We start from the raw sequence: 57,039 nt of genomic DNA on the forward strand, positions 1-57,039 counted from the left end.
AAAAGCTTGATTTGCTAAGTTAATAGCGATGCTCAAAGGTTACTGTTCTAAATTTCTTTAGGTAGTCACTCTTCAAGACTTAATATTTTTTGCATCCGGAGATGCTGATATCGTCTTGTGAGTGCCCACACAGATTGTCTGATAAATTGTTAAAGAGCAGTGAGTTACGCGCTTTCGCTTGCTAACTCGAGGTGGCGTATATTACGCTTTCCTCTTTCAGAGTCAACCTCTTTTTTCAGAAGTTTTTCTCTTTCGTTTTGGCTGCTTGTGAAGTGAATCACTTGCGCCGTGTCGATGGAGGCGCATTATAGGGAGCTGGCTTAAGATGGCAAGCAAATATCTTCACTTTTATTCTGCATGCTCTCTTTTCAACCAACCCGCCTAGCTTTTACGCTTTTTGATGGCTTCCGGCAGGTCTGCCAGGCTATTTAACACCCAATCCGCGTAATGTTCACCGTCTTCGGTAACCGGTTTGCCACTTCTGACCAATACTTTCGTCCCTACCCCAGCAGTGAGCCCTGCCTGCATATCTTCAGGCTTATCTCCTACCATATAAGAAGCTGCCATATCGATGTTGAGCTCCTGCTGCGCGGATAACAACATACCGGGGTGCGGCTTACGGCATTCACACTCCTGCCGGTACGCCTCTACGCTGCCTTCAGGGTGGTGCGGGCAGAAATAGATGCCGTCCAGATCCACATCGCGGTCTGCCAGAGACCAATCCATCCACTCCGTCAGTTGCATAAACTGATCTTCCGTGAACATCCCCCGGGCAATACCTGACTGGTTCGTCACCACGACCAGCGCAAAGCCCATCTGTTTCAGGGTATGACAGGCTTCAATGACACCCTCTATAAATTGAAAGTTATCGATCTCATGCACGTACCCATGATCAACATTCAGTGTACCGTCTCGGTCGAGGAAAATAGCTGGAACTTGTTGTGCCACGTTTTTGCTCCTGATGGCTGGAAAACCCGGCCAGTATCGCATGTTTTTATCCGGTGAGAGAGCGTTGGGGTGCAGCAATCTGCGTTGACTTAGACGTCTAGACACCTTACCATCCGCCCCATGCCCTGACGTCAATGCTGGGGCCACTTTTATCAAGCCACAGGCAACAGCGATAAAATAAGAAGAACATGATTAAACTTTCCAACATTACTAAAGTGTTTCAGCAGGGTTCGCGCACCATTCATGCGCTCTCTGACGTGACGCTTCACGTCCCTGCCGGGCAGATCTACGGTGTCATCGGGGCTTCCGGTGCCGGTAAGAGCACCCTTATCCGTTGTGTCAATTTGCTGGAGCGCCCAACCAGTGGGCAAGTTCTGGTGGACGGCACGGATCTCACTACCCTTTCTGAAAGCCAGCTGGTGCGTGCCCGCCGACAGATTGGCATGATTTTCCAGCACTTTAACCTGCTCTCCTCGCGTACTGTCTCCGGCAACGTCGCGCTCCCGCTGGAGCTGGACAATCAACCTGCCGCCGAGATCAAACGGCGTGTGGCTGAATTACTCGAGTTGGTCGGGCTTTCTGATAAGCATGATTCCTATCCAGCCAACCTTTCCGGCGGCCAGAAACAACGCGTGGCGATTGCCCGCGCGCTGGCCAGTAACCCCAAGGTATTGCTGTGCGATGAAGCCACCAGCGCGCTGGACCCGGCCACTACCCGCGCCATTCTGGAATTGCTGAAAGACATTAACCGCCGTCTTGGTCTGACTATTTTGCTGATTACGCATGAAATGGATGTGGTGAAACGCATCTGTGATCAGGTGGCGGTGATCAGTGGCGGCAAGCTGATTGAGCAAGATAAGGTCAGCGAAATGTTTTCCCACCCGAAAACGCCGCTGGCTCAGGCCTTTATTCAGTCCACCCTGCACCTGGATATCCCAGATGATTATGCCGAGCGGATGATTCCTGAACCGGCTTCCGGCCGCGTACCTTTATTACGGCTGGAGTTCACCGGCCAGTCAGTGGATGCGCCCCTGCTTTCTGAAGCAGTACGCCGCTTCAACATCAATAACAATATTATCAGTGCCCAGATGGATTATGCCGGCGGTGTCAAATTCGGCATCATGCTGACTGAACTGCATGGCGACGAGCCCTCCACCCTGGCGGCGATTCAGTTCCTGAAGGAACATCATGTGAAAGTTGAGGTTCTTGGTTATGTCTGAGGCAATGATGTGGTTATTAGGCCGCGGCGTCTGGGAAACCCTGATGATGACCTTCGTTTCCGGCTTCTTTGGGTTTGTAATTGGCTTGCCGGTGGGTGTATTGCTCTATATTACCCGTCCCGGTCAAATCAGCGATAACCCGGCGTTCTACCGGTTCCTCTCGGCGCTGGTTAATATCTTCCGGTCGATTCCTTTTATTATCCTGCTGGTCTGGATGATTCCTTTCACGCGCATTATTGTCGGTACCTCCATTGGCTTACAGGCTGCCATTGTGCCGCTGACCGTTGGGGCCGCGCCCTTTATTGCCCGGATGGTGGAAAACGCCCTGCTGGAGATCCCAACCGGCCTGATTGAAGCGGCGCGTGCGATGGGCGCTACCCCAATGCAGATCATTAAAAAGATTTTGTTGCCGGAGGCCCTGCCGGGTCTGGTGAATGCCGCAACCATCACGCTGATCACACTGGTAGGCTACTCTGCAATGGGTGGCGCAGTCGGTGCCGGTGGCCTGGGGCAGATTGGTTATCAATACGGTTATATCGGCTATGATGCCACGGTGATGAATACGGTATTAGTGCTGCTGGTGCTGCTGGTCTATCTGATTCAGCTCTGCGGTGATCGCATTGTCAAAGCTGTCACACATAAATAACGGTCGTCATAATAGCGCCCTGCGGGGCGTATAATTAATATCCGTCTATAGAGGAAAAGGATATGGCTTTTAAATTTAAATCTCTCGCGGTAGTGGGTGCACTTCTGGGTACGCTGGTCCTGGCCGGTTGTGGTCAGGAAGAGAAAGATCCGAACCATATTAAAGTTGGGGTGATTGTCGGCGCTGAACAGCAGGTTGCTGAAGCGGCACAAAAAGTGGCTAAAGAGAAATATGGCCTGGATGTCGAACTGGTCACCTTCAATGATTATGTGCTGCCGAACGAAGCGCTGAGCAAAGGCGACATCGACGTTAACGCCTTCCAGCACAAGCCTTACCTGGATCAGCAAATCAAAGATCGTGGTTACAAACTGGTGCCGGTCGGCAATACCTTCGTGTACCCGATTGCCGGTTACTCTAAAAAAATCAAAGCCCTGTCTGAGCTGCAAAACGGTTCCCAGATTGCTCTGCCAAACGATCCCACCAACCTGGGGCGCTCTCTGCTGCTGCTGCAGAAACAGGGTCTGATCAAACTTAAAGACGGTGTAGGCCTGCTGCCGACCGTACTGGACGTGGTAGAGAACCCGAAACAGCTGAAACTGGTTGAACTGGAAGCCCCGCAGCTGCCGCGCTCGTTGGATGACCAGCAAATTGCGCTGGCGATCATCAATACCACCTACGCCAGCCAGATTGGCCTGACCCCAGCGAAAGACGGGATCTTTGTGGAAGACAAAGACTCACCTTACGTCAATATGATCGTTTCCCGCGAAGACAATAAAGATGCGGAAAACGTGAAGAAATTTGTTCAGGCCTACCAGTCTGCGGAAGTCGATGAAGCGGCCAATAAAATCTTCAATGGCGGTGCGGTAAAAGGCTGGTAACTACCCTGTTGCCGATTTTTACAGGATATCTCCAGGACGGGCTGCGGCCCGTCTTGTTATTTGTGCGATAGATTGTTTCAATAACGCCACTTTTATATAGCAGAGGAACTCCCATGCGCGCTTTACCTCTCTGTTTGCTGGCGCTGCTGCTTGCAGGATGCACCACCACACCGACCCACCCGCCGGCTTCCGCCAATAAACCGATCTTCTCTTCGCCTAAACCGGCCCGCCCTAAACCGGCTGTTCCACGAGCGGCACCGGTAAAACTGTATAACAGTGCCGAAGAGCTGGTCGCACAGCCCTTCCGCGATCTGGGCGCCGTGTCCGGGGAATCCTGCCAGGCTACTGCGCAAGCCGCTGCCCCCAACATTGCCACCGCCCGTAAAAAAATGCAGATTCATGCATCAACGATGAAAGCCAATGCGGTGCTGGTGCATAAGTGTGAAATTGTCAGCGGCGCGGCAGGCTGTTATCAGCAGGCAGTTTGTCAGGGCACAGCACTGGACGTCACCTTTAAATGACCGGTTTCAGCTTTCAGCAGATCGGGGTCATCCGCTCACCGTATAAAGAGAAATTCGCCGTACCGCGCCAGCCTGGGCTGGTGGAGGATGGCGGTGGCGAGTTGCACCTGTTGCCCCCCTATAATCAGCCGGAAGCCGTACGCGGGCTGGACGCATTCAGCCACCTCTGGGTGATGTTCATCTTTCACCAGACGATGGAAGGTGGCTGGCGGCCGACGGTACGCCCGCCGCGCCTGGGGGGGAATGCCCGGATGGGCGTCTTTGCCACCCGTTCCACCTTCCGCCCGAACCCGTTGGGTATGTCGCTGATTGAACTGAAAGGTATCCGGCAGCAGGGCAATGCGCTGATTCTGCAACTTGGCAGCCTGGATTTGGTTGACGGTACACCGGTCGTTGACATCAAACCCTATCTGCCGTTTGCTGAAAGCTACCCTGAGGCACGTGCCGGGTTTGCCCAGTCGGCACCGGCCGCGGATATGCCGGTGCGCTTCTCCGCGCTTGCCGAGCAGCAGCTACAGGCAGAAAGCCGTGCCTATCCCCAGTTACGCCGCTTCATTACCCAGGTACTGGCCCAGGATCCACGCCCCGCTTACCGCAAAGGGGATGACGAGGATCGTGACTATGCGGTGCATCTGCTGGCATTTAATGTCCGCTGGCGGGTGCAGCAAAATGAGACGGAAGTCCTCAGCCTCGACAGGGTGTAATTTTCTTATCGCTCTCTTTTGCGCATACCCGCGGCACTGGTAAACTAAGTGACTTTTCATATTTTGGCCGCCCTTCCGGCAGCCTGATGCAATTTGCTGTTCTAATTGGAACCACTACATCATGCGTACTAGTCAATACCTGCTCTCCACCCTGAAGGAGACCCCAGCCGACGCAGAGGTCATCAGCCACCAGCTGATGCTGCGCGCCGGGATGATTCGCAAACTGGCCTCCGGGTTATACACCTGGCTGCCGACGGGCCTGCGCGTTCTGAAAAAAGTCGAAAACATCGTGCGCGAAGAGATGAACAACGCCAACGCGATCGAAGTGTCGATGCCGGTGGTTCAGCCTGCCGATCTGTGGCAAGAGAGCGGCCGCTGGGAACAGTACGGCCCGGAACTGCTGCGCCTGGTTGACCGCGGCGATCGCCCGTTCGTGCTCGGCCCGACGCATGAAGAAGTGATTACCGATCTGATCCGCAATGAAATCAGCTCCTATAAGCAGCTGCCGCTGAATTTCTTCCAGATCCAGACCAAATTCCGTGATGAAGTCCGCCCGCGCTTTGGCGTGATGCGCTCACGTGAATTCCTGATGAAAGATGCGTACTCCTTCCATACCACGCAGGAATCCTTGCAGGAAACCTACGACGCGATGTACGCCGCCTACAGCAAAATCTTCACCCGCATGGGCCTCGATTTCCGTGCCGTGCAGGCGGACACCGGCTCCATCGGCGGCAGCGCCTCGCACGAGTTCCAAGTGCTGGCCTCCAGCGGTGAAGATGACATCGTCTTCGCCACCGGCTCTGACTTTGCCGCTAACATTGAGCTGGCAGAGGCCGTCGCACCTAAAGCAGAGCGTGACGCGCCAACTGAAGCGATGCGTGAAATTGACACGCCGGATGCGAAAACCATCGCGGAACTGGTAGAGCAATTTAACCAGCCGATTGAAAAAACGGTTAAAACCCTGCTGGTGCATGCCCGCGAAGAGAGCGGCCATAAACTGGTGGCGCTGCTGGTACGCGGCGATCACGAACTGAACGAAATCAAAGCAGAGAAAGTGGCACTGGTCGCTGTTCCGCTGACCTTCGCCACCGAAGCTGAAATCCGTGAACTGGTCGGCGCAGGCCCGGGCTCACTGGGCCCGGTCAATCTGCCGGTGCCGGTAGTGGCTGACCGCGCAGTGGCCGTCATGAGTGACTTCAGCGCCGGTGCCAACCGTGACGGCAAGCACCTGTTCGGCATTAACTGGGAGCGTGACGTCGCGCTGCCGCAGGTTGCGGACATCCGTAACGTCAAAGAGGGCGACATCAGCCCGGATGGTCAGGGCACCCTGCTGATCAAGCGTGGTATCGAAGTGGGTCACATCTTCCAGCTCGGCACCAAGTACTCCGAAGCGATGAACGCCACCGTTCAGGGCGAAGATGGCCGTAACCAGACCATGACCATGGGCTGCTACGGCATCGGGGTCACCCGTGTGGTGGCTGCCGCCATTGAGCAGAACCACGATGAGCGCGGCATCATCTGGCCGGACGCTATCGCCCCGTTCCAGGTTGCTATCCTGCCGATGAACATGCACAAATCTTTCCGGGTGAAAGAGGTGGCGGAAGCGCTGTATAACACCCTGCGTTCACAGGGCGTGGATGTCATCCTTGATGACCGTAAAGAGCGTCCGGGTGTGATGTTCGCTGACATGGAGCTGATTGGTGTGCCGCACACCATTGTGATTGGCGATCGTAACCTGGATGCCGAAGAGGTGGAGTATAAAAACCGCCGTTCCGGTGAGAAGCAGATGCTCAAGACGGCTGAAATGGCTGACTTCCTGCTGAGCCAGATCCCGCGCTAAGCCAGGCTTATGCGTAATAAAAAAACGCCCTTAATTGGGCGTTTTTTTATGCGTTTTTCAGCCGGCGTCAGTCATCACACTTCTTACCGGGGCTGAACTGCGGCATGCTGTCCGGCACCAGCGTACGGGTTGGTTCCCCGCTGCGCGTGTCGGGCTGAAGAGCGTAATGCCCCGCCAGGGTCAGGAACACCGGTTCTGCCTCCTGATCATCCCCCCGCACTTTACGGAATGCGCGTTCCAGATCGGTCTGGTGCACGACCGGATAGGTCTTACCGGTTGTACAGTCATGGAACATCGCGTTGCCCGCCTGCTGCCGGAACATCCCGCTCATGGTCATTGGGGTAGAAGGCAGCGGTGCCGTGACTGACTGCAACGTGTAATTGAACGCTGACGAGATCGGCGTTCCGTTACGGTCGAGCATCTCCAGGCTCTTCTCATGGGCGCGGAAGTAGCGCTTTTCACCTTCCCGTGAGGTCAATACCAGTTTGTCGGCCGTGCGCGCCCAGCGGCCATACGCAGCGAATACCCGGTTTTCTGCTGCCGCGTCTGTGGGTTTTTCAGCACCGGTATAATGCTCTTGTAAGACATAGGTGCCGTCTTCCGCCAGAAACAGGGAAGTTTCAATCCCGCTGCAATCCGCACACGGCAACAGGCCACGATAGCTTTGCTCCATGGGCTGCAATGCCTGCTCCTGCGTATGGAACGCGCGGTGACAGCCAAACAATGAAAGCGCCCCCAATGAAAACAGCAGCGCCAGGGTTATTTTTTTCACAGTGCTCTCCTGCTGTGTGGCTTCCCGGTTGGGGCTTTTTGCCCATGTCATGCCTGGCGGACTTTACCACGCAGGGCTTTCGTGGAGGCTTTGCGGCTTTTGCCTTCCAGCCGCCGCACTTTAGAGGCTTTGGTCGGCCGGGTGGGCCGGCGCGTTTTTTCGACAACCACCGCCTGTTGAATCAGTGCCACCAGCCGGCTCAGCGCAGCCTCGCGGTTCATCTCCTGGCTGCGGTACTCCTGCGCCTTGATAATCACCACGCCTTCCGACGTAATAAGATGATGGGTCATCGCCAGCAACCGCTCTTGGTAGAACGGCGGCAGGCTGGAGGCCCGGATATCAAAACGCAGGTGGATCGCGGTGGAGGTTTTATTCACATTCTGCCCGCCCGCGCCCTGCGCCCGGATCGCCGTCAGCTCTATTTCGTGGTCGGGCAGCGTCACGCTGTTTGAAATGATTAACGCCACTTAGCTCGCCTGTTGCCATTCGGTGAAGTGTATTTCCAGGTTGGCCTGCGCATCAGATAACCAAACCGTGCCTTCCTGAAGCGTAGCCTGTAAATCCATGTTCCGGTTAGCTAATCCTGCGAGCTTAGCCATCTGGGCATCATCCAGGAAACGGACGCTGAGGTTGCGCATCGCTTCTGCTTTCGGGGCCATTTGTGCCCACCAGACGGTAGCGGCGCGTTCGCCATAGGCATACAGCACCACCCTTGGTGACTGGTTGCAGGCTTTTTTCAGCCTTTTTTCGTCCGGCAGGCCAAGCTCAATCCACAGCTCCAGGCCGTTATGGTCATTACGCTGCCACAGTTCCGGCTCCCCTTCCGCACTCAGGCCCCGGGTAAAGTGCAGCCGTTCGTCTGCATGGCAGATCCAGGCCAACAGGCGCAGCATCATACGCTGGTCAGTCTCGGAAGGATGCTGGGCAACGGTCAGGTTGGCGTCATAGAAAAAATTACGGTCCATGTCGGCAATGTTTATCGCCGCTTTATAAATTGTGGCTTTAAGCGCCATATTCACCTCTCACATTAAGGGCAACAGTGTACTTGAAAGCGTGGGGCATCGGCCAGCCATGCCCGGCCGCCGCTAAATGCCTGATGTCAGATGAAAGCCGGCCCGGGGCGCTGAACTCTCTGCGGTGCCTGTGCTATAGTCGTTAGATAATGAACGTTTATCTTCATAGGACAATCAGCACGCTGGGCGTGTATCCTATCGGAATAAGCGCTCAGGGGAGGATATTGTGCGACAATATTGCGAGTTAGTACGCCGGTTTTATGCCGAGATCGGCAGTGGTGATCTTGGCTATGTGCCCGATGCGCTGGGCTGTGTGTTGCAAACATTGGACGAAGTGGCGGCTAACCCGGCACTTCCGTCCTCCGTTAGGGACCAGGCGGCGTTTGCCGCCGCTAACTTATTGGTGAGCGATTATGTCGATGAATGATGAGTATCAACCCATCAATTGTGATGACTACGATAATCTTGAGCTCGCCTGTCAGAAGCATTTTGTTTTGACGCTGAAGATGCGAAGCGGAGAGATTGTGGAAGGCAAGGCAAGCGATCTGATTTCACGTAAGCGCGTGGAGTACCTGGTGATCGAAGAGGCCGGCAACGCACGGGAAGTGCGGCTGGATTACATTGCCAGCTTCAGCCATCCGGAACTGGGTACGGTGGAAGTCAGCATCGACTGACCGTACCTGATGTGACAAGGGCAGCCTGCGGCTGCCCTTTTTTATGCCCACCCTCCGGCGTCAGGGAGTTTGGGAAGAATAGTAGGCCGCCAAATCGCTGATGTCCTGATCTGACAGATCCGCCGCATAGCCACTCATGATAGCTGCCTGACCGGCGCTGCGGTCGCCACTTTTATAGGCATGCAACGCGGCTTCAAGGTAGTCCTGCTGCTGCCCGGCCAAATTAGGGTAAATCGGGGCGGATGCTTTGCCGTCCTGCCCGTGGCAGGCCATACAGGCCGCCGCCTTCTCTTTCCCTGCTGCGCTGTTGCCCGCTGCCAGCGCCGGGCCGCTCAGCCCGAACGCCACCATTATCACCATTGCCCACTTCATTATTGCTCCTTACTTATACCATTGCGCGGCTTCTGCCAGACCACCCGCCAGCCGGGTTGACCGGCACCCGCGGCCCCTTCGCGCGTCACAAAAACGCCGGGTGCGGCGATCAGTTGATCACCATAAAAGAGTAACGGCGTGCGGTTGCGCTCCCAGGGCGGAATGCCCAGCTCCTGCCAGAGTTTTTTAATCTGCCGGGAGTGCGGGCGGCCGACAATATAAAATGCCCCTTCCGCGCAAAAGCGCACGGTCACCGTTTCATCCGGCCGCGCACGGCGAATCCATTGCGCTTTCTCCGCGCTAAACTGTTCCGTCACCTGCAGGCTGCCCACCCCATCCGGCAACGTCAGCGCTGCCGGCGGCGCCCAGGCCAGCACCTCATTGTCGATCTCCTGCATCAGCGGCAACAGGAAGAGCCGCTGGCGGAAACGGCGCACCGAACCGCCCCCCAGCTGTAACTGCGGCTCTGCATCGGCGCGGCTCTCCGCCACTTCCCGCCACAACCGCTGAAGCTGCTCACGGGCCGGCATCGGCATCCCATGGCGTGCCATCCAGCGGCGCAACAGGGCGGCGCGTTTTGCCTCTGACATCGGCCGCAGTGCCTCAATGGCCAGTGAACCCTGTCCATCCAGCAGCGAGGTCAGCGTCTCTTCCAGCAGTTCGTCCAGCAGGGCTTCCTGCTCGGCACAGAGCGCGGCACTGCGGCTGGTGGCTGCGGCGAAGTGCGGCCAGCGCTGATGCAGCACCGGCAACACCTGCCGCCGCAGGAAATTGCGGTCAAAGCGGTCATCCTGATTGCTGTCGTCGTTAATCCAGCCCAGGCTCTGCTCATCCGCATACCCTTCCAGCTCCTGACGTGACACATCCAGCAGCGGGCGCAGCAGCAGGTGGCCGTGGAACGCCGTGGCACTTTTCATGGCAGACAGCCCGGCCGGGCCACTGCCGCGTTTCAGCGCCAGCAGAAAGGTTTCACATTGGTCGTCGAGATGCTGGGCCGTCAGCAGCGTTTCACCCGCCTGCAACGTGGAGGCCAGCGCCTGGTAGCGTGCATCACGCGCAGCAGCTTCCACCCCACCCTGCCGGGGATCGGGCGTGACGCGAAGGATCGTCAGCGGAATCTGCCACTGCGCGCACAGCGCTTCACAGTGGGCGGCCCAGTCGTCGGCAAAGCGGCTCAACCCGTGATGGATATGCACCGCCCGCAGCGACAGATCGCGCCCGCCCAGGCGCAGCGTCACCAGCAGGTGCAATAAGACGGTAGAGTCCAGCCCGCCGCTGAACGCGACACAGCAAGCGCGGCTGTCGCCGAGTTGGGTATTCAGGTGTGATAACAGCGTTTCATCATTCATAGCAGTGGGTTTTCCTGCGCCTCACTCGTTCATGAGGCGCACGTTACCCACTCAGGCGCCGGCAGGCAAGCGCTCAATGGTGGCAGCATCTTCATTGGCAGCCGGGCGCACCTCATACAACTCCAGCGGCAAACCGTCCGGGTCGCTGAAAAAGGTAAAGCGCTGGCCGGTCAGGGGATCGATGCGCACCGGCTCACAGGTCACGCCGGACTTCGCCAACGAGGCCACTGCCTCGGCGATGTTTTCCACGCTGAATGCCAGGTGGCGCAAGCCGCATGACTCCGGGCGGCTGGGGCGTGCCGGTGGCTGTGGGAAGGAGAACAGCTCAATGGTATAGATCCCGTTCAGGGCGAGATCGCCTTTCCAGGAGTCGCGTTCCTCACGGTAAAACTCCCCCAGCAAATGGAACCCCAGCACATCGCAATAGAACTGCTTACTCACCTGGTAATTACTGCTGATGATGGCGATATGGTGTACCTGGCGTAATTTAAGCATTCTTCACTCCTTATGATTTTCGTTCTTATTTTGCATAACACCGCACGTTAACGACCCTGCCGGAGAGCGTCAATGCGGTTACTCCGAGAAAGCCCGAAATTCCCGCGGCCGGGCAGAAACAAACAATGCTTATGTTAATTATTTGTGTAATTGCATGCTATTCACCGTAAAAAGGTTGAGCATACCGCCACTTCCACCACCCCGGGCATAAAGTGTTCGTGCCTTGCTGCACAAGCCTTTTACTATAGAAACAGGACAAAAGGCGCAGATCTTCTCTGCCTACTGCAATGCGGGAGCATGTCGATGAAAGTTAACTTTTATGTAACCTGTATTGGTGACGCGATCAAAGCCAACATGGCCAAAAAAAGTGTGTTGCTGCTGGAAAAGCTGGGGTGCGAGGTGCTTTTCCCGGAGCGCCAGGCGTGCTGCGGCCAGCCGGCTATTAACGGCGGCTATATCAAAGACGCCAAACCGGCGATGAAATCCCTGATCGCGGCCTTCGAGGAGAATGATTACCCGATTATCTCCCCCGCCGGTTCCTGTACCTATGCCATCAAAAGCTATGCCGGTTATCTGGCCGATGAGCCGGACTGGGCGCGCCGGGCGCAGGCGATGGGCGACCGGATGCAGGATCTCACCTCGTTTATTGTGAATACCCTGGGGCTGAGTGATGTGGGTGCCCGGCTTCCCGGCCGGGCGGTTTACCATCCGTCCTGCAGCCTGTTCCGCAAACTGGGGGTAAAAGAGGAGCCGCTGACGCTGCTGCGCCATGTTGCGGGGCTGGAACTGCTGCCGATCCGCAATCAGGAGACCTGTTGCGGTTTTGGCGGCACCTTTTCAGTAAAAATGGCGGAGATCTCCGGCGAAATGGTGAAAGAGAAAGTGGTGCATATGATGGATGCCCGGCCGGATTACCTGATTGGCGCAGACGCCAGCTGCCTGATTAACATCGGCGGCCGCCTGCATCGCGAGCGGCAGCCGGTAAAAGTGATGCATATTGCCGAAGTCCTGATGAGCCGCTGAGGAGCCGCTATGTCCATGAAAACCAGCGCGATGGCCTTTAAACCGCGCATTAAGATTCAGATGCAGGACAGCGTGATGCGCAATGCGGTGGCGATGGCGCAGGAGCGCATCGGCACCAACCGGCAGATCATGGTCGACGAGTTGGGCAACTGGGAGGCGTGGCGGGATCGCGCAGAACAGATCCGCAACCATGTGCTGGAGAACCTTGACGCCTATCTCTACCAGCTGTCAGAAAAAGTCATTGAGAACGGTGGCCACGTCTATTTTGCCCGCACCAAAGAGGAGGCCACCACCTACATCAGTGAAGTCGCCGCCCGTAAGCAGGCAAAAAAGGTGGTGAAGTCCAAGTCGATGGTCACGGAAGAGATTGGGATGAATGCCGTGTTGCAGCAACAGGGCATCGAGGTGATTGAAACCGACCTTGGCGAATATATTTTACAGCTCGACGACGATCCACCGTCGCATATTGTGGTGCCGGCGATCCACAAAGATCGCTTCCAGATCCGTGACGTGTTGCGCGACAAGCTGGGTTATGACGGCCCGGAAACGCCCGAGGCGATGACGCTGTTTATCCGGGGGAAAATCCGTGAACACTTCCTGACGGCCGATATCGGCATCACCGGCTGCAACTTTGCGGTGGCGGAAACCGGCTCAGTTTGCCTGGTCACCAACGAGGGCAACGCGCGCCTCAGCACCACGCTGCCGAAAACCCATATCGCCGTCATGGGCATGGAGCGCATCGCGCCGACCTTTGAAGAGGTCGATGTGCTGATCACCCTGCTCTGCCGCAGCGCCGTGGGATCACGCCTGACCAGCTACAATACCTGGCTGACCGGCCCGCGTGAAGCGGGGCATCTCGACGGCCCGGAGGAGTTCCACCTGGTGATTGTGGACAACGGCCGCTCTCAGGTGCTCGGCTCCGAGTTCCGCGACATCCTGCGCTGCATCCGCTGCGGGGCCTGTATGAATACCTGCCCCGCTTACCGCCACATCGGCGGCCACAGTTATGGTTCGATCTATCCCGGCCCCATCGGTTCGGTGCTGTCGCCACTGCTGGGCGGCTACGAGGATTTCAAAGATCTGCCCTACGCCTGCTCGCTCTGTTCAGCCTGTAATCAGGTCTGCCCGGTAAAAATCCCGCTGGCCCAGCTGCACCTGAAACACCGGCAGCACATGGCTGAACAGGGTATGACGCCGAAAGCCGAACAGCGCATTACCCGGCTGTTCAACTATGCCAACGCCCGCCCCGGCTTATGGAAAGTGGGCATGAATGTTGGTGCCAAAGCAGCCGGCTGGCTGATTAAAGACGGCAAAACTCCGTTCAGCCCGGCGGCCATTGGTGAATGGACCGAGGCGCGTGACCTGCCGGACGCTGACGGCGAAAGTTTCCGCAGCTGGTTTAAACGCCATCAGGCCACAGGAGAAGAGTAATGCTGAACCCACAAAACCGTCACGATTTCCTCGAAGAGATCGCCCGCCAGTTGGGGCGGCCGCTGCGCCGGCAGCCACCAGCCCCGCCGCCACCGGTCAGTGATTTTGCCGCATCGCGCCTGACGGAGCTGACGCAGGAAGAGCTGTGCGTCGCGTTTTCCGTTTACGCCCGCGACGTGCTGAAAGTGAATTGTTGCCGGGTCAGTGAAGATCAGCTGATCGCCACGGTGCTGGCACTGTGTGAGGAGTATGGCCGGACGCCGGTGATCGTCAGCGGCGACCGCCGTTTACAGGATCTGGGCGTCACGCAGGCGCTGCAACAGCAACTGGGGGCAGCGGTCTGGCAGCCGGATGCCGGGGCAGAAAACCTGACGCTGGCCGAGAAGGCGCAGGTCGGGGTGGTCTATGCCGAAGCGGGGCTGACCGAGTCCGGCAGCGTGGTGCTGTTCTCCGCACCGGATCGCGGCCGCGCCGTCAGCCTGTTGCCCACCGCCTCGATTTTTGTGCTACGCAAAAGCGCCATTCTGCCGCGGGTGGCCCAGCTGGCGCAGCAACTGCACCAGCGGGCACAACGCGGTGAACGGATGCCAAGCTGCATCAACCTGATCGCCGGGCCAAGCTCTACTGCGGATATTGAGCTGATCAAAGTGGTGGGCGTGCACGGGCCGGTACACGCCGCCTATGTGATTATTGAGGATTGCTGAGTCACCCGATGTGCAATTTGCCCGCTTCACCCTCGTTTACTTTCAGCACATTGACCAGATAGCGGCCATCCTCGGTGAGTTTCGCGCCGTGGATGTCCGTTTCAAAGCCCGGATAATGCTGGCCAATGGAGCAAAGCATCAGCAGGAAATCCAGCACGGCGCGGCTCTGCCCGGTAATCATCTCACCGGGCATCACCACCGGCACGCCCGGCGGGTAAGGCAGGATCATGCTCGCTGAGACCTTGCCCACCATCTCGCTCAGTTCACACACTTCCACATTGCCCTTCACCTGCTGCTGGAACATCTCATACGGCGTCATTTTCATTTCCGGCAGCACATCAAAGGCTTTCAGCATCAGCTGGGGCAGATCGTGCTTAACGATCAGGTTATGGATACCTTTTGCCAGATCCTGAATGCGCATATTGTGGTAGAAATCCGGGTCTTCCGCATAGAGATCCGGCAGCATATTGCGTACCCGCAGGTTAAGGTCAAAGGCACGTTTGAACTCGGTCAGCCCACGTAACAAGCTGAGCGCTTTGGTTTTGTCGATGCCGATACTGAACAGGAACAGCAGGTTATAGGGGCCGGTTTTCTCCACTACCACGCCGCGCTCGTCCAGGAACTTGGCCACCAGCGCTGCCGGAATACCGGATTCTTCCAGGTTGCCCTGCTCATCCATGCCCGGCGTCAGGATAGTGACTTTGATCGGGTCAAGGTACATATGCTCCGGGTCGGTGGCCCCGAAGCCGTGCCAGTTATCATCCGGGTTCAGCGGCCAGCATTGTGCCTCGCTGATGTTCTCCGGCTGCCAGACATCAAAGAACCAGCTGTCAGACTCCTGGCGTAACCGCTGGATCTCACTGCGGAAATGGAGCGCGCGTTCGACGGAGCGGTTAATCAGCCGTCGCCCCGGGTTACCGCGCAACATCGCCGCCGCCGTCTCCATTGATGCCACAATGCTGTAGTTCGGCGAGGTGGTGGTGTGCATCATGTAGGCTTCGTTGAACGTCTCTTCACGGTAGTCGCCTTTGATATGAATCATTGAGGCCTGCGAAAACGCCGCCAGTAGCTTGTGCGTTGACTGGGTTTCGTAGATGACCTTGCCGGGGATGCGCTCGCCGCTCATGCCGCTTTTCCCGGCGTAGATCGGGTGGAAGTTGGTGTAAGGCACCCAGGCCGAATCAAAGTGAATCGACGGGACATCCAGTTCCTGCTTGATGTAGTCGGTGTTGTAGAGCAGGCCGTCATACGTCGAGTTGGTGATCACCGCATGCACCGGCCAGCCGGCATTGGGGGTTTGCGCCACTTTCAGCGCGATGCTTTCACGGCTGAACTCCCGCCGCGGGATGCCGCCCAGAATGCCATAGGCGTTACGCACCGGGCGCAGGTAAATCGGGATGATGTTGGTCATCATCATCAGGTGCGCCAGCGATTTATGGCAGTTACGGTCAATCAACACGGTGCTGCCGGCGGGCGCGGCGTACATCCCGACAATCTTATTCGCCGTTGAGGTGCCGTTGGTCACCATATAGCTCTGCTCGGCATTGAAGGTGCGGGCGATGTACTCCTCCGCCTCCAGGTGCGGCCCGGTGTGGTCAAGCAGCGACCCAAGCTCCGTCACGGAGATGGAGACATCCGCTTTCAGCGTATTGGCCCCGAAAAAGTCATAGAACAATGTGCCCACGGGGCTTTTCTGGAAGGCGGTGCCGCCCATATGGCCGGGGGTGCAGAAGGTGTATTTCCCCTCTTTGACATAGTTAAACAGCGCTTTGGTCAGCGGCGGTGTGATCGCGTCGCGGTACTCATCAGTATATTGCTGGATGCGCTGGGCAATATCTTCGGCGGCGTTCAGCGCGTATTCGAAGAAGTAGAGCACCATGCGCATTTCATTGAGGGTGACATCCAGCGAAGAGTGGGTGTTGATAAAGGCGTAGAGCGGCAGGTATTCGTTGAGTTCATTGATCTCCGTACAGAGTTCCATGCTGTATTGGTCCCAATCGAAAATCACGCCGCAGATCCGTGCGTTATGCTCAATCAGTTTCAGCAGGTCAGCCGCATTCTGTGGGTAGACCAGCTTGAACCCACGCCGGGTCAGTGCCTCATCCAGCTCACGCATCGGCTCATCTTTATAGTAGGCCGTGGCCGGTGAGAGAATGGCGATGATATTCATGCAATGATCCTTATTTATTTCGGAGGGTCCTTCATTGAAACATAGCAAAACGGCAGGCGTTACGCCTGCCGTCCGAAAACCTTACCGCATAAAAATGGGCGGGTTACCCCGCCCATCACGTCCCTGGTGTTAATCACACCGTTTATTTACAGCTTTTAATCAATTTCCATTGTGACCATTCACCGGTATACGCCGGATTCCCTGGTTCATTATTTTGTGTCCAATAGTTTGCACGGTACTCATTGCCTTTCCAGAGAACACTTTCGCCACCGTAGTAGATTTTATTCTGCTCCCAGGAGTTGGCGCAGCCGGTGGTGGTGTCAGGGATCGGCACCGCTTTCGGCGACACGTTCAGCTCGTAGCGGGCAACGCTGCTGGCTTTGCCGTCTGATACCGTCAGGGTGAATTTATAGGTCGCTGCCAGGGTGACCACCGGCGCAACGAAGCTCAGGCTACTCTGGCCGGTCAGGGTGCGGCCATTCGGCAGCAACCAGTGATAGCTCAGGGTATCGCCGTCAGCATCATGGGAATCCCCTGCGTTCAGCGTCACATTGGCCTGGCTTTCCACTGTCCCGATCGGACCGGAGATCACTGCCACCGGCGCACTGTTTTCCGGCACGGCCGGTTTGGTATCAGGAATAACTGGTTTCGTGTCCGGGACAACCGGCGTGGTATCCGGTACTGTCGGTTCGGCAGTGCCGCCCTCGCCCGGTGCGCCTTCAATTTTCACATTGAAGTTATGCTCGACGCAGCGGACATAGTCCCCCTCTTTGAACGCAGTAAACGGTGTCTGGTACCCCACCAGTTTACAGGCGTAGGTTTTGCCGTCCGGCGTGTCGGCGCTCCACCCCCAGTCCTGTTCCCAGTAGATCGGCAAGGCACCTGCGCCGCCCTCATCAAACTGTTTCATGTTGGCGCAGCCCAGCACCTCATCTGCCGGTACCGGCACTTTTAGGTATTCCGCTTCACTTTTGTAGTAAGAGATCCGGTTCAGCCCCTGGGCGATATCCTGTGGCCCGCCGCACTCTACGCCGCCGTTGATGATCTGAATTGAGGTACCAAAGCCGGGGACCAGGCCATTGGCTTTATCATGTGCGTTAGGCACCCAGGTGCCGTCGATCACATGCAACATGCTCGGTTTCGGCGGTTGCGGGTAAACAAAGAAGAACACAGCACTGGCCAGGTTCAGCCAGGTATCCGCCACCAGGTTCGGGTGGTCAAGCAGGGTGCGGACAGTGCCGTACATCGCATCAGAGAAAGGCCCATAGTTGTAGTTATAAGAAAGCTGTTTGGCACCACGTCCAAAGTAACTAAGGAAGTTCCCCTCAGCATCCTTACCGCACGGCCAGGTCTGCCCCTGCCACACGTCCACGTTACACTCGCCGTTATAGCCGCCCGGCTGGCCTTCAGCCCAGCCCATTTCACGCAGCCAGACTAACCCCTGTCGCCACTCAGCTTCCGGTCGCCAGCTTTCATGGCCGCCGGTTTCCTGGGCAAAGTGGGCAAACATGGTCGCCAGCACTTTACGGCAAATCGCCTCAGCATCACGCCCGTCCGTATAGGCACCACATACCGCCGGGAATTTCCCGATGGCTTTTAAAAAATTACTGTAACTGTATTCCGGTGCCCGCAGCGGGAAAATATATTCCCAATCCTTATTGGTTAATATTTTCTCAACTCTTTTTACGTTTTCTGGATTAGACGGTTTACCCGGTTCAATGGCTTCCACTAAGGTATTATCCAGTGTGCGGATGGATTCTTTTACATGCAGCATCAGCGGATCGGTAGTCAGCTCTTTTTCTTTTTTAACTAAATCACTGTACTTCACCACATAGGGCTCAGCTGTCGTCGTTTCTGCCGCGTGAAGCGGCAAAAAGGCGCCTATCCCCAGTGAAAGCACGAGGGAATTCAGTGCTATTTTATGTGTAGATGTCATTGTCATAGTTAACCCCTTGGAGGATAAATAGCGGTCACTACGCCCATGTCAGCCATCGCGTTAACCGCCGTAAATATTCCGCAGGACGCGAAACACTTTCAGCATAAATAGGGTTAATCAGGTGACAAACTCAATTCATCTCAATGGCGAACATGATGAATAAAAAAACAGAAAATAAAGAAAAGTGAACAGGGAAATAATAAAAAAGAAGTTTAGCTGCCGGAATGAATGATAAAAAATCATGCTCAAATTCTGACACCGGTAATAAAAAAGCCCGCCCTCTTACGAGGGCGGGCTGTTGTCCGCGCGTTAACCTGTCAGCAGTAGCCGTAGGTCATCAGCCGCTGGTAGCGACGATTGCGCAGTTCTTCTTCATTCAGCACGTCGAGGTCGCTGAGGTCAGCCAGCAGTTGCGCCTTCAGCGAGGCCGACACCGCCGGGATGTCACGGTGCGCGCCACCCAGCGGCTCCGGGATCACGGAGTCGATAAGCTTCAGCTCTTTCAGGCGTGGCGCGATGATGCCCATCGCCTCCGCAGCCAGCGGGGCTTTATCTGCGCTTTTCCACAGGATAGAGGCGCAGCCTTCCGGCGAGATCACCGAGTAAGTGCTGTACTCCAGCATGTTGACCTTGTCACCCACGCCGATCGCCAGCGCGCCGCCGGAGCCGCCCTCACCAATGACGGTACAGATGACCGGCACGTTCAGGCGCGACATCTCACGCAGGTTACGGGCAATGGCCTCTGACTGGCCGCGCTCTTCTGCGCCCACACCTGGGTAGGCACCTGGGGTGTCGATGAAGGTGATGATCGGCAGCTTGAAGCGTTCGGCCATCTCCATCAGACGCAGCGCTTTACGGTAGCCTTCCGGTGCCGGCATACCAAAGTTACGGCGGATCTTCTCTTTGGTTTCACGGCCTTTCTGATGACCAATAATCATCACCGGGCGGCCATCCAGGCGGGCGATGCCGCCCACAATGGCTTTGTCGTCAGCGTAAGCGCGGTCGCCGGCTAACTCGTCAAATTCAGTGAAAATATGTTCGATATAATCCAGCGTGTAGGGGCGGCGCGGATGGCGCGCCAGCTGGGCAATCTGCCAGGCCCCCAGATCGGAGAAGATTTTGCGGGTCAATTCCACGCTTTTCTCACGCAGGCGCTGAACCTCTTCGTCCAGATTAATATCTAATTTTTCGTCTTGACGACTGACTGCAGTCAGCGAGTCAATTTTCGCTTCAAGCTCTGCAATCGGCTGTTCAAAATCAAGAAAATTCAGACTCATAGTATTCCTATATTAGTCAAATTCCAGTTCCACCTGCTCATTACCGACCAAGGTGCGCAAATCCAGCAATAAACGATCGGTCGGCGTGACGCGCCAGGTTGCCCCAAAGCGCAACCGTGCGCGTGCATCTTCGCGCTGATAATACAGATGCACTGGAATCGTCCCCGATCGATGGGGTTCCAACGACTGACGGAGACGGTTCAAAAGCTGGTCATCAATTTGCCTGTCAGTCAGCGAGATAGCAAGCCCGCGAGCATATTTTTCCCGGGCTTCACTGATGTCCATGAGTTCACGGGCCGTCATTTTAAGGCCACCGCTGAAGTCATCAAAGCTGACCTGTCCGGTGGCAATCAGGATACGGTCTTTTTCCAGCAAATGCTGGTATTTTTCCAGCGCATCGGTGAACAGCATGACCTCCAGACGCCCTGAGCGGTCATCCAGCGTACAAACCCCGATGCGGTTACCCCGTTTGGTCACCATAACGCGTGATGCCACCACTAATCCTACCGCAGTGGTCATTTTGCCCCGTTCCGTCGGGTGCATATCTTTCAAACGTTGCCCGCCGGCATAACGTTCGATCTCCTTCAGGTATTGCGTGATGGGGTGGCCGGTGAGGTATAACCCCAGCGTCTCACGTTCCCCATCCAGCACTTTCTGTTCCGGCCACGGTGCCACACTGGCGTAGGACTGCTCAACCTGCTCCGGGGCATCGGCCAGCACACCAAACATGTCTACCTGGCCTATCGCCTCGGCTTTCGCATGCTGGTCGGCCGCTTTCAGCGCGTCACCCAGGGAGTGCATCAGCGCGGCACGGTGCGGCCCAAGGCGGTCAAACGCCCCTGACATGATCAGCTTCTCCAGAATCCGCCGGTTCAGCTTTTTGATGTCAGAGCGGGCGCAGAGGTCAAACAGCTCTTTGAAGTAGCCGTCTTTGTTGCGCGCCTCAATGATGGCTTCGATCGGCCCTTCCCCGACGCCTTTGATCGCACCGATGCCGTAAACGATCTCACCCTCATCATTGACGTGAAAATGATAGAGACCGCTGTTGATGTCCGGCGGCAGAATTTTCAGCCCCATGCGCCAGCACTCGTCCACCAGCCCGACCACTTTTTCGGTGTTGTCCATGTCTGCGGTCATTACCGCGGCCATGAACTCTGCCGGATAGTGCGCCTTAAGCCACAACGTCTGGTACGACACCAGCGCATAGGCGGCGGAGTGGGATTTATTAAAGCCGTAACCGGCGAATTTCTCCACCAGGTCGAAGATTTTTACCGACAATTCGCCGTCGATGCCGCGGGATTTCGCGCCGTCTTCAAAGCCGCCGCGCTGCTTAGCCATTTCGACCGGGTTCTTTTTCCCCATCGCACGGCGCAGCATGTCCGCGCCGCCCAGCGTATAGCCGGCCAGCACCTGAGCTATCTGCATGACCTGTTCCTGATACAGGATAATGCCGTAGGTCGGCTCAAGTACCGGTTTCAATGACTCATGCTGCCACTGGATGTCCGGGTAGGAGATCGCTTCGCGGCCATGTTTACGGTCAATGAAGTTGTCCACCATGCCGGATTGCAGCGGGCCGGGGCGGAACAGGGCCACCAGCGCGATCATGTCTTCGAAACAGTCAGGTTTCAGGCGTTTAATCAGATCTTTCATGCCGCGTGATTCAAGCTGGAATACCGCCGTGGTCTCCGAGCGTTGCAGCATGTCGAAACTTTTCTTGTCATCCAGCGGGATAGAGGCGATATCGATCGGCTCCAGCCCCTGTCTGGCGCGCCGGGCGTTGATCATCTCCAGCGCCCAGTTAATGATGGTCAGCGTCCGCAGGCCAAGGAAGTCAAACTTCACCAGCCCGGCATATTCCACGTCGTTCTTGTCGAACTGGGTAACCGGCTGGTTCCCCTCTGCATCACAATAGAGCGGCGCAAAATCGGTGATTTTAGTCGGCGCAATCACCACGCCGCCGGCATGTTTACCGGCGTTACGCGTCACCCCTTCCAGCTTGCGCGCCATATCGATCAGCGCACGCACTTCCTCATCAGCTTCGTAGATCTCCGGCAGTTGCGGCTCTGCTGCAAAGGCTTTTTCCAGTGTCATGCCCGGATCGGGCGGCACCAGTTTGGAGATGCGATCCACAAACCCATACGGATGGCCCAGCACCCGGCCTACGTCGCGGATAACCGCCTTGGCCGCCATGGTACCAAAGGTAATGATCTGGGAGACCGCGTCACGGCCATACAGCTCCGCCACGTGCTCAATCACCAGATCGCGCTTCTCCATGCAGAAGTCGACGTCGAAGTCAGGCATCGAGACACGTTCCGGGTTAAGGAAGCGTTCGAACAGCAGGTCAAATTCCAGCGGATCGAGGTCGGTGATTTTCAGCGCGTAGGCCACCAGTGAACCGGCACCTGACCCACGGCCCGGCCCCACCGGCACCCCGTTATCTTTCGACCACTGGATGAACTCCATCACGATCAGGAAGTAACCCGGGAAGCCCATCTGGTTAATCACGTTCAGCTCGATCTCAAGCCGCTCGTCATACTCCGGCCGTTTCTGCGCCCGCACGTCAGGATCGGGGAACAGGAACTCAAGCCGTTCCTCCAGCCCCTCGCGCGATTTCATCACCAGGAAATCTTCGGTGGTCATCTCCCCGGTCGGGAACTGCGGCAGGAAGTATTCACCCAGGCGGATGGTAACGTTACAGCGCTTGGCTATCTCGACACTGTTTTCCAGCGCCTCGGGGATGTCGGCAAACAGCTCGCACATCTCCTCTTCGCTGCGCATATATTGCTGGGCGCTGTAGTTGCGCGGCCGCTTGGGATCGTCGAGGGTGAAGCCGTCATGAATGGCCACGCGGATTTCGTGGGCGTCAAAATCATCGGCCACCAGGAAGCGCACATCGTTGGTCGCCACCACCGGCACGCCGCGCTCCGTCGCCAGGGCCACAGCGGCATGGAGATAGGCTTCTTCATCCCCCCGCCCGGTGCGGATTAGCTCCAGATAGTAGCGGTTGGGAAAGTGTTCGGCATAAAACGCCAGCGCCTGGTCAACCTGAACCTGATTGCCGCGCAACAGGAATTTACCGACATCGCCCTGGCGGCCGCCGGAGAGCAGCAACAACCCCTCTTTCTGCTCTGCCAGCCACTCACGATCGATGATCGGGCCGGCGGCACCGTAGCCGCGCTGATACGCCCGCGAGATCAACAGCGTGAGGTTTTGGTAACCCTCATTATTCATCGCCAGCACGGTAAGCTGGGCCAGTTCATCGCCCAGTTCCGCACTTTGCACATGGAAATCGGCCCCGATGATCGGTTTGATCCCGGCACCGTGCGCGCTGCCATAAAATTTCACCAGCCCGCAGAGGTTGGTGAAATCCGTTATTGCCAGGGCCGGCATAGCGAGGGCAGCCGCTCGCTTAACCAACGGGCCCACTTTGGCTAGCCCATCAATCATGGAGTAGTCACTGTGTACGCGCAGGTGAACAAAACGAGGTTCGGCCATATCGAAATACCAGAATAGAGTGAATGGAAGCCCACGCAGCGGAATGTGCGCGGGTAATCAGTTAACGTGGCGGCAGCGCCAGCGCACGCCTGACCGGGCCAAAACTGCGCCGGTGGTGGATTGTTGCACCGAACTGCGCCAGCCTCTCCAGATGGAAGGCGGTAGGATACCCTTTGTGCTGGGCAAACCCATAGTCCGGGAACTGCTGATCCAACTCGGCCATCTCGCGATCGCGGGTGACTTTCGCCAGGATCGAGGCGGCGCTGATCTCAGCAACCCGGCTGTCGCCTTTGACCACCGCCAGGGCGGCCATCGGCAGTGCCGGGCAGCGGTTGCCGTCAATCAGTACCATGTCCGGCGTGACGGCCAGCCCGGCGACCGCCCTTTGCATCGCCAGCATCGTGGCATGCAGAATATTCAGCTCGTCAATCTCTTCCGGTTCGGCACGCCCCAGGCTCCAGGCCAGCGCTTTCTCCGTGATCTCGTCAAACAGCGCCAGGCGCCGTTTTTCACTGAGTTTTTTGGAGTCTGCCAGTCCGGTGATCGGGCGGGACGGGTCAAGGATCACGGCGGCAGTCACCACCGCGCCCACCAGCGGGCCACGGCCCACTTCATCCACACCGGCAATACAGTGCGCGGCGGGATAGACAAAAATTTCACTCATGGATGAGCCAGTTCCAATACAGCCTGCGCCGCCTGTTCATCGGCGTTGCAGCGGATATGCTGATGTAATTCAAGGAAAGTCTGTTTCAGTGCCGTGCTCTGCTCACCACCGGCCAGCAGCGGCAACAGGGCAGCGGCCAGTTTCTCCGGCATACAGTCATGCTGCAACAGCTCCGTCACGATTTCACGCCCGGCCAGCAAATTGGGCAATGACACATACGGCGTTTTGATCAACCGTTCAGCCAGCCAGAACGTAAAGGGTTTCATCCGGTAACCCACCACCATCGGGCATTTTGCCAGCATACACTCCAGTGCTGCCGTGCCTGAGGCCAGCAGCGCGGCATCACTGGCGATCATCGCATCGCGCGACTGACCGTCCAGCAGGTGCATCGGCAGTGTCGGTGCCACTTCCGTTTTAATACGTTCAAACTGTTCACGCCGCCGGGCATTGACCAGCGGCACCACAATTTCCAGGTCAGGATAGGTCTCGCGCAACCGCAGCGCCGTGCGCAGGAAGTCGGCGCTGAGCATCTCGACCTCAGCATTACGGCTGCCCGGCAGCAGCGCCAGACAGCGAGCCCCCTCAGCAATACCCAGCCGCTGGCGGGCCTGCTGTTTATCAGGGTGCAACGGCATCGCATCCGCCAGGGTATGGCCGATAAAGCGGCACGGCACATTGAATTTGTCGTAAAACGCTTTTTCGAAAGGCAGGAAAGCCAGCACCAGATCGGTAGCTTTGCCGATTTTGAAAACGCGTTTTTGTCGCCAGGCCCAGACTGAGGGGCTGACGTAATGGATAGTGCGGAGGCCACGTTGCTTCAGCCGCCCTTCCAGCGTGATATTAAAATCCGGGGCATCAATGCCGACAAATACATCGGGTTGTAATTCGCTGAAGCGCCGGGTCAGGTCACGGCGGATTTTCAACAGGCGCGGCAGTCGTTCAACCACTTCCACCACGCCCATCACCGCCAGCTCTTCCATCTCATACCAGGCTTCACACCCTTCAGCCTGCATCAGCGGCCCTGCGACACCCACAAAGCGGGTGTCCGGGTAATGCGTTTTCAGCGCGCGAATCAGACCGGCACCAAGAATGTCGCCGGACGTTTCACCGGCAACCAGGCCGATCGTCAATGGACGCTTTTGCATACGTCAGCGAATAATGCCGCGCTTGGAACGGGCAAAGAACTCACTGAAGGGTTTTACCGCCGGATGCTGCTCAGCAATGGCGGCAATTTCCGGCAGCGCCTCTTCCAGCGTTTTACCGCTGCGGTAGAGCACCTTGTAAGCATTACGGATAGCATGCAGCGACTCTTTCTCAAAACCGCGGCGCTTCAGCCCTTCGATATTGATGCCGAACGGCGTGGCATGGTTGCCCTGCGCGATGACAAACGGCGGCACATCCTGCGCCACACCGGAACACCCGCCTACCATCACATGCGCACCAATCACACAGAACTGGTGAATCGCCGTCATGCCGCCGATGATAGCGAAATCATCGATATGCACGTGGCCACCCAACGTCGCGTTATTGGCCAGAATGCAGCGGTTACCGATCACGCAGTCATGCGCCACATGGGCATTTACCATCAACAGATTGTCACTGCCAATCTTCGTCAGGTTGCCGCCCTGGGTGGTGCCGCGGTGAATGGTGACGCTTTCACGGATGCTGTTACGATCGCCAATTTCCGTACGCGTCGGTTCCCCGGCGTACTTCAGATCCTGGTTAACCTCACCAATGGTGGCGAACTGGTAGATCGTGTTGTCACGGCCAATTTTCGTCACACCGTTGACCACAACATGCGATTTCAGCACCGTCCCTTCGCCAATCTCTACCTGTGAGCCGATATAGCAGAAAGGACCAATATGTGCGCCGGCGCCGATAACGGCACCTTCTTCAACAATAGCGCTGGGATGGATATAGGCGGTTTTGTCAGTCACGAATTAACTCTCCCGACGACGGGCGCACATCATTGTAGCTTCACAGGCCACTTCACCGTCAACTTTGGCGACACCTTTGAAACGCGCTACGCCACGACGTTCTTTAATGAATTCAACTTCCAGAATCATCTGGTCACCCGGTAATACTGGACGTTTAAAGCGGGCGTCGTCAATGGCAGCGAAGTAGTACAGTTCACCCGGCTCGAGTTTACCAACGCTTTTAAAGGCCAGAATACCGGTTGCCTGAGCCATGGCCTCAAGAATCAGTACACCTGGGAAAATCGGCTTACCAGGGAAATGGCCCTGGAAAAACGGTTCGTTGACTGAAACGTTTTTCACTGCACGAAGGAATTTACCTTCCTCGAAATCCAGAACGCGATCGACCAGCAAAAAAGGATAGCGGTGCGGAAGCAAATCCATAATCTCTTCAATATGCAGAGTATGAGTGTCAGTAGTCAAAATACTCTTCCTGTCTTAAAAAACTGATGGCATTAATAACACGGCCTGCTTAACCCCCAAAAGGAGGGCATAAGGCAGGCCGCAAATAGGGGTATGTATATGCAACATGCTGCTGCACGTTGCGCCCTTGCCCGCCGTTTAGCGGGCAAGGAGGGTGATTAGTCTTTTCCGACTTTACGCTCAACAGCTTTTAAGCGCTTGTTTATTTCGTCAATATTCATCACCAGCGCGGCAGTTTTGCGCCACGCTTTATTGGTCTGCAACGGAATGCCCGAAGAGTATACCCCAGGTTCAGTGATTGGTCGCATAACCATTCCCATTCCGGTGACAACCGCCTGGTCGCAGATCTCCATGTGACCATTAATCACACTGGCGCCGCCAATCTGGCAATAACGGCCGATTTTGAGGCTGCCGGCCATGATCACACCGCCCGCAACCGCCGTATTGTCGCCAATCACAACGTTATGCGCAATCTGACATTGGTTATCAATGATGACACCGTTGCCGATAATTGTATTGTCCAGCGCGCCACGGTCAATGGTGGTGCAGGCGCCGATCTCTACCCGGTCACCAATTTGCACGGTACCGAGCTGAGGAATTTTGATCCAGTTACCACGATCGTTTGCATAACCGAAACCGTCTGCGCCAATGACCGTGCCGGATTGTATCAGGCATTGCTGGCCGATTTCGATATTGTGGTAAACCGTGACATTGGCCCACAGGCGGGTGCCTGCGCCAATCCGGGTATTTTTACCGATGAAACATCCCGCACCGATCACCACGTTGTCGCCCAGTACAACGCCCGATTCAATCACCGCGTTAGCGCCAATCGCGACATTGGCCCCCAGGCTTGCCTGCGGGGAGACCACTGCACTCGGTGCAATCTCTTCAGCCGGTGACGGGGTCGTATCCAACAGTTGCGCCATACGTGCATAGGTCAGGTAGGGGTTTTTAACCACCAGCGCGGCCCCCTGCCAGAACGGCAGGTCAGCTTCCGTTAATACCACTGCGCCCGCCTGGCAGGCAGCGAGTTGTTCACGGTAGCGGCTGTTGGAGAGGAAAGTGATGTGCTCAGAACCTGCGGAATGCATAGAAGCAATGCCGGTGATGGCAAGATTGCCATCACCGTGCACGTGTGCATCCAACTGCTGTGCAAGATCAGCCAGTCGAATTGAAGACATGGATTATTTAACCTGTTTCAGCACATCAGCCGTAATGTCTTTGTCAGCATTGGCGTAAGCCACGGCGTTAGCGTCGATGACCACGTCATAGCCTTCTTTGCTGGCAACGTTTTTCACTGCATCCTGAATACGGCTCAGGATCTTGTTACGCTCTTCCATCTGACGGCGACGGTTATCCTGCTCAAAAGCCTGCGCTTTGCTGGAGAAGGTTTCACGCTGTGCCATCACGCTTTTTTCCAGCTTGCTGCGCTCGCTGGCTTTCATGGTAGAGCCGTCACGCTGCAGCTTTTGCATCTGGGTTTGCAGATCACGTTCCATACCCTGCAACTCAGTCGCCCGGCTTTTGAACTCGCTTTCCAGTTGCTTGGCAACTGCATCACGCGCAGGAAGCTGCTGGAAAATGCTGGAAACGTTAACCACTGCAATTTTGTCAGCAGCCTGAACGCCTGCAGAAGCAGCCATTGCTAAACCGAGGCTCGCGGCACACAACCACTTTTTCACTATAAACTCCTTAACATCACCCGTTTGTGTCAGAGACACTTGAATTACACAACCCACCAAGCATAACACACTGCCTTTTCCCAGGACTCGCCTGGGAAAGAGAGCGGCCGCGTGATGTTGCCGTGATCTTGCTGGATAGGCACCCGAGTGGGTGCATTACCATGTTTTACCGATATTAAACTGGAACTGCTCCGCCTTGTCGCCATCATATTTCTTGATAGGCTGCGCATAGGAGAAGACCAGCGGCCCCAGCGGAGACATCCACTGCAGCGCGATACCGGAGGACACACGGAAGTTATCCGGTGAACTGTAATCCGGAACGCCGGCCGCGTCAGTCGCGGCGGTGTTTTCCCAGTTGGTATCCCAGACCGTACCCCCGTCCACAAACAGCGAGGTACGTACCGAGTTAGCATATTTCTCACTGATAAACGGCGTCGGCACAATCAGTTCGGCACTCAGTACTGCCATGGCGTTACCGCCCACTGCATCGTCTGAGTTCTCTACCGGGCAACCCGCATAGCTGGTATTACCGCTGTTACAACGGTAATAGGCTGCTTTCGGGCCAATGGTGTTGGACTGGAAGCCACGTACAGTGCTTGAACCACCGGCATAGAAGTTGTCGTAGAACGGCACTTCTTTACCACCCAGGCCGTCGGCATACCCGGCACGGGCACGACCCATCAGCACCCATTCGCGATTTTCGCTCAGCGGCAGATAGGACGTCGAGTCGAAGGTAATTTTGTAGTATTCATTGTCTGAGCCCGGCACCGTGACTTTACCGTTCAGGCTGGCGCGCGTCCCGGATGTCGGGAAGTAGCCACGGTCAAGGTTGTTGTAAGTCCAGCCAAGGTTCAGCATGAAGTCATTGGCGCTGTAATCGGTGGTGTTGGTATCTTCACCCACCGTCACAGCCGGATTAACGCCCACCGAGTTCAGATAGCGCCACATACTGACCTGAGGTTCCATATCGGACAGGTCATTATGGACGTAATCCAGCCCCAGACGCAGCGAGTTATTCTCGTTGATTGGGAAGCCCAGCGTCGTGCCGAGGCCGTAGCTGCGGTTGGTATAATCGGACAGATCGGCGTCATCTGCTTTAAAGTCGTTATAGAACAGACGACCGCCCAGGCTAACCCCATCCACTGTAAAGTACGGGTCGGTCAGTGAGAGTTCCGCATACGTCTGGTAATCGTTTTTGGTGCCGGTAATGCCCACAGTGTTCCCGGTGCCCAGCCAGTTATCCTGCTGTACGCCGACCTGGAAACTCACGCCGCTTTCCGTGCCGTAACCAATACCAAAGTTAAAGGTACCGGTGTTACGCTCTTTCACCTTGTACGTTACATCCACCTGGTCAGCAGTACCTGGTACGCGTTGGGTATCCACATCCACTGTTTCAAAGTAACCAAGGCGGTTAAGACGCTCTTTGCCCTGATCAACCTGGTCGTTACCCAGCCAGGCCCCTTCCATCTGGCGCATTTCGCGGCGCAATACGGAATCCTTGCTGGTGTCGTTCCCTTCAAAACGGATATGGCGCACATAGAAGCGGTTACCGGCATCAACGGCAATATGCAGTTTTACCGTTTTATCCGCATCATTGATTTCAGGCTGGGTAATCACGCGTGGGTAGGCATAACCATAACGGCCCAACATCTGTTTGATGTCGTTTTCCATCTTGGTCACTTTGGTGCCGTTATACAGCTCGCCCGGCTCTATTTTCGTCAGGCTGGTGACTTCCGCAGAGTGCCCGGCCATATTGCCGTTGATATCAACCCCAGACAGCTTGTACTGCTCGCCTTCAGTGATATTCAGGGTGATATAGATCCCTTTCTTATCCGGCGTCAGGCTGACCTGAGTCGAGTCGATATTGAAACGGGCATAACCGCGGTCGAGGTAGAAACTGCGTAAGGTTTCCAAATCCCCTGCCAGCTTCTGCTTCTGATATTTCCGGTCACCCACCAGGTTCCACCACGGCACTTCATCACGCAGCTGGAAGCGCGAGATGAGTTCATCGGTAGGGAACGCATGGTTGCCTACAATGTTAATCTGCTGAATTTTGGCTGACACGCCTTCCGTGAAGACCAGTTTCAGGTCAACCCGGTTACGCGGCAACGGCGTGACCACCGCTTTCACGGAAGCGCTGTATTTGCCGACGCTGTAATAGAAATCCTCCAGGCCTTTCTCAATGCTGGAGAGAGTGGTGCGATCGAGCGCTTCACCAACGCGGACGCCGGAGGCTTCCAGGTTCTGTTTGAGCATGTCATCTTTCACCGATTTATTACCGGAGAAAGTGATGCTGGCGATTGTTGGGCGCTCTTTCACTTGTACGATTAAGGTATCACCATCGCGCAGGACACGGACATCCTCGAAGTTCCCTGTTGCAAACAGGGCACGGATGGTGCTGCTGATATCTTCATCATTCACCGTATCGCCTACGCGAACCGGCATATTGAGTAACGCCGCACCGACGGCAACTCGTTGCAGGCCTTCGAAATGAATGTCCTTCACTACGAACCCGTCTGCACCGTATACGGTGGCGCTGCCAAACAGCAGCGACGCTATGAGCAACTTTTTCATCGCCATCGTTGTTATGCGTTCTTCCTAACCTATCCCCCACCTCAGAGGCGGGAGAAATCATTGAAAAGTGCAAGCCCCATTAACAGCACCAGCAATACCGAGCCGATGCGATAGCTGAAGTCTTGTACTCGCTCAGAAACCGGCCCACCCTTCAGCTTTTCAATCGCCAGGAAGAGCAGGTGTCCACCATCCAGTACCGGCAGTGGGAACAGGTTGATAATCCCGAGGTTCACGCTGATCAGCGCCAGGAACATCAGGTAGTAGACCAACCCGAACTCTGCTGACATCCCTGCGCCCTGTGCAATCGAAATCGGGCCACTCAGGTTATTCAGCTTCACATCACCGGTAATCAACTTGCCCAGCATACCCACCGTCAGCTTCATAAGCTGCCAGGTTTTATCCCCGGCTTCATAGAAGGCAGTAAACGGCCCATACTGGCGGATTGTTTTATACTCATCAGGCAACGGGATAATTTTCGGGACCACGCCGGCAAATCCTTCCACCCCCGCTTTTCCTGCCGGCTTTGTATCCGGAATCAGGGTTAAAGACAAGGGGGAACCTGCCCGCTCAATCTCCACAGCCAGTGGTTTGGCTGGGTTATCACGTACCAGTGTGACAAAACGCTGCCACTGCCCCAAAAGCTGACCATTGACTTTAACGATCCTGTCACCGGGTTGCAAACCCGCTTTTGCCGCGGCTGAACCTGCCTGCACTTCTGCCAGAACCGGTTCAATCTGCGGCCCACGCGGCATAATGCCCAATGCCACTACGGGATCCTGCTTGTCCGGCTCAAACTGCCACTGGCGTAAATCCAGTGACTTCTCAACGATATGTGAGGAGCCAAACGGCGCCACACCCACCGTGGTTTGCGCATCACCAATTTTGCCGATCAGCTCAAGACGCACTGAATCCCAATCAGGCGTTTCGATGCCACCAAGTGACTTAAGTTCCATACCCGGCGAAATTTCCGCGTGTGCCGCAACCGAATCAGGGGCGACCTCCCCCACCACCGGGCGCAGGCTGGGAACGCCGATGATAAACACCAGCCAATAGGCAAAAACAGCGAAAATAAAGTTGGCAACCGGCCCGGCACTGATGATAGCAGCACGCTGCCAGACCGTTTTGTTATTGAAGGATTGGTGACGTAGTTCAGGGGGGACAGCCTCTACCCGCTCATCAAGCATTTTGACGTAGCCCCCAAGCGGGATCAGGGCGATAACATATTCAGTGCCCTGGCGGTCAGTACGCCGCCAGAGCGCGCGGCCAAAACCGATAGAGAAACGTTCAACACGCACACCACAGCGACGGGCGACCCAGAAATGGCCGAACTCATGCACAGTGATCAACACCCCCAGCGCAACGATAAACGCCGCCAGGCTCCAGAGTATGTTCATCATATTCCCTAAACTCCCCGTCTCAGACGGCTTAAAACACCAACAGCATCAGGCAGGCGAAAACCGGTACGGCAGCCGTCAGGCTGTCAATCCGATCGAGGATCCCACCGTGACCGGGAATAAGGCTGCCGCTGTCTTTAATACCGGCTTCACGTTTGAACATGCTTTCCGTCAGGTCGCCCAGTACCGAGGCCAATGTCGCGATAATAGAGCACACCAGCAGGGTCATGGGCTGAATGCTCAGCGGTGCATACCGGCCAAATGCCCAGGCGATAACCGCAGCCGTGACCAGCCCGCCAATCAGCCCCTGCCAGGTTTTCCCCGGCGACACTTTAGGCGCAAGCTTATGTTTTCCGAACAGTTTGCCGAAGATATAGGCCCCTGAATCCGCGCCCCAGACCAGCAACATCACATATAACAGCCACCAGGCGCCGGTCGTATGGTTCTCTTCATACCCGTATTGACGCAGTGACACCATGCCCCAGAAAAACGGCACAATAGTCAGCACGCCAAACAGCAGCCGCAGGGGTGTTGAATGCCGCCATGCTCCGGCTGAGCGGGGATAGAAGAGCACCAGCACCAGTGCCGCCGCCCACCATATCAGCGAGGCCCACAGTGACAAACTCACCTGCGGAATATGCAGTGACTGATGATAAGCCGGGATAGTCAGCATCATGAGTGCCAGCAGGAACCCGCACAGAATAGCCAGCCAGACGCGCTGGTTGCGGGAGGTAAACCCAGCCAGCTGGCCCCACTCCCATGCTGCCAGCATGCAGACGACGAGGGTAACGATAGCGAACCCAACCGGCGGAAGCAGAAACAGCGCAGCGATGACGATCGGGATTAAAATAAACGCAGTGATGAGGCGATACTTCAGCAAAAGTTCTCCCTAGGACGCATCGGCGCCGATAGGTGTTGTTCCCCCGAAGCGGCGCTCGCGATGTGCAAATGCATTCAGCGCACCTTCAAAGACATGTTCATCAAAATCAGGCCAAAGGACATCTGTAAAGTAAAGCTCAGCATAGGCAATCTGCCACAGCAAAAAATTACTGATACGGTGCTCTCCCCCCGTCCGGATCACCAAATCCACCGGTGACTGCTCATGCAGGCAGACCAGCTCGCTTAACCCTTCCTCAGTAATCTGGTCTGGCTGAAGCTCACCGGACTGAACCTGCCGCGCCAGAGTTCTCATTCCCTGAATGATATCCCAGCGGCCGCCATAGTTTGCAGCGATGTTAAGCGTGAGACCATCATTGCCGGCAGTCAGTGCCTCAGAACGGCGGATTCGCTCCTGCAGACGGGCACTGAAACGGCTGGTATCCCCAATAACCCGTAAGCGGACGTTATGTTTATGCAGGCTTTTGACTTCGCTGTCCAGCGCTCTGACGAACAGCTCCATCAGCGCGGTCACTTCCTGTGCGGGACGATTCCAGTTTTCACTGCTGAAGGCATAAAGCGTGAGTGCATCAAGGTGACGGTTAGCAGCGAAACTCACTGCGCGACGCACCGATTTCACCCCTGCTTTATGACCAAAGATCCGTAACTTTCCCTGACGTTTAGCCCAACGGCCGTTGCCATCCATGATGATGGCGACGTGGCGTGGTCCCGGGATGGGCAAGTCAGCCCCTTGTTGATTTGCGGACGACATAACGCGTACTTATTTCCTCAATCAGAAATACAACAGTGCTACCGGAACATAAGGCCCTGTGTGCGCAAAAAAGCCGTGAACAGGCACGGCTTACCCTAAAAAGCCCCCGCACTGCCGGCCGCAGCGCGCCGCTGAAAATCCTTTTTACTGATATTCATGACAGATGCCGGGAGGCGCTGACTATACCATTTTCACCTATCGCCGACAAATTGCCGTAAATGCAAACAGATAGATCAGCACATCGCCGTTTTCAGAAGCCGGCAGGCGGCATCACGCGCCCGGCGATCAATCTCCAGTACATCGTCGACGCTGTGTGGCTCTGTCAGGGCCAGTGTATCAAGCACATCACGGTTTAACGCAGCAATGTCAGTGAAGCGGATCTCATTATCCAAAAATGCCGCGACGGCAATTTCGTTGGCTGCATTCAAGGCGGTAGTCGCCGCCTGCCCGGCATGACAGGCATCAATGGCCAGCTTCAGACAGGGGTAGCGCTGATAATCAGGTTCCATAAAGGTCAGCGCACCAATGCGGCAGAAGTCCAGCGGTGTGACCCCGGCTTCCACCCGTTGCGGGTAGGCCATCGCATGGGCGATCGGTGTACGCATATCAGGGGAGCCGAGTTGTGCCAGCACGCTGCCGTCACGGTAACGCACCATGGAGTGGATCACCGATTGCGGATGCAGGATCACTTCCATCTGTTCAGCGGAGGCGTTGAACAGCCAGCGGGCCTCAATATATTCCAGTCCTTTATTCATCATGGTGGCAGAATCGACGGAAATTTTACGGCCCATCGACCAGTTCGGATGCGCGCAGGCCTGGGCCGGTGTCACGCCCGGGAAATCTGCCAGCGGTGTATCGCGGAACGGGCCACCAGAGCCGGTTAAAATGATTCGTGCGACACCATGATCTTCAAGGGAAGCATACCCTAAGCAGCGCTGAATGCTCTCGGGTAAACTCTGAAAAATGGCGTTGTGTTCGCTGTCGATAGGCAGGAGTTGGGCACCGCTTTGTGCCACGGCGTCCATGAATATGCGCCCACAGGTCACCAGGGACTCTTTATTGGCCAGCAGTACCTGCTTGCCGGCACGGATAGCGGCCAGAGTGGGCAACAGGCCGGCAGCACCGACGATAGCCGCCATAACCTGATCAACGCCCGGCAGGGCAGCCAATGTACAGGCGGCGTCCTGCCCGGCCATCACCTCAACCCTGAGGCCCATTTCAGCCAGCTGCACGCGCAGCTGCTGCGCAGAGCGTTCATCTGCCATCGCGGCATACTCAGGCCGGAATTCAGCACACTGCTGTGCCATGACGTCGACATTATGCCCGGCAACCAGGGCTTTAACCGTAAATTGCTGAGGATTGGCACGAATAACAGCCAGGGTGCTGATGCCAATAGACCCGGTGGAACCCAGAATGGTCAGTTGCTTCATGAGGATGCTCTGAATAACTGTTTATTATGATTGGAAGGCGTCCAGTCTGAAACCTGCAACCTCTGTTGTCTATGGGATTCCAGCGACAAACGGAAATATCACCTTATAAAATAATAAAGCGCCGCCGGGGCGACGCTTTATTTCACAGCGGGAATTAAAACTCCATCAATTCCGCTTCTTTCTCTGTCAGAGAGACATCGATTTTCTTAATGAAAACATCGGTCATTTTCTGGATATCATCCTGAGAACGACGTTCTTCGTCTTCACTGATCTCTTTGTCTTTCAGCAGAGCTTTCACTTTTTCATTTGCATCACGGCGCACGTTACGTACAGAGACGCGGCCCTGTTCAGCTTCGTTACGCACGACTTTGATCAGATCTTTACGACGCTCTTCCGTCAGTGCCGGCAGCGGCACACGGATTACCGCACCCGCAGAAGACGGGTTCAGGCCGAGGTCAGAGGACATGATGGCTTTTTCAACGGCCGGGCCGAGGCTGCGGTCAAATACGGTGATCGCCAGGGTGCGTGAATCTTCAGCCACGACGTTAGCCAGCTGACGCAGCGGCGTCGCGGAACCGTAGTATTCCACCTGAATGCCATCCAGAATGCTTGGAGAAGCACGGCCGGTACGGATTTTACTGATGTGGGTTTTGAAAACTTCCACGCATTTTTCCATACGCGTTTCAGCATCTTTTCTGATTTCGTTAATCACGTTGCGAACCCTTGAAAACTGGTTACTTGGCAGACTCTACATGAAGTATAGTCGGTAAATATTCAAACCAGCAGCGAGACTGGCTAAAGATAACAGGGGAGCACCGGCGGCATGCCGCTCCCGCGTGCGCCCATGATATCAAAATTAATGGTACGCCGTTATTTACAGATCAGCGTGCCTTCTTTTTCACCCATCACGACACGGCGCAGGGCACCCGGTTTGTTCATGTTGAACACGCGGATCGGCAGGTTATGGTCACGCGCCAGGGTAAAGGCGGCGAGGTCCATCACTTTCAGTTCACGTTCCAGCACATCGGCATAAGAGAGCTGTTCGTACAGCGTCGCATCCGGGGTTTTCACCGGGTCAGCCGAGTAAACGCCATCCACTTTCGTCGCTTTCAAGACCACGTCAGCTTCGATTTCGATACCGCGCAGACAGGCCGCAGAGTCAGTGGTAAAGAACGGGTTGCCGGTACCGGCAGAGAAGATGACCACACGGTTATTGCGCAGCAGGCTGATAGCTTCGGCCCAGCTGTAATTATCGCAAACGCCGTTCAACGGAATCGCGGACATCAGGCGGGCATTCACATAGGCACGGTGCAGCGCATCACGCATCGCCAGGCCGTTCATCACGGTGGCCAGCATTCCCATGTGATCGCCCACTACGCGGTTCATGCCGGCCTGAGCCAGGCCCGCACCGCGGAACAAGTTACCCCCGCCAATGACCACACCGACCTGGATGCCCAGCTCGACCAATTCCTTTACTTCCTGTGCCATACGATCCAAAACGCTAGCGTCGATACCAAAACCTTCTGCGCCTTGCAGGGCTTCGCCACTCAGCTTTAGCAGGATACGCTGATATACGGGTTTTGCATTGGTTGCCATGGTGTTCTGTCCTAAGAAGCAGTGAGAGTAGTGGGGTTTTTTGTGTATCACATCACAACTTTGTTGCAAGCGCTACAAGGCAGGATGTCATTGGGATTAATCTGGCTGGATAAAACGGAACCGCCTGATGGCGGCCCCGTAACGTCATTAAGACTGCTTGCTCATGGCTGCAACTTCAGCAGCGAAGTCAGTTTCGACTTTCTCGATGCCTTCGCCCACTTCAAAGCGGATGAAGTTGATCACGTCAGCGTTGTGCTCTTTCAGCAGTTGACCAACGGTTTTGTTCGGGTCCATGACGAAGTTCTGGCCGGTCAGAGAGATCTCACCGGTGAATTTACGCATACGGCCTTCAACCATTTTCTCAGCGATTTCGCGCGGCTTACCGGACTGCATCGCGATGTCCAGCTGGATCTGGTGCTCACGGGCAACCACGTCCGCCGGGACGTCTTCGGATTTCACGTATTCCGGCTTGCTTGCAGCAATGTGCATGGCTACGTGCTTCACCAGCTCTTCGTCAGCGCCGGTTGCAGCAACCATTACGCCGATACGCGCGCCGTGCAGGTAGGTACCCAGCACGTCACCTTCCAGTACAGCCAGGCGACGGATATTGATGTTTTCACCAATTTTAGCCACCAGCGCAGTACGCTGCTCTTCGAACTTCGCTTTCAGAACTTCAACGTCGCTGATTTTTTCGTCCAGCGCGGCGGCGATAACGTCATCACCGAAGGCTTTGAAGCCGGCGTCTTTAGCCACGAAGTCAGTTTCGCAGTTCAGTTCAACGATCACGCCGTATTTACCGTCTGCAGACACTTTGGTCAGAATCACGCCTTCAGCAGCCACACGGCCTGCTTTCTTAGCAGCTTTCGCCTGACCGGATTTACGCATGTTGTCGATAGCCAACTCGATGTCGCCGTTAGCTTCAACCAGTGCTTTCTTACATTCCATCATGCCTGCGCCGGTACGTTCACGCAGTTCTTTTACCAGGGAAGCGGTAATATCAGCCATTCTATTTTCCTCGGTTATCTCGTGGGGGAGCGAGAGGCTCTCACAGAGACGGTTCTCGCATTTAAGATAAGCAAAGGGGGCCTATAAAAGGCCCCCTAACCAACCATATTCAATACCTGGTTAATAAGGGCTCAGTGGTGAGCTTGCCTTATTATTCAGCTTCTACGAAGCTGTCTTCTGCCTGAACAGCCAGATCTTGCGAACGGCCTTCACGAACAGCGGCAGCAACAGCGCTCAGGTACAGGTTTACTGCACGGATTGCGTCGTCGTTACCTGGGATGATGAAGTCAACGCCATCCGGATCGGAGTTGGTATCAACGATGGAGAATACCGGGATACCCAGGTTGTTCGCTTCTTTGATCGCGATGTGTTCGTGGTCAGCGTCGATAACAAACAGTGCGTCCGGCAGGCCGCCCATGTCTTTGATGCCGCCCAGGCTGTTTTCCAGCTTGTCCAGCTCACGGGTACGCATCAGCGCTTCTTTCTTGGTCAGCTTGTCGAAAGTACCGTCTTGAGACTGGATTTCCAGATCTTTCAGGCGCTTGATGGACTGACGAACCGTTTTCCAGTTGGTCAGCATGCCGCCCAACCAGCGATGGTTCACGAAGAACTGGTCGCAGTTGTTCGCTGCTTCTTTTACCGCTTCGCTTGCAGCGCGTTTGGTACCAACGAACAGGATCTTACCTTTACGGGAAGAGATCTTGGTCAACTCAGCCAGGGCTTCGTTGAACATCGGTACAGTCTGCTCCAGGTTGATGATGTGAACTTTGTTACGTGCGCCGAAGATGAATGGCTTCATTTTCGGGTTCCAGTAACGGGTCTGGTGACCGAAGTGTACACCGGCCTTGAGCATGTCGCGCATGGAAACAGTTGCCATGATAAAACCTCTATAGTAGATGTTGGGGTTATGCCTCCACGTATCCCATAACGCCGACCTATCAGAGCAAGCTCCTCAGGGCACCCCGGCGTATGTGCCGATACGTGTGTGTTATACACATATGAGTTTAGTTGGCCGATACCGTCTGGTCATTATTCACGACGCAGATGCGGTTCGCCGGCGCGCTTTATACCATAAACCCGCACCTGACTCCACTACTTGTTACACCGCAGGGCGCGGGGAAATCAGCGTTTGGCAGCCCATTGCCGGGCTGATACCATATTACCATGCACCCTATTTGCTGACCGGTTGGCCAGCCCATTGAACATCTGCGGAATATTTCATGGCAATTTCGATTAAAACTCCTGAAGACATTGAAAAAATGCGCGTCGCCGGCCGCCTGGCCGCGGAAGTACTGGAAATCATTGAACCTTACGTCAAACCCGGCGTGACCACCGGCGAGCTTGACCGCATCTGTCACGACCACATCACCAATAAACAGCAGGCTATTTCCGCCTGCCTGAACTACCACGGTTTCCCGAAATCGGTGTGTATTTCAATCAATGAAGTGGTCTGCCACGGCATCCCAAGCGACGACAAAGTGCTGAAAGACGGCGACATCGTGAATATTGACGTCACGGTGATTAAAGACGGCTTCCACGGCGACACCTCAAAAATGTTTATCGCCGGTAAACCCACCATTCTGGGCGAGCGCCTGTGTCGCATTACCCAGGAGAGCCTCTACCTGGCGATTAAGATGGTGCGCCCCGGTATTCGCCTGCGTAGCCTGGGCAAAGCGATCCAGGCCTTTGTGGAGGCAGAGAAGTTCTCTGTGGTGCGCGAATATTGCGGCCACGGCATCGGTGAAGGGTTCCATGAAGAGCCGCAGGTGCTGCATTATGATGCCGATGACGGCGGCGTGGTGCTGCAGCCGGGCATGGCCTTTACCATTGAGCCGATGGTCAACGCCGGTGATTACCGCATCCGCACCATGAAAGATGGCTGGACGGTAAAAACCAAAGATCGCAGCTTGTCCGCACAGTATGAGCATACTATTGTGGTGACAGAGAACGGCTGCGAAATAATGACCCTGCGCAAGGATGACACCCTGCCTGCGGTGATTACGCACGAACAGTAAAAAAACAAGCCGGCGGTTGCCGGCTTTTTAATGGGCTGCGCTTATGTCTGAGAATTTTCCCGATCACGAAATCCCTGTTATCCCGCCGCGCTCCGTGCCTGAGCAGCCCCCCTCCCCTACCGGCCTGACCGATGAGCAGATCACCTGCCTGAACCTGAAGCAACGTCTTGAGGCGTTCCAGCTCTGGCTGGCGGAGGCCTTCAATGCCGGTGAAAGTGCCGAAACCCTGGTGGAAGCCCGCAGCCTCTATATTGATCGCCTGTTACGCCGGCTCTGGACGTTCTATGGGTTTGACGACGTCCCCGAAACGGCGCTGGTGGCCGTGGGCGGCTATGGCCGGGGCGAGCTGCATCCGCTGTCTGATATTGATGTGCTGGTGCTGAGCCAGAAACGCCTCAGTGATGAACAGGCCCAGCGCGGCGGGGAGCTGATTACCCTGCTGTGGGATCTGAAGCTGGAGGTCGGGCACAGTATGCGCACACTGGAAGAGTGCCTGCTGGAAGGGCTGGCCGATCTCACCGTGGCCACTAACCTGATCGAGTCCCGGATGATTTGCGGAGATGTCGCGCTGTTTCTGTCGATGCAGAAACACATCTTCAGCGAGGGCTTCTGGCCGTCGCCGGACTTTTTCCGCGCCAAAATCGAGGAGCAGCAAGAGCGCCACCTGCGCTACCACGGCACCAGTTACAATCTGGAGCCGGACATCAAAAGCAGCCCCGGCGGCCTGCGGGACATCCACACCCTGTTGTGGGTAGCGCGCCGCCATTTCGGTGCCACCTCCCTGGATGAGATGGTGGGCTTCGGCTTCCTCACTGAGGCAGAGCGCAGTGAACTGAACGCCTGCCAGAGCTTCCTGTGGCGCATCCGCTTTGCGCTGCATCTGGTGCTGACCCGCTATGACAACCGCCTGCTGTTTGACCGCCAACTGAGCGTGGCCCAGCTATTGCAGTACCAGGGCGAAGGCAATGAGCCGGTTGAGCGCATGATGAAAGATTTCTACCGCGCCACCCGCCGCGTGGGTGAACTGAACCACATGCTGCTGCAACTGTTTGATGAGGCGATCCTGGCGCTGGACGCCACAGAGAAGCCGCGGCCGCTGGATGATGAGTTCCAGTTACGCGGCAACCTGATTGACCTGCGTGACGAAGCCTTGTTTGCGCGCAAGCCCGAAGCGATTGTGCGCATGTTCTACCTAATGGTGAAGACCCGCGACATCGACGGCATCTACTCCACCACCCTGCGCCAGCTGCGCCATGTTCTGCGTGATTTGCCTACCCCGCTTTGCGAGATCCCGGAGGCGCGCGAGCTGTTTATGGCGATTCTGCGCCATCCCGGCGCGGTGTCACGCGCGCTGGTGCCGATGCACCGCCACAGCGTGCTGTTGGCCTATATGCCGCAGTGGAGCAATATCGTCGGGCAGATGCAGTTTGACCTGTTCCACGCCTACACGGTGGATGAACACACCATCCGGGTGTTGCAGAAGCTGGAGAGTTTTGCCGACGAAGCCACCCGCCCGCGCCACCCGCTCTGCGTGGAAATTCACCCGCGCCTGCCGCACCCGGAGCTGCTGCTGGTGGCGGCGCTGTTCCACGACATCGCCAAAGGGCGCGGCGGTGACCACTCGATCCTCGGCGCGCAGGATGTGATGGCCTTCGCGGAGCTGCATGGGCTGAACTCCCGTGAGAGCCAGCTGGTGGCCTGGCTGGTACGCTGCCACCTGTTAATGTCCGTTACTGCCCAGCGGCGTGACATCCAGGACCCGACGGTTATCCAGCAGTTTACTGCCGAAGTGCAGAGCGAAACCCGGCTGCGCTATCTGGTGAGCCTGACCGTGGCGGATATCTGCGCCACGAATGAAACCCTGTGGAACAGCTGGAAGCAGAGCCTGTTGCGCGAGCTCTATTTCGCCACGGAGAAACAGCTGCGCCGCGGGATGCAGAACAGCCCCGACCTGCGCGAGCGGGTACGCCACCACCGCTTGCAGGCGCTGGCCCTGCTGCGCATGGACAACATCGACGAGGAGGCGCTGCACCACATCTGGAGCCGCTGCCGCGCCGACTATTTCCTGCGCCACTCGCCGAACCAGCTGGCGTGGCATGCCCGCCACTTGCTGGAGCATGACTCCACCCTGCCGCTGGTGCTGGTCAGCCGGCAGGCCACGCGCGGCGGCACGGAAATCTTCATCTGGGCACCCGACCGCCCTTATCTGTTTGCTGCCGTGGCCGGTGAGCTGGATCGCCGTAACCTGAGCATCCACGATGCCCAGATCTTCACCAACCGTGACGGCATGGCGATGGACACCTTTATCGTGCTGGAACCGGACGGCAGCCCGCTGGCTGCTGACCGCCACGAGGCGATCCGGCAGGCGCTGGTGCAGGCGATGACCCAGGAATATCAACCGCCGCGTGCGCGCCGCCCCTCACCGAAGCTGCGCCATTTCAGTGTGCCGACCAACGTCAATTTCCTGCCGACCCACACCGACCGGCGCAGTTATCTGGAGCTGGTGGCCCTTGACCAGCCCGGCCTGCTGGCGCGGGTCGGCGAAGTCTTCTCCGATCTCGGGCTGTCACTGCACGGCGCGCGGATCACCACCATCGGTGAACGGGTCGAGGATTTGTTTATTCTGGCCGACAGCGATCGCCGCTCCCTGAACCGGGAAACGCGGCGAAAACTGGAACAACGGTTGACAGAAGCCCTCAACCCAAACGATAAAGTGTCATAGAAATTTTTCCCTAAACGACAAATCAGGACAGATAACAGGATGCAGCAACTACAAACCGTTATTGAAAACGCCTTCGAGCGCCGCGCAGAGATCACCCCGGCGAACGTGGACACCGTAACGCGCGAAGCGATTAACCAGGTCATCGGTCTGCTGGACAGCGGCGCCCTGCGCGTCGCGGAAAAGATCGACGGGCAGTGGGTAACGCATCAATGGCTGAAAAAAGCCGTGCTGCTTTCCTTCCGCATCAACGACAACCAGGTGATTGACGGCGCGGAAACCCGTTATTACGACAAAGTACCGATGAAATTTGCCGGTTATGACGAAGCCCGCTTCCAGAAAGAAGGGTTCCGCGTAGTGCCGCCGGCCGCTGTGCGCCAGGGTGCCTACATCGCCCGGAATACCGTGCTGATGCCTTCTTACGTCAACATCGGGGCCTACGTGGATGAAGGCTCGATGGTTGACACCTGGGCCACCGTCGGCTCCTGTGCGCAGATTGGTAAAAACGTGCACCTCTCCGGCGGCGTCGGCATCGGCGGCGTACTGGAGCCGTTGCAGGCCAACCCGACCATCATCGAAGACAACTGCTTTATCGGCGCGCGTTCCGAAGTGGTAGAAGGGGTGATTGTTGAGGAAGGCTCCGTGATCTCCATGGGCGTCTACCTGGGCCAGAGCACCAAGATTTATGACCGTGAGACCGGCGAAGTACATTACGGCCGCGTACCGGCCGGTTCTGTGGTGGTATCCGGCAACCTGCCGTCCAAAGACGGCAGCTACAGCCTCTACTGTGCGGTGATCGTGAAGAAAGTGGACGCGAAAACCCGCGGGAAAGTGGGCATCAACGAGCTGTTGCGCTCCATTGACTAATCCAGAACTGATAGCGGGTCATTGACCCGCTATTTTTTTGCCCGCCGAACGGCACGCATTGGCCGCAATCACATCTTATGCCGCCGGTTTGCGCCATACTTCCCGCTGGATAATAACCAGAAAGGTGCTGCTATGTATGACAACCTGAAAAGCTTAGGGATCCCGAATCCGGATGATGTTGACCGTTACAGCCTCCGCCAGGAAGCCAATAACGATATCCTCAAAATTTACTTCAGAAAGGATAAGGGGGAATTTTTCGCGAAGAGCGTGAAATTCAAATACCCGCGCCAGCGTAAAACCGTGGTGGCGGACAATGCCGGTCAGGGGTTCAAGGAGATCCATGAGATCAACCCGAACCTGCGCTATGTGATCGACGAGCTGGATCAGATTTGCCAGCGTGATCAGGTTGAGGTGGATTTGAAACGCAAAATTCTGGATGACCTGCGTCACCTGGAGTCGGTGGTGGCCAACAAAATCGCCGAGATTGAATCCGATCTGGAAAAGCTGACCCGCAACGGCCGTTGACCGTGCCGCTCAGTGGAAAAAAAGCACAGCCTGCGCTGTGCTTTTTTTATGCCTGCCGGTCAGTTCAGCAAGGTGCTCCACTGCTGCACCCAGGGGCCGCTGACCACTTCCGGCTCCGGCTGCTCGATCGCATCAATCTCCAGCCGCTCCCCAATCCGGGTGGCACCCTGCTCCTGCAGCAACGCATCAAATGCACGCCCGCCGCCGCAGAAATGGTCATAGCTGCTATCACCGAGTGCGATCACGCCGTAGCGCAACTCCGGCTGATAGCCGACATGCTCACGGATCGCCTCAAACAGCGGCGCGATGGAATCCGGCAGGTTACCCTGCCCGGTGGTGGAGGTGATCACCAGCGCATAGTGCGACCGGTAATATTGCCATGCCTCCAGCGTGCCCTCTTCAAACAGTTTCACCTGATGTCCCTGTTTGGTGAGAATGGCTTCCGCCTCTTCTGCAACCATCAACGCATTGCCATACACGGTGCCGACAAAAATGCCTACCTGAGCCATGCCGTTCCTCCCTTTTGGGTGAATGAATCAGCCGTTATCCTGACCCGGCTGCGCCGGAAACTCAACCCTTTCCAGTGCCGGCACGCGGCCCTGCCAGCCAAAAGCGGTAGTAAGCTGCTGCCAGCGGCTGTCCCAGCGGGCAGTCAGTGCCAGCGGTTCGCCGGTCACCGGGTGCATCAGCGACATATGGCTGGCATGCAGCATCAGGCCGGGGCAGTCAAAGTGGGCGGCAATGCCCCGGTTCTGGCGCAGGTCGCCATGGGTGGTGTCGCCAATGATGGGGTGGCGCAAATGCGACATGTGGCGACGCAGCTGATGTTTGCGGCCGGTTTCCGGCGTCAGCTCCACCAGGCTGAAACGGGAGGTCGGGTAGCGCCCGATGGCCAGCGGCACCTCAGCCTGCGCCAGCGCACGGTAGTGGCTGATGGCCGGCTGGGGGGCTTTGTCCGGGTTGCTGAACTTGTCGGCAATCTTGTCCAGTTCTTCGGTCAGCGCGTAATCTACCGTGCCGTCTTCCAGCAGATAGCCGCGCACCACGGCATGGTAGGTTTTTTGCACTTCCCGCTGCTCAAACTGCTGGGAGAGCAGGCGCGCCACCTCACTGGAGAGCGCCATCAGCAGAATGCCGGAAGTCGGGCGATCAAGGCGGTGAACGGTAAACACATGCTGGCCGATCTGGTCGCGCAGGGTCTGCATGACAAACACGGTTTCATGGCGATCAAGCCAGCTGCGGTGCACCAGCCAGCCGGCCGGTTTGTTGACGGCAACCAGATGCGCATCCTGATAAAGTATTTCCAGCATCTCAGGCTTCTTGGTTCAGCAGATCGTCGAGCCGTTGTAATGCCGCCAGCAACCCGTGCGGCACGCTCTCCTGCCCGGTAAAGGCCATCTCAAAATAGGGGGTCAGCGCGAAGCGGGTGGGCAGCATGGCCTGTTGTTCCAGCAACGCCTGCATACGCGGCAGGAACACCCATTGCAGCCACTGCTCGGCGCGCATGGTATCCACGCTGAACGGCTCGGTGCTGTCAAACGCTGCCGGCTCCGGCGGCACCGCCTGCCATAATCCGGCGGTTTTCATCGTCTGCTCAATCTCCAGCAGGCGCAGTTGAACCTGGTTTTCTGTACTCATGGTTTCTCTCAGCTTTTACACGTATTCAGCTTGCACAATCATCATCCGGTCGCCGGGAATCCGGCCGGGCCGGGAGAGCATACCATCAATTACCGGCCCCTCAAGGGCACAAAAAAATGGGGGTACTGTAAAAACAGTACCCCCGGTTCGTTTTGCAGCGCTCCCGCTACCTGTGTGCTCCCTGCTCAATCCTTGAAAACTTTTCCAACGGTTATCCTAACCTGCTGTCCTTTTCTGACGTCCCTCTTTCATCCTGACGTGTCATCCTGCACCCTGCCGGTGCGCACTCCTTTAGTCTTCCTGACCCACCTGTCTGCTCCGTGGACAAGCTCTCATTCTCCATCCTGGAGGTGTCCCTTGCTTCTTCCTGAAGCATCCTGAGCATCATCCTGATACTCTCCTGCATTCGTCCTGAATGCTCTCCTGCTGAAGCGGGTATCATCCTGATTATCCTGCTTCACCGCGTTCCCTCGTGGTGCACATACAATCGCTTATTTGCCTTAATGCCGCAAGGCACTGTAAGCAGAACCCGTAACAGGAACCTGCAACCCCACCCGTGCCATATCAATCAACTTAATGAATAATAAGTATTTTTATTTATAGCGCAGATAATAACACATGAAATTAAAAGCGATGTCTCACAGCCCGTGTGAGAGATCTCTTACACGCCTGCGGGGCAGAAGCGTAAGCCTCTCTTTAACCGGCCACCGGCTGCAACTGCTCCAGGAAGGCCGGCAAGGTGGGTGCCAGCACGGTACGGCGTGGTGTGCCGAACTCTTCCAGCACCACATTGCCGGTCAGATTGCAGAGTGACACCATCAGCATTTCGGAATCCGTGGTGCCGATAAAGAGCGTGGGAGAAAGCCTCAGCCGTTTTTGCGTCACCAGATGGCCGATCAGATTCTCCTGCAACCGGATGAAATCCTCCGCGCTCCAGACCTGCAGCAAGGTCAGCGCCTGGTCATCAAACGTCGCGGTCATATCCCCGGCATATTGGCTGGTATAGAAAGCGTGGATTTCGTCGCGCAACTGAATCTCCAGCGCCCGCTCAACATTCGCCAGTGTGCCCGGCTGGCTTAACGGTTGAGCCTGCCAGTACACGGCCTCATCGCTGCTGCGCAACACACAGGGGGAAGGCACGTCCAACAGCGCCTCGCTGGCGGGGGCAAAGCCGGTCTCTGCCTGCCAGCGGGCTTCGTAACGCTGGGTGAAGGCGGACAGCGCTTCAATAGTATCTCTCATATTTTCTCTCATCTCTTGGGCGGGGTACGGTAAACTGGGCGGCTATTGTACCTCTCCCGACGTAAGGTGACAGCATGTCCTCCTATCAGGAGCATCAGGCTCTGCAAAAACTGACCCTGGGGAAACCCACCGCCTATCAGGATCACTACGACGCCACATTGCTGCAGGCGGTGCCGCGCAGCATGAACCGTGAACCCCTGGGGCTCTACCCGGATAACCTGCCGTTCCACGGCGCGGATATCTGGACGCTGTACGAACTCTCCTGGCTGAATGCCAAAGGCCTGCCGCAGGTCGCGGTGGGTGATGTCCGGCTCAATGCCGCCAGCCTCAACCTGGTGGAGTCAAAAAGTTTCAAACTCTACCTCAACAGCTTTAATCAGACCCGCTTTGCAAGCTGGGACGAGGTGCAGGCGACGCTGCAACGCGATCTTACTGCATGTGCGCAAGGCGACGTGCAGGTGACGCTGTTCCGCCTGAACGAGGTGGAAGGCGAGCCGATCAGCCGATTTGAAGGCGAATGCATTGACGATCAGGAGATTGAGATCGACAACTACCAGTTCAGCACCGACGTGCTGGCACAGGCCACGTGTGGCGAGCCGGTGGAGGAGACGCTGGTCAGCCACCTGCTGAAATCCAACTGCCTGATCACCCACCAGCCGGACTGGGGCTCAGTACAGATCCACTATCGCGGTAACCGTATCGACCGCGAAGCGCTGCTGCGTTATCTGGTCTCTTTCCGCCATCACAACGAGTTCCACGAACAGTGCGTTGAGCGTATCTTCAACGATCTGATGCGCTTTTTCTGCCCGGAAAAACTGGCCGTTTATGCCCGATATACCCGTCGTGGTGGTTTAGACATCAATCCCTGGCGTGCCAATTTCGATTTTGCCCCGGCCGCCGGCCGCCTGGTACGGCAATAATTGCGAGACGTCGCTCAACAAACAACCGAACACTAAACCGGTATTGGTAAAAAGGCGGGGGCCTCGTTAAGGTTAAGGAAACAACAACGGCATCACACAGGATGTAAGGAGCAATTTTGATTACTCATATCAGCCCGCTTGGCTCTATGGATCTGTTGTCACAACTGGAAGTCGATATGCTGAAACGGACCGCCAGCAGCGACTTATACCGTCTTTTCCGTAACTGTTCCCTGGCTGTGCTGAACAGCGGCAGCCAGACCGATAACAGCAAGCAATTGCTGGATCGTTACCAAAACTTTGATATCAACGTGCTGCGCCGTGAGCGCGGCGTGAAACTCGAGCTGGTAAACCCGCCGGAAGAGGCGTTTGTTGATGGGAAGATTATCCGTTCCCTGCAGGCCAACCTGTTTGCGGTACTGCGCGACATTCTGTTTGTGAATGCGCAAATGACCAGCGCCGGGCGCCTCCAGCATCTTGATCTGGAAAACCCGGCGCACCTCACTAACCTGGTGTTCTCTATCCTGCGCAATGCGCGCACGCTCCACCTGGATGAAGACCCGAATCTGGTGGTGTGCTGGGGCGGCCATTCGATCAACGAAACCGAATATCTCTACGCCCGCCGCGTCGGCAGTGAACTGGGCCTGCGTGAGCTGAATATCTGTACCGGCTGCGGGCCGGGGGCGATGGAAGCGCCGATGAAAGGCGCGGCCGTGGGTCACGCGCAACAGCGTTACAAAGGTGGGCGTTTCATCGGCATGACCGAGCCGTCGATCATCGCTGCCGAGCCGCCAAACCCGCTGGTGAATGAGCTGATTATCATGCCGGACATTGAAAAGCGTCTGGAAGCCTTTGTGCGCATCGCCCACGGCATCATCATCTTCCCCGGTGGCGTAGGGACGGCAGAGGAGCTGCTCTACCTGCTGGGGATCCTGATGAACCCGGAAAACCAGGATCAGGTGTTACCGCTGATCCTCACCGGGCCGAAAGAGAGTGCCGACTACTTCCGCGTGCTGGATGAATTCATCTTTAACACGCTGGGGGAAGAGGCGCGCCGCCACTACACCATCATCATTGATGACCCGGCCGAAGTGGCCCGCCAGATGAAAAAAGCGATGCCGCTGGTGAAAGAGAACCGCCGCACCACCGGTGATGCCTACAGTTTCAACTGGTCGATCCGCATTGAGCCGGATCTGCAACTGCCGTTCCTGCCGACGCATGAAAACATGGCCGGTCTGAACCTCTACCCGGACCAACCGGCGCAGGAACTGGCGGCGGCGCTGCGCCGGGCCTTCTCCGGCATCGTGACCGGTAACGTCAAAGAGTTTGGTATTCAGGCGATTGAAAACTTCGGCCCTTATAAACTGCATGGCGATCCGCAACTGATGAAGCAGATGGACAGCCTGTTGCAAGGGTTTGTGGCCCAGCACCGCATGAAACTGCCCGGCACGGCTTACATTCCCTGTTATGAGATCTGTGCCTGATCCCGTTCCCTGACGCCGCCCCCGCGGCGTCTTTTTTCCTTGTCCGCCGGGCTTCCGGCGGAGTTTTACACCAGGTCTGCCCGCCATGATCCATCTGTTAATTATTGATGCCCTTAACCTTATCCGGCGTATCCATGCGGTACAGGGCTCCCCCTGTCAGGATGCCTGCCGCCATGCCCTGAGCCAGATTTGCCAGCATGCGCACCCCACCCACGCGGTGGCGGTGTTTGATGAGGATGACCGCGCTGACAGCTGGCGGCACCGCTGTTTGCCGGAGTACAAAGCCGGGCGTAACCCGATGCCGGACAACCTGCAACAGGAGTTGCCGCTGCTGCGCGCCGCCTTTGAGGCCGCCGGTGTGGCCTGCTGGCAGTCGCCCGGCCACGAAGCGGATGACATCGCCGCCACCCTGGCGGTAAAAGTGGGCGGGGCCGGGCATCAGGTAACGATTGTCTCCACCGACAAAGGCTATTGCCAGTTACTGGCACCGCAGGTGCAGATCCGGGACTACTTCCAGAAACGCTGGCTGGATCTGCCGTTTGTGATGCAGGAGTTTGGCGTCACCCCGCCGCAGTTGCCCGATTTCTGGGGGCTGGCCGGCATCAGCAGCAGCAAAATTCCCGGCGTCACCGGGATTGGGCCGAAAACCGCCGTGACCCTGCTGCAACAGGCAGGCACGCTGGAGGCGCTTTATGACAATCTGGAGGCGGTGCCGGAGAAATGGCGGGCGAAGCTGGCGCAGCACCGGGAGGCGGCGTTTGCCAGTAAACAGGTGGCGACCCTCTGCACCGATGTCCCGCTGCATGGGAATCTGCAACAGCTCAGGTTACCGGCATAACAAAAGAGAGCGGCACGCAATGCGTGCCGCCGGGGATTAACGCTCGTCGCGACGGCCGGGGATGGCCGACCACATCCGGCGCACATGCACCGTCACCTCTTCACGATCGTGATAGAGCTGTTTAGCGTGAATCTCTGAGTTGATGCCGTTCTCATCGAGTTGATCTTTGATCGCCTGCAGATTCTGGCTCACTTCTTCATAGCGCTTTTTCATCGGCAGCTTCAGGTTAAAGATCGCCTCACGGCACCAGCCTTTCACCAGCCAGTCAGTCATCAGCTGCGCTACTTTAGCCGGCTTCTCCACCATGTCGCACACCAGCCAGTAGATGTTGCTGCGCGGCGGCTCAAAACGGAAACCATCGGCTTTGTAGTGCGTGACCTGCCCGGTCTCCATCAGGCTCGGTGCCATCGGGCCGTTATCCACCGCGTGTACCATCATGCTGCGCTGCACCAGCTGATAGGTCCAGCCGCCGGGGCAGGCACCCAGATCCACTGCGTGCATGCCACTCGCCAGCCGTTCGTCCCATTCGTCTGCCGGAATAAAGACGTGGAACGCCTCTTCCAGTTTCAGCGTGGAACGGCTCGGCGCATCGGACGGGAACTTCAGGCGCGGGATGCCCATATAGAACGGGGAATTATTATTGCTGTAGGAGTAGCCGACATAGCAGCAGCCGGAGGCGATAAAGAAGACGTGCACCACCGGGCGGTGCGGGTTTTCACGCTGGGCCATCACATTCTGCTCACGCATCCCGGCGCGCAATGGCACCGTAAGTTTGCGGCAGAATTTGGTCAGCTCTTTGGCGTCGTTGGTGTCCGGCACTTCCACACGCAGTTCACCCGCCCCCTGCACCACCCCGACCAGCATCCCGACAATCGGTGATACGCGGTCATCCACCGGCAGATCTTTCAGCAACTCCCCGACCACCAGCATCTGGCGGGCGAAGATCAGTTCCCGGAACGGCAGCTCACGTGCCAGCTTATCCGCCTCGTCCGGCTGGTAGCACTCAAACAGCACATAGCCGCTGTTCTCTTTTACCCGGGCGAAACCGAAGATTTCACGGGCGGCCGCTTTCTCCGTAATTTCTGCCGCACACTCTTTTTCAAACCCGGGGCGACAATACAACGCTAACTTATTCATGGCGATCTGCCTTTCTCTTAAGACGCAACGCGCCAATCAACATCAAAACCCAGCCAGCCAGGAAGCAGAAGCCCCCCACCGGCGTAACAAACACCCACATATGCAGCTGTGACAGCGCCAGACAATAAAGGCTGCCGCTGAACAGCACCGTCCCCAGTGCCAGCAGCGCGCCGCTCCAGTAAAACCAAAGGCTGGCACGGCGCTGCATCGCCAGGGAGAGGCCCATAATGGCCAGGGTATGGAAACCCTGATAATTCAGGCCGGTCTGAATCCAGCCCATCTCTTTCACGCCCAGTGAGGCGCTCAGCACATGGGCACCAAATGCGCCCAGTGCCACAAAAACAAAGCCGCTGACGGCGGCAAAAATCAGCATGAAACGGCTGCTCATGGTATGACCCATCTTTCTATAAGAACGGCGTGTGTAAGTAGAACCCAAAAAGCCCGCGTAGCCTGTACCGGCCACGGCGCGCACTCAATGTTCGTAACGGAAACGGAATTTTTCCTGTTCGCTGGCCGCGCGGGCCAGGATCCATTGCCGGAAGGCGGCTATTTTACCGAGTTCTGCCTGACTGTCATGACATACCAGATAAAAAGCGTTTTTACTTACCAGCACGTCGTTAAACGGGCAGACCAGGCGGCCGGCCTCAATCTCCATCTGCGTCATCACATTATTGACCAGCGCCACCCCCTGGCCATGCACGGCGGCTTGCACCACCATCGCGCTGTGGCTGAAGATCGGCCCCTGCTGCACATTAATATGTTGCAGCCCCAACTGGCGGGTATAGGCCAGCCAGTCACGGCGTGAGGAGTCATGCAGCAGGGTATGGTAAGCCAGATCGGCCGGAGTTTTCAGCGGGTGGTCGCCGGTCGTCAGCAACAACGGTGAACAGGCCGGCAGCAGGTATTCCGCATAGAGGCGCTCTGCGCGCAGCCCCGGCCAGTTGCCGCGGCCATAAAAAATCGCCACATCCACGTCATCCGCCAGCTTATCCTCTTCGCGGTCAACCGCCTGGATACGCACATCAATGCCGGGATAGGCGGAGTTAAACCCGGAGAGGCGCGGCACCAGCCACTGGATGGCAAAGCTCGGCGGCAGGCTGACGGTGAGCGCGCCTTTGGCGCTGCGGGCCTGCAGTTTGCGGGTTGCGTCATTCAGCGCAGTAAAAATCTCTTTAATGTCAAGGTAGTAGCTTTGCCCCTCTTCCGTCAGCAACAGGGAGCGGTTGCGGCGGCGAAACAGTTTCAGGCCAAGAAAATCTTCCAGTGACTTGATTTGGTGGCTGACAGCAGCCTGAGTCACAAACAGTTCCTCAGCCGCTTTGGTAAAGCTCAGATGGCGGGCGGCCGCATCAAATACCCGCAGGGCATTGAGCGGTGGTAGTCGTTTTGACATGGTAAACAGCTTATGAGTTGACGTGTGATTACAACAAATAATTTTTAGTTACTTATTAGTTTTTTTTATCCGAGACATTATAAATTGTCCGTTGAGGATGCGCCAGCAAATACCTATAGTGGCGGCACTTCCCGGGCCGGAACGAAAAGTTGATGGGTATGAGGATACCGAGAGGCTTTTGGCTTGTGGTTGTGATGTTGTGTTTGCAAGTTGTCTGGCACTCCAGACGCAGTAGCGAAAGCTACTCTTTTTCACTTCCTGTACATTTACCCTGTCTGTCCATAGTGATTTTATGCAGCACCGCACTTTGCGGTGCTTTTTTTTGCGTGTGGCGGAGCAAGGCCCCGCCAGCAAAGGGAAAATTACTCCCCTTTAACCATCTCTTTCACGTCTGCGCGGTTGATCTGCTGCTCATTACCATACGCATCTTTGTAGCTGATCATCCCGGTATCGTCATCAACCTGCGGTTTGCCCTCAGATACGATGGTACGGCCATCATTGGTGTGCATCACATAGTTGCTGGAACAGGCAGCCAAAGTACAGGTTAACATCACGGCAGAAACCACTGCGGCTAACTTTTTCATCATGAACTCCTTGTAGAGAGATGTTTTCTCGAGCGTGTTAATGTTATCAGGCAAATTATTCAGCCCGTCATAAATCAGCATAACAAACTTCCGGGAGTTTGCCAGAAAAGTGCCCCCAGCCCCGGCCCGGCCTTGTGCCGCCGCGTTAAATCAGCGAGGATCGGCGACAGTAACCAGGAGAGCGCAACTTCATGACCCCCTTTGATGCGGCCGGCTTCCGCCGCCACTTCCCCGCGCTGGCCCATGCCGGCATCTATCTCGACAGCGCCGCCACCGCGCTGAAGCCACAGGCGATGATTGACGCCACCACCGCCTTTTACCAGCAGAGCGGCGTGACGGTACACCGCAGCCAGCACGCACAGGCGCAGGCGCTGACCCGGCAGTTTGAGTCAGCGCGTGAACAGGTGGCCGCCCTGATTAACGCCGCGCAGCCGCAGGAGATCGTCTGGACGCGCGGTGCCACGGAATCGCTGAATCTGGTGGCGCAGGGGTATTTCCGCCCGCGGCTTCAGCCCGGTGATGAGTTGCTGGTGAGCCAGGCGGAGCATCACGCCAACCTGCTGCCGTGGCTGATGCTGGCTGAGCAGACGGGTGCCGTGGTGGTGCCGTTGCCGCTGGATCAGCACCAGATCCCGGACATCGACGCATTAGCTGAGCTATTGCGTCCGCGCACACGGTTGCTTGCCCTGGGGCAGATGTCTAACGTCACCGGCGGCTGCCCGGATCTGGCGCGCGCCATCGCCCTGGCCCATGCCAATAATACGCTGGTGGTGGCAGACGGCGCGCAAGGGGCGGTGCATAACCCGCCGGACGTACAGGCACTGGGCGTGGATTTTTACGCCTTTTCCGCCCATAAACTCTATGGCCCGACCGGAATCGGCATGCTGTACGGCAAGATGGCGTTACTGGAAGAGATGGCGCCCTGGCAGGGCGGCGGCAAGATGATTAGCCAGGTCTCTTTCTCCGGCTATACCCCGCAGCCGGTGCCGCACCGCTTTGAGGCCGGCACGCCCAACATTGCCGGGGTGATTGGCTTATCCGCCACGCTGGGCTGGCTGGCACAGCAGGATTTGGCGGCCGCAGAAGTGTACAGCCGTGGGCTGGCGCGCCAGGCGGAGCAGCAACTGGCTGAGATCCCCGGCTTCCGCAGCTTCCGCCGTTCTGATGCCAGCCTGCTGGCATTCGATTTTACCGATGTCCACCACAGCGATATGATCACCCTGCTCGCCGAACAGGGCATTGCCATGCGTGCCGGCCAGCACTGCGCGCAGCCGCTGATGGCGCAACTGGGCGTCACAGGCACGCTGCGTGCCTCTTTTGCCCCCTATAACACCCCGCAGGATGTGGATGCGCTGGTCGCCGCTGTGCATCAGGCGCGCGCCTTGCTGCTGGACTAAGTTGACCGGAGTTAACCTTATGATGCTTGCCCCCCACCCGTTCGGCCACGACATCACCCTCGATGCCCTGACGGCGACCTTTACCGGCTTCAGCCAGTGGGAGGATCGTTACCGCCAGCTGATCCAGCTCGCGCGGCAACTGCCGCCGCTGGATGAGGCGCTGAAAACGCCGGAACATGAACTGTCCGGGTGTGAAAACCGTGTCTGGCTGGGATACCAGCGTAATGAAGACGGCACGCTGCACTTTTATGGCGACAGTGAAGGCCGCATTGTGAAGGGGTTGCTGGCGGTGATCCTGACCGCCACCGAAGGGAAAACGCCGGCGGCGTTACGCCGGCTGGATCTGCTGGCGCTGTTTGACACCCTCGGCCTGCGCCAGCAGCTCAGTGCCACCCGCGCCGGCGGTTTGCAGGCGCTGGCAGACGCGGTGGCCCGCATTGCCGCCGCCGAGGGCGGTTAACGCCGTTATGCCTGCGCTGCCAGGCGTTCCGCTTTCGCGACCATCTTCTTCAGCGCATGGGACACCGCCACAAAACCAAAGGTGGCGGTCACCATCGTTGCTGCGCCAAACCCGGCGGCGCAATCCATCCGTTTCGGCCCTTCAGCGGTGCTGCGGGAGGCGCAGACCGAGCCGTCCGGCTGTGGGTAAACCAGCGGTTCGCTGGAGAACACGCAGTCAATCCCCAGTTTTCCTTTGCTGTTCTTCACTACGTTAAAATCACTCTTCAGCCGCTCCCGCAGCTTGGCGGCCAGCGGGTCCTGGATGGTTTTCGCCAGATCGGTGACTTCAATCCGCGTGGGGTCGATCTGCCCGCCCGCCCCGCCGGTGGTCACCACCGGGATTTTGAACCGGCGGCAGTAAGCCAGCAGCGCGGCTTTCGGCCGGACGCTGTCGATGGCATCAATCACGTAGCTGAAGTTGTTGTCCAGCAGCGCGGCCACATTCTCCGGCGTGATGAAATCATCAATGCAGGTAACGCGGCACTCCGGATTGATCGCCAGGATGCGCTGGGCCATCACCTCAGTTTTTGCCTGGCCGACACTCTGTTTCAGCGCGTGGATCTGGCGGTTGGTATTGGTGACACACACATCATCCATGTCAATCAGCGTAATCGCGCCGATGCCGGTACGCGCCAGTGCCTCGGCCGCCCACGAGCCGACGCCGCCGATGCCGATCACGCAGACGTGCGCCGCGGCAAACACCGCCAGCGCCGATTGGCCATAAAGCCGGGCCGTGCCGCCGAAGCGTTGCAGATAAGCGTCAGAATAGGCCGCTGTTGTCACGTTCATTACCTCAACACTGTAACCGGGAGACCCGGCGAAAAATAAAAAAGCAGCCCGCAGGCCGCTTCGGTCACTGCCCGCCGGCCGGGTTACTGCGGGTTATTCACCAGCAGGGAGCCGCCCTGAGTACCGCTGTTCAGCACCGGTTTGGCCTGGCTCTGGTAGGCCGTGAATAACGGCCCGCCGCTCTGTTTGGATTTCAGCACCCAGACCCGGCCATAGTGGTTGTAATAACCGGCCGCATGACCTGCTTCCGGGCCGATGCCCTGATAGATGTCAAAATGCTGGCCCTTGATGGCCCCGCCGACATCCAGCGCCACCATCAGGCGCATGTGGTATTTGCCGGTAAACTTGCCGTTATTGTCGAGTTCCGGCACTTCCGCCAGCAGCGTGGTACCGGCCGGGATCAGTGAGCGGTCCGACGCCACCGAAGCTTTGGCAATCAGCGGCACCGCACTCGCCCCTTTCACCGGCGCGAACATCTCCGGCTTGAAGAACACAAAGGAGGGGTTCTGCTCCAGCAACTCCCGCACTTCTGCCGGGGAGTGGCTGTCCGCCCATTTGCGGATCGCCTGCATTGACATATCTTCGCGCGCCACTTCGCCGCGATCAATCAGCACCTTGCCAATGCTGCGATAGGCGTGGCCATTCTTGCCGCCATAACCGAAGAACATCAGCGGGCGGCCGTCGCCATAATCCACATATCCGCTGCCCTGCACTTCCATCATGAAGTTGTCCATCAGGGAGTTGGTGTAGGCCACCGCGTAGCGCTCATCCAGCGCACCGCTATAAATGGCGGCGCGATCCGGCAGGCGTCGCTTGCCTTTCGGCGGCATCCGGTAGAGCGGGTAACGGAACTCGCCCTGCGGCGTGTAGCGCGCCTGCACCACCGGCGTGTAGTAACCGGTAAACTGCACATTACCGAAGTTGTCCACACCTTCCATCTGATAGGCGCTCAGCCCGTACTGGCTGAGAGTGCGGGTATCGCCCCCGGCACGGATCCACTGCTGCACATTCTGGTAAGTGGGGCTGTTACGGGTAAACAGGCCCGGTGAGGCGTACTGAATCTCCAGCAACTGGTCTGCGTAATCCTTGGCGTTGACCGGTTTCCCTTTTGCATTCGGCTCATTGACCAGCGCCAG

Annotated in this window: 56 protein-coding genes (1 of these 56 only partly in view); 20 read left to right on the plus strand and 36 right to left on the minus strand. The window is 56.9% G+C overall.

Annotated features, from left to right (window positions below; genetic code table 11):
* Positions 1-381: 381 nt before the first annotated feature.
* Complete coding sequence (gene gmhB / locus CYR55_RS17885) at positions 382-948, minus strand: D-glycero-beta-D-manno-heptose 1,7-bisphosphate 7-phosphatase (protein ID WP_101817802.1); 567 nt, start codon at positions 946-948, stop codon at positions 382-384.
* A 188-nt stretch (positions 949-1,136) separates the two neighbouring features.
* On the opposite strand from gmhB, the gene metN reads away from it, so the two are divergent.
* From metN to proS, 6 genes are all read left to right on the plus strand, one after another.
* On the plus strand, positions 1,137-2,168 hold the full coding sequence (gene metN / locus CYR55_RS17890; RefSeq protein ID WP_101817727.1) for a methionine ABC transporter ATP-binding protein MetN: 1,032 nt from the start codon (positions 1,137-1,139) through the stop codon (positions 2,166-2,168).
* Positions 2,161-2,814, plus strand: a complete 654-nt coding sequence (locus tag CYR55_RS17895) for a methionine ABC transporter permease MetI (RefSeq protein ID WP_101817728.1) — start codon at positions 2,161-2,163, stop codon at positions 2,812-2,814. Before metN ends, CYR55_RS17895 begins: the two co-directional genes overlap by 8 nt.
* 62 nt (positions 2,815-2,876) lie before the next feature.
* Positions 2,877-3,692, plus strand: a complete 816-nt coding sequence (locus CYR55_RS17900) for a MetQ/NlpA family lipoprotein (protein ID WP_101817729.1) — start codon at positions 2,877-2,879, stop codon at positions 3,690-3,692.
* Positions 3,693-3,805: 113 nt separating this feature from the next.
* A complete protein-coding gene (gene rcsF, locus CYR55_RS17905) occupies positions 3,806-4,213 on the plus strand; it encodes an Rcs stress response system protein RcsF (protein WP_101817730.1) in 408 nt (135 codons plus the stop codon).
* Positions 4,210-4,917: a tRNA (N6-threonylcarbamoyladenosine(37)-N6)-methyltransferase TrmO gene (gene tsaA, locus CYR55_RS17910; RefSeq protein ID WP_101817731.1), complete on the plus strand. Its 708-nt coding sequence runs from the start codon at positions 4,210-4,212 to the stop codon at positions 4,915-4,917. The genes rcsF and tsaA overlap by 4 nt, the downstream gene beginning before the upstream one ends.
* 121 nt (positions 4,918-5,038) lie before the next feature.
* Entirely contained in the window at positions 5,039-6,757 is a 1,719-nt protein-coding gene (proS, locus tag CYR55_RS17915) for a proline--tRNA ligase (RefSeq protein ID WP_101817732.1), read from the plus strand.
* Positions 6,758-6,824: 67 nt separating this feature from the next.
* Here proS and nlpE read toward each other — a convergent pair whose 3' ends face one another.
* From nlpE to CYR55_RS17930, 3 genes are read right to left on the minus strand one after another with little or no spacing between them, the layout of a single operon-like run.
* On the minus strand, positions 6,825-7,529 hold the full coding sequence (nlpE, locus tag CYR55_RS17920) for an envelope stress response activation lipoprotein NlpE (protein WP_101817733.1): 705 nt from the start codon (positions 7,527-7,529) through the stop codon (positions 6,825-6,827).
* Positions 7,530-7,576: 47 nt separating this feature from the next.
* Positions 7,577-7,996, minus strand: coding sequence for an alternative ribosome rescue aminoacyl-tRNA hydrolase ArfB (arfB, locus tag CYR55_RS17925; RefSeq protein ID WP_101817734.1), 420 nt, complete (start codon positions 7,994-7,996; stop codon positions 7,577-7,579).
* Positions 7,997-8,542: a YaeQ family protein gene (locus tag CYR55_RS17930; protein WP_101817735.1), complete on the minus strand. Its 546-nt coding sequence runs from the start codon at positions 8,540-8,542 to the stop codon at positions 7,997-7,999.
* Between the two features lie 226 nt (positions 8,543-8,768).
* On the opposite strand from CYR55_RS17930, the gene CYR55_RS17935 reads away from it, so the two are divergent.
* A complete protein-coding gene (locus CYR55_RS17935; RefSeq protein WP_072932421.1) occupies positions 8,769-8,969 on the plus strand; it encodes a YaeP family protein in 201 nt (66 codons plus the stop codon).
* On the plus strand, positions 8,956-9,216 hold the full coding sequence (gene rof / locus CYR55_RS17940; protein WP_101817736.1) for a Rho-binding antiterminator: 261 nt from the start codon (positions 8,956-8,958) through the stop codon (positions 9,214-9,216). The genes CYR55_RS17935 and rof overlap by 14 nt, the downstream gene beginning before the upstream one ends.
* Before the next feature lie 60 nt (positions 9,217-9,276).
* On the opposite strand, the gene CYR55_RS17945 is transcribed toward rof, so the two are convergent.
* The 3 genes from CYR55_RS17945 to CYR55_RS17955 are packed head-to-tail and all read right to left on the minus strand — an operon-like array spanning position 9,277 to position 11,432.
* Positions 9,277-9,588: a c-type cytochrome gene (locus CYR55_RS17945; RefSeq protein WP_101817737.1), complete on the minus strand. Its 312-nt coding sequence runs from the start codon at positions 9,586-9,588 to the stop codon at positions 9,277-9,279.
* Entirely contained in the window at positions 9,588-10,937 is a 1,350-nt protein-coding gene (gene tilS, locus CYR55_RS17950) for a tRNA lysidine(34) synthetase TilS (protein WP_101817738.1), read from the minus strand. The genes CYR55_RS17945 and tilS overlap by 1 nt, the downstream gene beginning before the upstream one ends.
* Positions 10,938-10,988: 51 nt before the next feature.
* A complete protein-coding gene (locus CYR55_RS17955) occupies positions 10,989-11,432 on the minus strand; it encodes a VOC family protein (RefSeq protein WP_101817739.1) in 444 nt (147 codons plus the stop codon).
* A 303-nt stretch (positions 11,433-11,735) separates the two neighbouring features.
* Between CYR55_RS17955 and CYR55_RS17960 the strand changes: the two genes are divergently transcribed.
* From CYR55_RS17960 to CYR55_RS17970, 3 genes are read left to right on the plus strand one after another with little or no spacing between them, the layout of a single operon-like run.
* Positions 11,736-12,455, plus strand: a complete 720-nt coding sequence (locus CYR55_RS17960) for a (Fe-S)-binding protein (RefSeq protein WP_101817803.1) — start codon at positions 11,736-11,738, stop codon at positions 12,453-12,455.
* Positions 12,456-12,464: 9 nt separating this feature from the next.
* Positions 12,465-13,886, plus strand: a complete 1,422-nt coding sequence (locus CYR55_RS17965) for a LutB/LldF family L-lactate oxidation iron-sulfur protein (protein ID WP_101817740.1) — start codon at positions 12,465-12,467, stop codon at positions 13,884-13,886.
* Positions 13,886-14,590: a LutC/YkgG family protein gene (locus tag CYR55_RS17970; RefSeq protein WP_101817741.1), complete on the plus strand. Its 705-nt coding sequence runs from the start codon at positions 13,886-13,888 to the stop codon at positions 14,588-14,590. The genes CYR55_RS17965 and CYR55_RS17970 overlap by 1 nt, the downstream gene beginning before the upstream one ends.
* Before the next feature lies 1 nt (position 14,591).
* Here CYR55_RS17970 and CYR55_RS17975 read toward each other — a convergent pair whose 3' ends face one another.
* The 19 genes from CYR55_RS17975 to rpsB all read right to left on the minus strand — a co-directional run bounded on the left by CYR55_RS17975 (position 14,592) and on the right by rpsB (position 38,734).
* Positions 14,592-16,760, minus strand: coding sequence for a lysine decarboxylase LdcC (locus CYR55_RS17975; RefSeq protein WP_101817742.1), 2,169 nt, complete (start codon positions 16,758-16,760; stop codon positions 14,592-14,594).
* Between the two features lie 142 nt (positions 16,761-16,902).
* Positions 16,903-18,696 carry a chitinase gene (locus CYR55_RS17980; protein WP_101817743.1) on the minus strand — a complete coding sequence of 598 codons (1,794 nt, stop codon included), beginning with the start codon at positions 18,694-18,696 and terminating at the stop codon, positions 16,903-16,905.
* 317 nt (positions 18,697-19,013) lie between these two features.
* Positions 19,014-19,973: an acetyl-CoA carboxylase carboxyl transferase subunit alpha gene (gene accA / locus CYR55_RS17985; RefSeq protein WP_101817744.1), complete on the minus strand. Its 960-nt coding sequence runs from the start codon at positions 19,971-19,973 to the stop codon at positions 19,014-19,016.
* Between the two features lie 12 nt (positions 19,974-19,985).
* The gene (gene dnaE, locus CYR55_RS17990; protein ID WP_101817745.1) at positions 19,986-23,468 is read right to left on the minus strand and encodes a DNA polymerase III subunit alpha; all 3,483 of its coding nucleotides are present in this window, start codon (positions 23,466-23,468) and stop codon (positions 19,986-19,988) included.
* 61 nt (positions 23,469-23,529) lie between these two features.
* Positions 23,530-24,132, minus strand: coding sequence for a ribonuclease HII (rnhB, locus tag CYR55_RS17995; protein WP_101817746.1), 603 nt, complete (start codon positions 24,130-24,132; stop codon positions 23,530-23,532).
* On the minus strand, positions 24,129-25,277 hold the full coding sequence (lpxB, locus tag CYR55_RS18000) for a lipid-A-disaccharide synthase (RefSeq protein ID WP_101817747.1): 1,149 nt from the start codon (positions 25,275-25,277) through the stop codon (positions 24,129-24,131). Before lpxB ends, rnhB begins: the two co-directional genes overlap by 4 nt.
* Positions 25,278-25,280: 3 nt before the next feature.
* Positions 25,281-26,069 (minus strand): acyl-ACP--UDP-N-acetylglucosamine O-acyltransferase, encoded by a 789-nt coding sequence (gene lpxA, locus CYR55_RS18005; RefSeq protein WP_101817748.1) that lies wholly within the window; start codon positions 26,067-26,069, stop codon positions 25,281-25,283.
* Between the two features lie 3 nt (positions 26,070-26,072).
* Positions 26,073-26,528 carry a 3-hydroxyacyl-ACP dehydratase FabZ gene (gene fabZ / locus CYR55_RS18010; protein ID WP_072932463.1) on the minus strand — a complete coding sequence of 152 codons (456 nt, stop codon included), beginning with the start codon at positions 26,526-26,528 and terminating at the stop codon, positions 26,073-26,075.
* Between the two features lie 158 nt (positions 26,529-26,686).
* The gene (gene lpxD, locus CYR55_RS18015) at positions 26,687-27,709 is read right to left on the minus strand and encodes a UDP-3-O-(3-hydroxymyristoyl)glucosamine N-acyltransferase (protein ID WP_101817749.1); all 1,023 of its coding nucleotides are present in this window, start codon (positions 27,707-27,709) and stop codon (positions 26,687-26,689) included.
* 3 nt (positions 27,710-27,712) lie between these two features.
* A complete protein-coding gene (gene skp / locus CYR55_RS18020; protein WP_101817750.1) occupies positions 27,713-28,210 on the minus strand; it encodes a molecular chaperone Skp in 498 nt (165 codons plus the stop codon).
* A 156-nt stretch (positions 28,211-28,366) separates the two neighbouring features.
* Complete coding sequence (gene bamA, locus CYR55_RS18025) at positions 28,367-30,790, minus strand: outer membrane protein assembly factor BamA (protein ID WP_101817751.1); 2,424 nt, start codon at positions 30,788-30,790, stop codon at positions 28,367-28,369.
* Positions 30,791-30,825: 35 nt separating this feature from the next.
* On the minus strand, positions 30,826-32,181 hold the full coding sequence (gene rseP, locus CYR55_RS18030) for a sigma E protease regulator RseP (protein ID WP_101817752.1): 1,356 nt from the start codon (positions 32,179-32,181) through the stop codon (positions 30,826-30,828).
* A gap of 28 nt (positions 32,182-32,209) precedes the next feature.
* The gene (cdsA, locus tag CYR55_RS18035; RefSeq protein ID WP_101817753.1) at positions 32,210-33,058 is read right to left on the minus strand and encodes a phosphatidate cytidylyltransferase; all 849 of its coding nucleotides are present in this window, start codon (positions 33,056-33,058) and stop codon (positions 32,210-32,212) included.
* A gap of 9 nt (positions 33,059-33,067) precedes the next feature.
* On the minus strand, positions 33,068-33,826 hold the full coding sequence (ispU, locus tag CYR55_RS18040; protein WP_101817754.1) for a (2E,6E)-farnesyl-diphosphate-specific ditrans,polycis-undecaprenyl-diphosphate synthase: 759 nt from the start codon (positions 33,824-33,826) through the stop codon (positions 33,068-33,070).
* A gap of 233 nt (positions 33,827-34,059) precedes the next feature.
* The gene (ispC, locus tag CYR55_RS18045; protein WP_101817755.1) at positions 34,060-35,256 is read right to left on the minus strand and encodes a 1-deoxy-D-xylulose-5-phosphate reductoisomerase; all 1,197 of its coding nucleotides are present in this window, start codon (positions 35,254-35,256) and stop codon (positions 34,060-34,062) included.
* Positions 35,257-35,410: 154 nt separating this feature from the next.
* Positions 35,411-35,968 carry a ribosome recycling factor gene (gene frr / locus CYR55_RS18050; protein ID WP_101817756.1) on the minus strand — a complete coding sequence of 186 codons (558 nt, stop codon included), beginning with the start codon at positions 35,966-35,968 and terminating at the stop codon, positions 35,411-35,413.
* Between the two features lie 158 nt (positions 35,969-36,126).
* Positions 36,127-36,852: a UMP kinase gene (gene pyrH / locus CYR55_RS18055; RefSeq protein ID WP_072932486.1), complete on the minus strand. Its 726-nt coding sequence runs from the start codon at positions 36,850-36,852 to the stop codon at positions 36,127-36,129.
* Positions 36,853-36,999: 147 nt separating this feature from the next.
* Positions 37,000-37,857: a translation elongation factor Ts gene (gene tsf, locus CYR55_RS18060; RefSeq protein ID WP_101817757.1), complete on the minus strand. Its 858-nt coding sequence runs from the start codon at positions 37,855-37,857 to the stop codon at positions 37,000-37,002.
* A gap of 151 nt (positions 37,858-38,008) precedes the next feature.
* Positions 38,009-38,734, minus strand: a complete 726-nt coding sequence (gene rpsB, locus CYR55_RS18065; RefSeq protein WP_101817758.1) for a 30S ribosomal protein S2 — start codon at positions 38,732-38,734, stop codon at positions 38,009-38,011.
* 343 nt (positions 38,735-39,077) lie between these two features.
* On the opposite strand from rpsB, the gene map reads away from it, so the two are divergent.
* From map to CYR55_RS18085, 4 genes are all read left to right on the plus strand, one after another.
* Positions 39,078-39,872, plus strand: coding sequence for a type I methionyl aminopeptidase (map, locus tag CYR55_RS18070; RefSeq protein WP_101817759.1), 795 nt, complete (start codon positions 39,078-39,080; stop codon positions 39,870-39,872).
* Between the two features lie 43 nt (positions 39,873-39,915).
* Positions 39,916-42,594 (plus strand): bifunctional uridylyltransferase/uridylyl-removing protein GlnD, encoded by a 2,679-nt coding sequence (glnD, locus tag CYR55_RS18075; protein WP_101817760.1) that lies wholly within the window; start codon positions 39,916-39,918, stop codon positions 42,592-42,594.
* A gap of 39 nt (positions 42,595-42,633) precedes the next feature.
* A complete protein-coding gene (gene dapD / locus CYR55_RS18080; RefSeq protein ID WP_101817761.1) occupies positions 42,634-43,458 on the plus strand; it encodes a 2,3,4,5-tetrahydropyridine-2,6-dicarboxylate N-succinyltransferase in 825 nt (274 codons plus the stop codon).
* A gap of 132 nt (positions 43,459-43,590) precedes the next feature.
* Positions 43,591-43,983, plus strand: coding sequence for a DUF3461 family protein (locus CYR55_RS18085; RefSeq protein ID WP_101817804.1), 393 nt, complete (start codon positions 43,591-43,593; stop codon positions 43,981-43,983).
* 59 nt (positions 43,984-44,042) lie between these two features.
* Here CYR55_RS18085 and CYR55_RS18090 read toward each other — a convergent pair whose 3' ends face one another.
* From CYR55_RS18090 to syd, 4 genes are all read right to left on the minus strand, one after another.
* Positions 44,043-44,492 carry a flavodoxin gene (locus CYR55_RS18090; protein WP_101817762.1) on the minus strand — a complete coding sequence of 150 codons (450 nt, stop codon included), beginning with the start codon at positions 44,490-44,492 and terminating at the stop codon, positions 44,043-44,045.
* Between the two features lie 27 nt (positions 44,493-44,519).
* Positions 44,520-45,293 (minus strand): tRNA pseudouridine(65) synthase TruC, encoded by a 774-nt coding sequence (gene truC, locus CYR55_RS18095; RefSeq protein WP_101817763.1) that lies wholly within the window; start codon positions 45,291-45,293, stop codon positions 44,520-44,522.
* Between the two features lies 1 nt (position 45,294).
* Positions 45,295-45,621 (minus strand): YqcC family protein, encoded by a 327-nt coding sequence (locus tag CYR55_RS18100; protein ID WP_101817764.1) that lies wholly within the window; start codon positions 45,619-45,621, stop codon positions 45,295-45,297.
* Between the two features lie 696 nt (positions 45,622-46,317).
* The gene (gene syd, locus CYR55_RS18110) at positions 46,318-46,863 is read right to left on the minus strand and encodes a SecY-interacting protein (RefSeq protein ID WP_420912740.1); all 546 of its coding nucleotides are present in this window, start codon (positions 46,861-46,863) and stop codon (positions 46,318-46,320) included.
* A 74-nt stretch (positions 46,864-46,937) separates the two neighbouring features.
* Here syd and queF point away from each other — a divergent pair, with 74 nt between their 5' ends.
* The 3 genes from queF (at position 46,938) to xni (ending at position 50,102) form a co-directional block, all read left to right on the plus strand.
* The gene (queF, locus tag CYR55_RS18115) at positions 46,938-47,783 is read left to right on the plus strand and encodes an NADPH-dependent 7-cyano-7-deazaguanine reductase QueF (protein ID WP_101817767.1); all 846 of its coding nucleotides are present in this window, start codon (positions 46,938-46,940) and stop codon (positions 47,781-47,783) included.
* Positions 47,784-47,899: 116 nt separating this feature from the next.
* A complete protein-coding gene (ppnN, locus tag CYR55_RS18120; protein ID WP_101817768.1) occupies positions 47,900-49,264 on the plus strand; it encodes a nucleotide 5'-monophosphate nucleosidase PpnN in 1,365 nt (454 codons plus the stop codon).
* 85 nt (positions 49,265-49,349) lie between these two features.
* Positions 49,350-50,102, plus strand: coding sequence for a flap endonuclease Xni (gene xni / locus CYR55_RS18125; protein WP_101817769.1), 753 nt, complete (start codon positions 49,350-49,352; stop codon positions 50,100-50,102).
* Between the two features lie 36 nt (positions 50,103-50,138).
* Here the strand turns inward: xni and rlmM are convergent, their stop codons facing one another.
* From rlmM to CYR55_RS18145, 4 genes are all read right to left on the minus strand, one after another.
* The gene (rlmM, locus tag CYR55_RS18130) at positions 50,139-51,239 is read right to left on the minus strand and encodes a 23S rRNA (cytidine(2498)-2'-O)-methyltransferase RlmM (RefSeq protein ID WP_101817770.1); all 1,101 of its coding nucleotides are present in this window, start codon (positions 51,237-51,239) and stop codon (positions 50,139-50,141) included.
* Positions 51,232-51,627 carry a DUF423 domain-containing protein gene (locus tag CYR55_RS18135; RefSeq protein WP_101817771.1) on the minus strand — a complete coding sequence of 132 codons (396 nt, stop codon included), beginning with the start codon at positions 51,625-51,627 and terminating at the stop codon, positions 51,232-51,234. The genes rlmM and CYR55_RS18135 overlap by 8 nt, the downstream gene beginning before the upstream one ends.
* An 84-nt stretch (positions 51,628-51,711) precedes the next feature.
* Positions 51,712-52,632 carry a transcriptional regulator GcvA gene (locus CYR55_RS18140; RefSeq protein WP_101817772.1) on the minus strand — a complete coding sequence of 307 codons (921 nt, stop codon included), beginning with the start codon at positions 52,630-52,632 and terminating at the stop codon, positions 51,712-51,714.
* Positions 52,633-52,994: 362 nt separating this feature from the next.
* Positions 52,995-53,216 (minus strand): YgdI/YgdR family lipoprotein, encoded by a 222-nt coding sequence (locus CYR55_RS18145; protein WP_072932547.1) that lies wholly within the window; start codon positions 53,214-53,216, stop codon positions 52,995-52,997.
* Positions 53,217-53,407: 191 nt separating this feature from the next.
* Between CYR55_RS18145 and csdA the strand changes: the two genes are divergently transcribed.
* Together csdA and csdE are read left to right on the plus strand one after the other, a co-directional pair.
* The gene (gene csdA, locus CYR55_RS18150) at positions 53,408-54,613 is read left to right on the plus strand and encodes a cysteine desulfurase CsdA (RefSeq protein WP_101817773.1); all 1,206 of its coding nucleotides are present in this window, start codon (positions 53,408-53,410) and stop codon (positions 54,611-54,613) included.
* A 22-nt stretch (positions 54,614-54,635) separates the two neighbouring features.
* Positions 54,636-55,073, plus strand: coding sequence for a cysteine desulfurase sulfur acceptor subunit CsdE (gene csdE / locus CYR55_RS18155; protein ID WP_101817805.1), 438 nt, complete (start codon positions 54,636-54,638; stop codon positions 55,071-55,073).
* Between the two features lie 5 nt (positions 55,074-55,078).
* Here the strand turns inward: csdE and tcdA are convergent, their stop codons facing one another.
* Together tcdA and mltA are read right to left on the minus strand one after the other, a co-directional pair.
* Positions 55,079-55,903 (minus strand): tRNA cyclic N6-threonylcarbamoyladenosine(37) synthase TcdA, encoded by an 825-nt coding sequence (gene tcdA, locus CYR55_RS18160; protein WP_101817774.1) that lies wholly within the window; start codon positions 55,901-55,903, stop codon positions 55,079-55,081.
* Positions 55,904-55,986: 83 nt separating this feature from the next.
* Positions 55,987-57,039, minus strand: partial view of a murein transglycosylase A gene (gene mltA / locus CYR55_RS18165; protein ID WP_101817775.1) — the 3' portion only. Its footprint extends 120 nt past the window's final position; 1,053 of the gene's 1,173 nt are visible here — the last part of the coding sequence; its start codon lies beyond the right edge, outside the window — the gene reads right to left on this strand; it ends in the stop codon at positions 55,987-55,989.

Source organism: Chimaeribacter californicus, from assembly GCF_002858675.1.
Taxonomy (GTDB): Bacteria; Pseudomonadota; Gammaproteobacteria; order Enterobacterales; family Enterobacteriaceae; genus Chimaeribacter; species Chimaeribacter californicus.

What these genes read in the sequence shown, in the direction of transcription:
- metN (WP_101817727.1), top strand. Translation starts at nt 1,137, where the DNA reads ATGATTAAACTTTCCAACATTACTAAAGTGTTTCAGCAGGGTTCGCGC.
- CYR55_RS17895 (WP_101817728.1), top strand. Translation starts at nt 2,161, where the DNA reads ATGTCTGAGGCAATGATGTGGTTATTAGGCCGCGGCGTCTGGGAAACC.
- CYR55_RS17900 (WP_101817729.1), top strand. Translation starts at nt 2,877, where the DNA reads ATGGCTTTTAAATTTAAATCTCTCGCGGTAGTGGGTGCACTTCTGGGT.
- rcsF (WP_101817730.1), top strand. Translation starts at nt 3,806, where the DNA reads ATGCGCGCTTTACCTCTCTGTTTGCTGGCGCTGCTGCTTGCAGGATGC.
- tsaA (WP_101817731.1), top strand. Translation starts at nt 4,210, where the DNA reads ATGACCGGTTTCAGCTTTCAGCAGATCGGGGTCATCCGCTCACCGTAT.
- proS (WP_101817732.1), top strand. Translation starts at nt 5,039, where the DNA reads ATGCGTACTAGTCAATACCTGCTCTCCACCCTGAAGGAGACCCCAGCC.
- CYR55_RS17930 (WP_101817735.1), bottom strand. Translation starts at nt 8,542, where the DNA reads ATGGCGCTTAAAGCCACAATTTATAAAGCGGCGATAAACATTGCCGAC.
- rof (WP_101817736.1), top strand. Translation starts at nt 8,956, where the DNA reads ATGTCGATGAATGATGAGTATCAACCCATCAATTGTGATGACTACGAT.
- CYR55_RS17945 (WP_101817737.1), bottom strand. Translation starts at nt 9,588, where the DNA reads ATGAAGTGGGCAATGGTGATAATGGTGGCGTTCGGGCTGAGCGGCCCG.
- tilS (WP_101817738.1), bottom strand. Translation starts at nt 10,937, where the DNA reads ATGAATGATGAAACGCTGTTATCACACCTGAATACCCAACTCGGCGAC.
- CYR55_RS17955 (WP_101817739.1), bottom strand. Translation starts at nt 11,432, where the DNA reads ATGCTTAAATTACGCCAGGTACACCATATCGCCATCATCAGCAGTAAT.
- CYR55_RS17960 (WP_101817803.1), top strand. Translation starts at nt 11,736, where the DNA reads ATGAAAGTTAACTTTTATGTAACCTGTATTGGTGACGCGATCAAAGCC.
- CYR55_RS17965 (WP_101817740.1), top strand. Translation starts at nt 12,465, where the DNA reads ATGTCCATGAAAACCAGCGCGATGGCCTTTAAACCGCGCATTAAGATT.
- CYR55_RS17970 (WP_101817741.1), top strand. Translation starts at nt 13,886, where the DNA reads ATGCTGAACCCACAAAACCGTCACGATTTCCTCGAAGAGATCGCCCGC.
- CYR55_RS17975 (WP_101817742.1), bottom strand. Translation starts at nt 16,760, where the DNA reads ATGAATATCATCGCCATTCTCTCACCGGCCACGGCCTACTATAAAGAT.
- CYR55_RS17980 (WP_101817743.1), bottom strand. Translation starts at nt 18,696, where the DNA reads ATGACATCTACACATAAAATAGCACTGAATTCCCTCGTGCTTTCACTG.
- accA (WP_101817744.1), bottom strand. Translation starts at nt 19,973, where the DNA reads ATGAGTCTGAATTTTCTTGATTTTGAACAGCCGATTGCAGAGCTTGAA.
- dnaE (WP_101817745.1), bottom strand. Translation starts at nt 23,468, where the DNA reads ATGGCCGAACCTCGTTTTGTTCACCTGCGCGTACACAGTGACTACTCC.
- rnhB (WP_101817746.1), bottom strand. Translation starts at nt 24,132, where the DNA reads ATGAGTGAAATTTTTGTCTATCCCGCCGCGCACTGTATTGCCGGTGTG.
- lpxB (WP_101817747.1), bottom strand. Translation starts at nt 25,277, where the DNA reads ATGCAAAAGCGTCCATTGACGATCGGCCTGGTTGCCGGTGAAACGTCC.
- lpxD (WP_101817749.1), bottom strand. Translation starts at nt 27,709, where the DNA reads ATGTCTTCAATTCGACTGGCTGATCTTGCACAGCAGTTGGATGCACAC.
- bamA (WP_101817751.1), bottom strand. Translation starts at nt 30,790, where the DNA reads ATGGCGATGAAAAAGTTGCTCATAGCGTCGCTGCTGTTTGGCAGCGCC.
- rseP (WP_101817752.1), bottom strand. Translation starts at nt 32,181, where the DNA reads ATGATGAACATACTCTGGAGCCTGGCGGCGTTTATCGTTGCGCTGGGG.
- ispU (WP_101817754.1), bottom strand. Translation starts at nt 33,826, where the DNA reads ATGTCGTCCGCAAATCAACAAGGGGCTGACTTGCCCATCCCGGGACCA.
- ispC (WP_101817755.1), bottom strand. Translation starts at nt 35,256, where the DNA reads ATGAAGCAACTGACCATTCTGGGTTCCACCGGGTCTATTGGCATCAGC.
- pyrH (WP_072932486.1), bottom strand. Translation starts at nt 36,852, where the DNA reads ATGGCAACCAATGCAAAACCCGTATATCAGCGTATCCTGCTAAAGCTG.
- tsf (WP_101817757.1), bottom strand. Translation starts at nt 37,857, where the DNA reads ATGGCTGATATTACCGCTTCCCTGGTAAAAGAACTGCGTGAACGTACC.
- rpsB (WP_101817758.1), bottom strand. Translation starts at nt 38,734, where the DNA reads ATGGCAACTGTTTCCATGCGCGACATGCTCAAGGCCGGTGTACACTTC.
- map (WP_101817759.1), top strand. Translation starts at nt 39,078, where the DNA reads ATGGCAATTTCGATTAAAACTCCTGAAGACATTGAAAAAATGCGCGTC.
- glnD (WP_101817760.1), top strand. Translation starts at nt 39,916, where the DNA reads ATGTCTGAGAATTTTCCCGATCACGAAATCCCTGTTATCCCGCCGCGC.
- dapD (WP_101817761.1), top strand. Translation starts at nt 42,634, where the DNA reads ATGCAGCAACTACAAACCGTTATTGAAAACGCCTTCGAGCGCCGCGCA.
- CYR55_RS18085 (WP_101817804.1), top strand. Translation starts at nt 43,591, where the DNA reads ATGTATGACAACCTGAAAAGCTTAGGGATCCCGAATCCGGATGATGTT.
- CYR55_RS18090 (WP_101817762.1), bottom strand. Translation starts at nt 44,492, where the DNA reads ATGGCTCAGGTAGGCATTTTTGTCGGCACCGTGTATGGCAATGCGTTG.
- truC (WP_101817763.1), bottom strand. Translation starts at nt 45,293, where the DNA reads ATGCTGGAAATACTTTATCAGGATGCGCATCTGGTTGCCGTCAACAAA.
- CYR55_RS18100 (WP_101817764.1), bottom strand. Translation starts at nt 45,621, where the DNA reads ATGAGTACAGAAAACCAGGTTCAACTGCGCCTGCTGGAGATTGAGCAG.
- syd (WP_420912740.1), bottom strand. Translation starts at nt 46,863, where the DNA reads ATGAGAGATACTATTGAAGCGCTGTCCGCCTTCACCCAGCGTTACGAA.
- queF (WP_101817767.1), top strand. Translation starts at nt 46,938, where the DNA reads ATGTCCTCCTATCAGGAGCATCAGGCTCTGCAAAAACTGACCCTGGGG.
- xni (WP_101817769.1), top strand. Translation starts at nt 49,350, where the DNA reads ATGATCCATCTGTTAATTATTGATGCCCTTAACCTTATCCGGCGTATC.
- rlmM (WP_101817770.1), bottom strand. Translation starts at nt 51,239, where the DNA reads ATGAATAAGTTAGCGTTGTATTGTCGCCCCGGGTTTGAAAAAGAGTGT.
- CYR55_RS18135 (WP_101817771.1), bottom strand. Translation starts at nt 51,627, where the DNA reads ATGAGCAGCCGTTTCATGCTGATTTTTGCCGCCGTCAGCGGCTTTGTT.
- CYR55_RS18140 (WP_101817772.1), bottom strand. Translation starts at nt 52,632, where the DNA reads ATGTCAAAACGACTACCACCGCTCAATGCCCTGCGGGTATTTGATGCG.
- CYR55_RS18145 (WP_072932547.1), bottom strand. Translation starts at nt 53,216, where the DNA reads ATGAAAAAGTTAGCCGCAGTGGTTTCTGCCGTGATGTTAACCTGTACT.
- csdA (WP_101817773.1), top strand. Translation starts at nt 53,408, where the DNA reads ATGACCCCCTTTGATGCGGCCGGCTTCCGCCGCCACTTCCCCGCGCTG.
- csdE (WP_101817805.1), top strand. Translation starts at nt 54,636, where the DNA reads ATGCTTGCCCCCCACCCGTTCGGCCACGACATCACCCTCGATGCCCTG.
- tcdA (WP_101817774.1), bottom strand. Translation starts at nt 55,903, where the DNA reads ATGAACGTGACAACAGCGGCCTATTCTGACGCTTATCTGCAACGCTTC.